This window comes from Cyclobacterium jeungdonense (genome assembly GCF_010994275.1).
Lineage (GTDB): Bacteria > Bacteroidota > Bacteroidia > Cytophagales > Cyclobacteriaceae > Cyclobacterium > Cyclobacterium jeungdonense.
Genome location: NZ_WMCD01000007.1, coordinates 57,672 through 115,342 on the forward strand (window position 1 = coordinate 57,672; position 57,671 = coordinate 115,342).

Genomic DNA, 57,671 nt, shown 5'->3' on the forward strand with positions numbered 1-57,671 from the left:
CAGTTTGGGACCAACAACCTTCCCGATTGCTCCAATATGTGCCACGAAGCTTCCGGTAAGGCACTTTCCGAAACTCTGGGGATTGGCAAAGCATCCGTGACCTTGGCCGACATTCCGGAGGCAGACCTGATGCTGGTCCTGGGCCAAAATCCCGGAACCAACGCGCCCAGAATGCTCACCTACCTGGAAAAGCTCAAAAAAAACGGGGGAAAGCTCATCATGGTAAATCCGCTTCCTGAAACGGGTTTGATCCAATTCAGAAATCCCCAAAAACCCTGGGAATGGGTAGGCAAGCCAACGATCATACATGACCTGCATCTGCAGGTGACGTTGAACGGCGATCTAGCGCTGCTTAAAGCCTTGCTCAAATTACTTCTGGAAGCGGATGCCAGGGGCGAAAAAAAGGTGTTTGACCATGCCTTTATTCAGAAGCAGACCAGCGGTTACGAGGATCTGGTCCGGCATTTGCATTCCACTGACTTACAGGAATTAATAGACGCGAGTGGTGTACCAGAAGAAAAAATTAGAGAGGCCGCCGACCTGCTCGCTTCCAGCAAAAAAATTATCATTGCCTGGGCCATGGGCATTACCCAACACCGCAATGCAGAAAATACGATTCGAGAAATCGTCAATATACTATTGGTGAAGGGTTCCATTGGCAAAAAAGGAGCCGGTACCCTGCCAGTTAGAGGCCACAGCAACGTGCAAGGGGACCGTACCATGGGTATTTGGGAGAAAATGCCCGATAGTTTTCTGGATCGGTTGGGAGCCGCATTCTCATTTAATCCTCCCCGCCACCATGGCGTTGGAGCCGTAGGCGCAGTCGAAGCGATGCTGTCCGGTAAGGCCCGGGTATTTTTCGGAATGGGTGGCAATTTTGCACTGGCAGCTCCGGATACTGGAAAAGTTTTCCAGGGATTGCAGCAATGTGACCTCACCGTTCAGGTTTCCACCAAGTTAAACCGCAGTCATCTGATCCATGGGCAAACAGCGGTAATACTTCCCTGCCTGGGCCGAACGGAAAAGGATGTCAGCCCATCAGGACCACAGTGGGTCAGTACAGAAGACACCGCTGGCCGGGTGCGCATGTCTCAGGGTGACCTGGAACCGGCATCCGATCAGCTCAAAAGTGAAGTGGCCATCGTATGCGGTTTGGCAAGGGCGGTCCTGGGAACAGAAAATCCCACAGATTGGGAAGGAATGGCGGTCGATTACGACCGAATCCGGGACAAAATTGAAGAAGTTATTCCAGGATTTGAGCAATATAATCAACGGGCACGCATTCCTGGTGGATTTTACCTTCCAAACGGCGCCCGGGAGGGTACGTTTCATACGGTAGATCAGAAAGCAAAAATAACAGTCAATCCGCTACCTCAATATTCGGCTCCGAAAACGCCCTTTACCCTCATGACCATCCGCAGCCATGATCAGTTCAATACAACGGTATATGGCTATAATGACCGCTATCGGGGAATCTCCAATAGCCGGGAGGTGGTCATGATGCATCCCGATGACATGCAGGAGTACGGATGTAAATCCGGTGATCTGGTGAAATTGACCAGCTTTTTTGATGGAGAACAGCGGGTTTTGGAGGGTTTTCAGGTGATTCCCTATGCCATCAGTAAGGGCTGCCTGGCGGTTTATTTCCCCGAAGGAAACGTATTAATTGCTTTAGGTAACCGGTCGGATGAAAGCCATTGTCCGGCATCCAAATATGTAGAAGTCCATTTAGAAATCATGAAGGCATGAGCGGGAAGAGAGGGCTGGTAATCCCCTGGACAATACGAAAGCAGAACCAGGCCGGAAAGGAATCCCTTTCGGATTTGGTTGCGGTAGAGGAGCCGCTGCAAATCCAATTGGAATACGAAAAATACGGCGAATGGCATCGCAAAGACCTGCTGGTAACGATGAGAAGTCCCGGCCAGGATTTTGACCTTGCGATGGGCTTTCTTTATGCAGAAGGAATCATCCTCCAGGAAAGAGATATTTTGTGGATGCGCTATTGCCAGCAGGTCAAACCCGAGGAGGAAGGAAATGTAATGCGGGTCCGGTTGATTCCAAACCTGGATTTTGATCCTGAGAAACTGAATAGAAATTTTTTCACGCATTCAAGTTGCGGTGTATGTGGCAAAACGGCGATCGATACTGTGAGGTGCGATGCTGCCGGCTTGCCATTCAATTCGGACCGGAAAATTTCGGTGGTTACAGTTCAATCCTTAACTCAAAAGCTGAATTCACAGCAAACGGGATTTAACTACACGGGAGGGCTCCATGCTGCCGTGCTTTACGAGGATTCGGGGGATATGCTTCTCCTCAGGGAGGACGTGGGTCGTCATAACGCGTTGGATAAATTAATCGGTGCCGGACTCAGACAAGGCATTAACCTCTGGGAAAACAAAGTGGTATTGCTTAGCGGTAGGGTGAGTTTTGAAATGGTGCAAAAAGCGGTAAATGCTGGTATCCAGGTGCTGGTAGCATTAGGTGCTCCCACCAGCCTTGCAGTAAGGCTGGCAAACGAAAAAAACCAAACTTTAATTGGATTTTTGAAAAAAGACAGATTCAATATTTACAGTGGAGAAGAAAGAATAAAATAGTGGGTAAAAAAATCATCAAAATAATACCCACCATTTGCAATAGAAAAATCTATTTCGAAAAATTTACTTATCACCTCTTACAAAGGTAGAAAGCCTGGGGGTATAAAAAATACCCGGATCGGGGTATTTTTTCTGCATTCTCAGGAACCAGAACGTACCCATCAAAATAAAAAAGGCCCGTACAACCCGGGCCTTTTTACCATTAAATCCTATCGTTCCTAAAAGAGATCTGGTACTTTTACAAAGCATCCCTTCACAGGCGGAATAAATTACAGAGAGCTTTTATGCCGCCACTGACGTTTTGCCTGTAGCGTCAGCATGTAGCCCGTTTTGTAACATCCATTTTCTTAAACTGGATCGTTCTTCCTGGGTGAGTATTTGATTCGCTTTTTGAAGCTCTTTCTTTAAAAGGCCATAATCAAAACTTACCTTTTTTAAAATCATTTTATAATAATCCAAATAAGAGGTTTTCATAATTCAGGAATCGTTACAATGAATAATAGGTCTTTCTTAGGAAATATCGATTATTTTAATTGGTCTTCTTCTTGCCTCTTCCCTTTTCGGAAGGAACAGCGTAAGCATTCCATTTTCAAATTTAGCCTCAATCTGATCGGTATCGATGGTGTTTGGAAGTTGAAAAGAACGAGTGAAGGAGTGGTAATTAAATTCCTTCATCAGGTACTGACTTTGGTTCCCATCATTTTTCTGGTCGGTGCTACCGGAAATGGTAATAACCTGATTATCCAATTCCACGTTAAAATCATTTTTGTTCATACCGGGAAGTCCCATATGAATGCGGTAGGCCTCATCGGTCTCTAAAATATTGACCATTGGCACGTACGCTGTGTTCACCCCTTTCCTGGTGAAATTCAACCAATCTCCGGACATTGCATCTTCCAGGTATTCGCTGCCTGGCTTCCATCCATTTTTACTAATCACATTTTTCATGGCATGTAAGTTTTAAGTAAAACATCAAATTAACTGTTTCAATGGGTTACATATTGTCAAAAACCTGACAACAACCATTAACCATTTAACAACCCGCATTTCAAATTACATGCCAAATAATTTATAAAAAGAGTACGCCAAAAAGCGACTGTCAACCTGACAGCCGCTTTGCGCATTGTTGGTAATTCAATATTTTGTCAAAGCTGTCAAAATATCAGACTAATCGAACCCTTGACCAATTCAAGACAGAAATAGTAGCCTTACAAGAACCAAAAACGAGTTTAAATCGGTTTTATCTATTGATTAATAATTTGAGCCGAAAGCATCTCCATCTAAAAAAATAAAGAGGATAAGAAAACGTACAGGTAAGCCAAGTATGCTGGAAAAAACGGGTTTACTCCGCTCCCTGGAAATGAAATGAGGGAGTACCTGTAAAGTCGGTGCTGACCATTGAAGGAGCCCAGTATCGTTCCACATGCGCCACGACCAAATCGGTGCCCTCAAAATGGCTCACATAAGGTGGCATTTCCGGATTGTACATGGTATCGGTCATGTCCCGCATTAGCACCACGTTTTTGTCCAGATTGGCCATCTGCCGGATGGCAAAAGGCCGGCCCAACACGCACATATTTAAATGAACTCCCATGACCACAATATTTTTTATGTCCCTGGATTGAATGATATTGAAGATTTCCTGGCCCTGATCGGATATAAAATCCCCTTCTGCAATTTGTATTTCGGGAGTCTGTCGTGTCCAGGCGGTCCTTTCCTCGCAGGGTTCACCATTGGCGCAAGGCTGATCGCATCCACCGTCACTGTCATCAATGGGCAACGGTGCTTCATTATCCGGATCAAGATAACACCAGTCATTTATAGGAAAAGCTTCAGGAGCGGCATGAAAGGATACTTTCTGAGCTGCTTGTCGTTGGGGTGTATCGGCATAAAAATCCATGGTCCCGCTAGGCGCATGGATAATCGTAACTCCCTTTTCTCTGGCAGCTTCGATAGTTTCATTCATTTTAGGAGCTAACTCACCCACTCTTTGGGTCGCACTTTCACACCAGTGCTTGTCCCACATATCCGTAACAATAAAAGCCGTTTTTGCAGGATCCCATGCCTCTTGATGCACTCTGGACTCCCAGGCTACATTTTCGCTGTTTATAGCCACTTGTTTTCTAAGGTTGACCTGAATCAAATCGGATTCTTGTGTGGTCTCCTCACTTTGCTTGCTGCTCTCTCGCTGCTGGCAGGCAGGCATAAGGATGGTCAATAGCAGGATACAAGGGATTAATTTCATCTGTTTATAATTTTTTTTCAGCGGTCAGATTGAATCTCGCATGCTTAATAAACATCCCTCCGTGTGTCACTTGCGTCATGCTTGATTTCGTATTACCGGATTTTTAGGTAATATACTCTAATTTTTCAAAGTTTTAAAATACAATATAATGGAAGCAATGTCATTTTCAGATAAAACTCCCAGGAAGGAAGGCATCTCCCCTTCCCTGCCCTTGACCACTCGGGCACCGGGATCCACAATGGACTCTCTGAGGTAGTCCTCATCTGCGGTTGCGGAACTACCATCGGTAAACTCCCTTTCGGAACCATAAAGCCCGTCTACATTGGGTCCTATTTTACCTTCTCCGCTACCCTCCACTGCATGACAGGCTATGCAACCGTAATTCATAAACAATTCCTTCCCACGAACAGCATCTGGTGCTTCTCCTTCCGAATCGACCAAAAGCGAAGCCTCATAGTCTTGATTTAAATCCCCTTCACTTACTTTACTGAAGCCTTCGGCCAGCAAATCCGGCCGGACCACCTCGTTGACCGTCATCCACACCTTATCCGACCAGGAGACGCCTCCTTTCGTTTTCAACTCATAGGCTACTTCCATCTGCATGACTTCGGTGATTTGCGGCACGATCAGAAATACGCCTTTGCGGTCATCGGATAAGATTGCCTCCAATACGGGCAGGTATTCTTCTCCAACCGTGCCATCCAATTTGAAATGACCCGACCCGTATTTCTGGCTACGTTGGTAATTCCAGCGCTTCACCTTATACGCAGCAATATCCTGTGCCACTGTTTTATCCAATTCCTGATCGAAGCGTAAAATGATCCCCCCATCCCGCACTTTGTATTCGCGGGGCATGAAATTCTCTTTTCCGGTGTACCGAAGCCTAAGGAGCGCACTTAAAACCTCTGAATTATGCCCCCAAAGCGAAAATCCAGTAAAATAAACCTGCCCGTCACCCGGATTGACTTTCCCCTTCATTGCAGGGGCTGGAAACGTACCCGGTATCACGTTCGCTCCGCCTTGCACCACCTGTGAACCACTGTCGATTTTCACTTGAAACAAACCAGGCCGGCCATAGGAAAGGTGAAGCAGCTGCCCGTTTAACGGGCCCATTTTCGCGCTGTTTACCCATATTTGGCCCACTCCTGACCGGTCCTCGTTATGCGGAATCCAGGTAATAGGTGGGGTGACTTCTGGGATCGGATCCCGATGTGCCGTTGCAGGCACCCCGAAGTAATCTCCTTTTTGAATCAGCATTACCGGAGTGGAAGGCATGTAGTGCCCCTGTTGGTCGGAACCTGTTAGCAAGCCATTTTCCGGATGAATACCCAGGTAAGGGCCCCTGAATCCCGAGGCAAACTGTTCTACAGAACGCCCGTCAGAAGAGATTTTTAGAACGGATCCGTCGTGGTGGGAGGCAGATCGGAATCCCATCAGGGATTTGGGTGAAGAGGTTTCCGGCCCCATATCCAGGGCGCCAAATTTTGCAACGTAGAATCCTCCTTTCGGATCGGCTACCATACTGGAGGCCCATTCTCTTGTTTCTATGGATTGGGCCATGGCATTGGAAAAATTTTCATATCGGTCCGCTACCCCGTCCCCGTTCAGGTCGTGGAGCCGGGTGATGCCGTCTTTTCCATAGACGTACACCTTTCCATCTACTATTTCCAAGCTTTGTGGTTCGTACAGCCCCGAGGCAAATCGGGACCATGCGAGTCGACCTATACCCTCCTCTAAGCCGTTCATGATCCAGACATCTCCCTCGAAGGTAACCAGGGCTGCTTTATCGGCATCAAAAAACCCTATATCTACCAGCCGGACGTTTCGCTTCCAGGGATTGGGTACCGGCAGGGTAAGCCGATCGGTAACAAAGGCAGCCGTGTCCGGAGAAATATGTCCTTTGGTAAGCACTTCTTCAGTCCAATAAGCCGGACCGCCTTGATCAATTGTCGGTATTTCCGCCTCAAATTCGGAGGTTGCCGCCTCAAAAGCAGCGAGATGCTCCTGATCTCCTTTCCACACCACCAAGCCGAACTCCGTTGCTTCCGCATGGGGGGCTACTTCCGCTACTAAATAGCGTTCTTCGTGTACCGACAAGCGCACACCGGTAACACCCGCTGGAAGTCCAAGTCCCGTAATTTCTCCATCCCTGTGTATCAAGATGCTATTTTCCTTTTCCTTCACACTGTCTGCGTCTACCACTTCGGCCGCAACCAAATAAAGGGATCTGTCAGCTGGAGAAACATCAAAATACCTGGTAAACGCCGTCATGCCATCCCGAACCACACTGCCAGGCAACTCATGGATCAAGGTATTCCCGACAGAATAGGCCAGCACCGCCTGCTGACCCAAGGTGTAAAGGCCTTCATAACGACCCAATTCAGCAGGTATGGCCCCCCATGGTGGACTCTGCGGGTGCGGAGACGGCGTGCGTGGATCAGAGAATAACGGGGCTCCCGCTGACCAACCCGGGTAGCTTCCGGTAGCCACTTTGGGATCTCCGCCAATTTTAGGAATCTGGTTTCCTTTGTTGTGAAAATCATCGTAGGAGATTTGAGCCATGGTTACCATGGGCATAAAATCCCCGGTCCAGCCTACCGTCCAACGCAGCATATCGGTGTCAAAGCAGGCGTAGGCCTCATTGCCCAACTGCAAGGCCAGCACACGGGCGGAAATGTTATTATTAGGAAAACCTTCTCCCAAGTCCCGGCCGTCCATTGAGGTGGTAATAAACGGAAAGCCAGGTTCTACAAAGGGAGCGAATTCTTCGGTTTCAAAATCAACTTCCGTTATCATCTTCTCTTGAACTTTTTCCTGGCAAGAGAAAAACAGGTTACCAAATAATAGAAATAAAGCAAGTAGACTTAAGGTCTGGTATTTTGGGAAACGGAAGTTGGAATTGGCGTAATTCATGCTTTTATGGACAAATTTTAATAGCGAATTGCAATGTGCCTCCCAAATTACTGCCAAAAGTTACAAATACAAAAATTTTAGGAGGCTGCGGTCTAGGATTGCCAGCTCTCCAGGTCTTGATTAGGGGAACAACAGGATCCAACCTGGGGCTAAATTGTTTTATTTATTCAGATACCTGTTTTTCAGCAAATCAAGCATGTATACATTAATATCCCACTGATTGGAAATGGGCATTTGGGTATGGGGAAGGGAGGGCATATAGGGAAAAGGCCCGAACTCGGTGGTAATTCGAAGTAAGCTACCCTGTTTCCGATGCCTTTGTACCACCCGATCCCACCATCCTAAATGAGCTTGCAGGGCATCGCTCCATTCCGGAGCCCTCGGATCGCTTACCTGTGGCCCTTCCGCAAAACCCACCCTACTGTGAATATGATCGGTTCGGGATAGGGCCAGGTCTACGGCCCCTTTTTGATCTTCCAGCAAGGATTCGTGCACGTTGCACCAATGCGAAATATCCAGGCAAATGCGGAGGTCAGGAATTTGTTGGAAATACATGCTGGCTACCGGGGCTGAATACAGGCACTTGCCACGATGGGTCTCGTGGGTAATGGGAATACCCGATGATGCGGACAGTTTTTGTGCCAGACTGAAATGTGCCTGGTTTTCGTTAAAGTTAAAATAATCCTTACCCGTTTGACAGTTTACAGCTACCGGTCTGGCTGCCAACAGGTGTTCCAGGTATCCGTTATAAGCGGTTAGATTGGCGGAAGGATCTGCTTCAAAGGACTGGTAGTACTGGGCGATCAATTCCAGATCAAATTCCCTCAACCGATTTAACACCTCTCCCTTCTCTTTTTCTTCTAGCGGAAGGTCCATTTCCACCCCGTCGTATCCGGCTTCCTTTACTTTTTTACAAAATTCTTTAAAAGGCAGGGTGTTACCCCATAGGGGCGCGTAAAACTTGATCGACATTTCAGGCCTGGTAATAGTTTGAGAAAATTTGTCAAAAGGGAATCTCTTAAAAAAAACCGTGTAAACAAAAGAATAAATGGGTTATTTCTCCACAGCGGGACAAACTGAATTTTGGATGTATGGGTAATCGATAAATATCTTTGCAAATGCGGTTAAATGCCCGATAGCGAACATTTTTGTTCGAATCGGAAACGCTATGATTTAAAAATCGGGGTAATAATGCCATTCGGGGAGGTTTTGGATGGCATGGAAGTAGAAGTGAAGTGGTAAAGCACTACTCAATATTATGTGGAAAAACTACCTTACCATCCCCTGGCGAAACATTAGCCGAAAAAAAAGCTACACCTTCATCCATGTAGCTGGCCTGGGAATCGGGATGGCCGCCTCCATTCTAATCCTAATCTGGGTGCAATTTGAAATATCGGTAGATCGCTTCCATGAAAATTCCGATCGGCTGTATGCGGTCTGGAGAAATGCTGAAATGCAAGGGGAGGTTTTTACCTGGGATTATACCCCTGCCCCCTACGCTCCTGCCATGAAGGAACAGTTTCCCGAGGTAGAAGAAGTGGCAAGGATCACGGAATGGGACCGGCAACTTCTGACTGTAGGAGAAAATAATTTTTATGAAGAAGCTACTTTTACGGATCCAGGGTTTTTTAAGCTTTTTAGTTTCGAAGCACTGGAAGGCGACCCGGTGGCCGCACTGAAGGACCCAGGAACGATTGTACTAACATCATCAGTGGCCCGAAAACTCTTTGGGGAGAAGTCGGCGATGGGCAAACGGGTCACCGTGGCGAAACAATTGGATTTTGAAGTAAAAGCAATTATCAAAGATTTACCGGAAAACACAGACTTCCCATTTACTGTATTTTTACCTTTTAAAAAGATAGAATCATTGGGCTGGGTGGACGATTATTGGGGCAATAATTCCTACCGTACCTTTGCCCTTTTAAATGAACAGGCAGACCTGCCTGCTTTCAATAAGAAATTTGCGGATTTTACAGCGAGAAATTCTGAATTAGAAGCCATTTCAGATTTTCTTTTCCCCATGCGGGACCTGCATCTCCATGCAAAGTTTGAAAATGGAAAATCTGTAGGTGGAAAAATAGAAATGATCCGGATGTTTGGTATCATTTCCATCCTCGTTTTACTCATTGCAGCGATCAATTTTGTAAACCTGAGTACAGCCCAAAGTGATCAGCGATCCAAAGAAGTTGGCATCCGGAAAATCTCAGGGGCGGGCAGGGGGATGTTGATCGGGCAATTCCTGGCCGAATCCATTTTAATTACCCTCGCTGCTTACTTGCTTGCAATCGGTATGGTTTCGCTTTCTTTTTCCTGGTTTAAAAATCTGGTTGGGCAGGAATTGGCCAACCCATTTAATCAACCCTATTTTTGGGTGATTTCTGTAATCTATGTCTTTATGACAGGAGTATTGGCTGGAGCCTATCCTGCATTTTTATTAAGTGCTTTCAAGCCTGTAGCCATTTTTAAATCGCAAATGGGAACCAAAAAGGGGCTTGGGTTAAAACCACGTGAGGTTCTGGTGGTTTTTCAATTTTCTGTAGTGGTCACTCTGATCTCATGTGTCTGGATCGTTCAGGACCAAATACGCTATGTTCAAAACAGGGATATGGGAATCAATAAAGATCAGCTCATTTTCCATCCGGTGACGGAAAGTATGAGAAAAAATAAAGGGGCACTTCGCAGTGAGTTGCTGGCGCTACCTGAGGTAACTGCAGTAAGTTACACCTTTTCTCCTTTGACTAATATTTACAGTGACACGGATGGCATGGAATGGCAGGGCAAGGATCCGGAATTCAAGCCAAATATTAGCCGGATGGGCGCCGATGCCAACCTGGTAAAAACAGCTGGCATGACCTTGACCGCTGGCAGGGACATCGATATCTATACGTATGCCAGCGATAGCCTTTCGGCAATAGTCAATGAAAAAGCCGTGGAGGTGATGGGCTTGGATGATCCAATCGGTCAGGTGGTCAAGGATGATGCCTTTGAGTTCACCATTGTGGGCGTTGTGAAGGATTTTATTATGGAATCCCCCTTTAATGCGGCCCATCCAATAATGGTGATGGGCCCAAAGCGTCAGCTGAATTTTATTCATATCCGGTTTGCCGAGCATGCGGACTACAGGAATTCACTGGCTAGGGTAGAGACCGTTTTCGATAAATTCAATCCCGATGCTCCCTTTGAATATAAATTTGTATCGGAGGAACATGCCCGGAAATTCAGGTCTCAGGAACGCAGCTCGAAACTTACCGCTCTTTTTACCGGCCTGGCGGTGATCATCTCCGGTATGGGGCTTTTTGGCCTGGCCAATTTCATTGCTGAGCGAAGAAAAAAGGAAATTTCCGTTCGAAAAGTCCTTGGAGCTTCCATCACGAGTGTAGTGGGAATGCTATCGTCTGAATTTACCAGGTTAGTTCTGATCTCAGTGATCATCGGTATTCCGGTAACCTGGTACTTTATGAGCAACTGGCTGGAGACGTTTGCCTACCGGACCAGTATTGATTGGACCTTGTTCCTTTGGACAGGCGGTTTGACGCTTCTGATTGCCTTGTTGACTGTGAGTTCTCAGGCGATCAAAGCAGCACTGATAAACCCAGCCGAAACGCTAAAAAACGAGTAGGTTTGCTTGAGAAGGTGTTCGGTCAAAAATTTGGACACCCTCTTTTAAATTGCTAAAAATCTCCCCCTATCCTAATACCATCAATAGGTCAGAAGGGCTGTAAATGGGTAAATAACGTGAAGACAACTTGATAAAATTCTTGTCCAAAGTAACTATTGCATTCATCTCGTATTCAGCGGCAATGAAATAGTGAATTGCATCCTCAATGTCCCGATACTCTGATTTTAAAGCGTTCAGTAATGTTTTTTTAGTCCCTTCCAACAGTTGAAATTTTAAAATAATCATCTCTAAAACCTCTTTTGCTACCTCCACCCCTTTTGCTGATGTCAGATAATAAGCACAGATTTGAAGTATAGATACAGTTACATATCCTTCCACTGTTTCATTGTCAATCAGGCCAAATAATTTTTCAATTTTTTCTGGGTGGGGTTTCGCTCAAGAAAAAAATCCAGAAGAACAAGCGCATAAGATAGTCAATAAATTTATTGGGTTGATTCCAAGGTACCAGGGCCCTATATTCCCTTTTGGTTCGAGGCTGATTTACGCACCCGTAATTCCAATGGATCAGCTTGAAATTAATAGATTGATAATTTCCAGATAATTCGCCCGACAGCGGACGTTTTTGTCCGTTTAGAAAATTATAATACCAGTGAATGGGGCCTTTTATACAATTTCCGCAGGAATCCAATGGCATGGTAGTAGTAAGCAGAATGGAAAGATAAAATAGGGATGGATTTGTTTGGACTGGGTATAACTGGAAACGGATGCCTGATTTAGTCAAAAATCATAACAAATATGACCATGGTAAAAAATTACTTTAAAATAGCTTTTCGCTATCTCTGGCAAACCAAAATTAGTTCAACCATACACCTAGTAGGGCTGTCCATTGCCATGGCAGCGGCTATACTTATACTTCTCTGGAGTCAAAATGAGCTGCGCTTTGACAACTATTATCCGGATGCAGATCGAATTTACTTAAGAGCTGATTACGACACGATTAAAGCAGAATACCCATTTAGCGGGACTTCGCAATACCCTGCTTTCGAGGCCATTCAAGAGAAGATCCCTGAAATAGAACAAATGGCAATGGCGGGTATCAATGTAGGTAGAAAGGTTTTAGAAATCAATGGCCACCAATTCAAAGAACCCAATGCCCTGATCGTGGGCAAAGACTGGATTGACATGTTTGATTATAAAGTTCACCAGGGAAATATGGACTTTTTTTTCAATAATCCCCGTTCCGTTATCTTGACAAGGTCCAAAGCGGCCAACTATTTTGGAGATCTGCCCACATTACAACAAACCCTTTATATCGATTCCATCCCCTATACCATAGCAGCAATTATCGAGGATATACCTGCCAACGCTTCCTTCCAGCAGGATGTCCTGGTTTCAAATTCCTTTTACAACGAAAGAAAGGAGGATTCTGATGACACGAAATCTTGGGGCATTTTTTCTCAACTTATGTTTATAAAGTTGTACCAAGGCGCATCTGTTGAGGAAGCAGAGAAAAAGATCGCTGAAATTATTGCCAATAATCGGCCAGCATGGATGGCTAATTCACCCAGACGATCCAAATTGGTTGCGCTTACTGATTTACATTTTGAAACGGGCCTCCTTGATCAGATCATTCCACATGGGAATACCCTCAATATATGGGTATTTTCCATTCTTGCTATTTTACTGCTTGGCGTGGCCAGTGTCAATTTTGTCAACCTTTCCATTGCCAGGATCGGTACCCGTTTAAAGGAAATCGGGATTCGAAAAATTGTGGGAGCGTCCAAACATCATTTGTTTGTCCAGGTAATGGTGGAAACCTTCTTGTCGATCATCATGGCAGCAGGGATAACGTTGTTGTTGGTTTTATTGGTTCTTCCTGAGTTCAATGCGTTTGCAGAAAGAAACCTTGTACTCAACCTGATGAATCCTCATGTTTTACTGTTAATTCTGGGGATAGTTGTTTTGGTTTTCATTATGACTGGTCTCTATCCAGCTATGGTTTTGGCTACTTTGAAGCCGATAGGGTTACTAAAAAACCAGGTGATGGCAGGTCTTAGTCGTCAGGGATTCAGAAAGGCTTTGGTAACGGGCCAACTTGTATTTACGGTGGTGCTACTTGTGGGTATTGTTACCATCCATTATCAATTTGCCTATATACAGCAGCAAACCGATAATTACCAAAAGGAACAGGTGTTTAGGTTACATGTACCCTTGCCTTTAGGCTTTGGATTTGGTGATGAGGAGGCAAAAGAACGCCATTGGACCCGGGTGAATAGTATTAAAACCAATTTACTTGCAAGTAATGCCATTCAGTCGGTTTCTCAAGTCAATGGTACTTCTATAGTGGATGACAATCGGAAACAGCCTGTAGATATTGCCTGGTCTGGTTACCCAAAATCCCAAGAACCAGTTGATGCGGTAATGATTTGGGCGGATGAAGATTATGCTGAATTGGCCAACCTGACTATGGTATCAGGTCGCTGGTTTGAGTCCGAAAATGAAGCCGACCGTTTCAATTTTGTAATAAATGAAACTGCTGTTAAAATTTTCGGACTTGAGGAACCTGTAGTGGGGACCTCGTTTTCTACTATTTCATACCGGACAGGGTCTGAAGAAATGGGCAGTATTATTGGAATAGTAAAGGACTATCATCACAAGAGTTTACATGAAAAAATCGATCCTGTAGTATTTTCGCTTGACCCCTATGGAGGTTCTTCTTATTTGGTTAAGGTAAATGCGGGAAATGCAACTCAGGCACTGGACCATGCAAAAAAAGTATGGAATGATTTTTCCCCTGAGCATCCATTTGAATATTCGTTTTTGGATGAGGAATTTGATAGGCTGTACAAAGAGGACCGAAGGGCCTTGACAATAAGTATGACATTTGGTGGGTTAAGCATTCTTCTATCCAGCCTGGGTCTGTTGGGAATGATCTCCGTATCTGTCCAACAGCGCACCAAGGAAATTGGTATCCGCAAAGTAATGGGTGCCGATGTTACAGTGATCCTGACACTTCTTGGCAAAGATTTTATAAAACTGGTACTGGTTGCAATCATCATCGCTTCACCTATTGCCTGGTATGTCATGGACCGTTGGCTGGAAAATTTTGCTTACCGGATTGATATAGACTGGTGGATATTTGCGGTGGCGGGGCTGGTGGCGATGGTGATTGCCTTGGTGACCTTAAGCTTCCAAACCATCAGGGCAGCTGTTGCCAATCCTGTCGAGGCATTGAGAAGTGAATAATTATCTATCATGACTTCCTCACAATAGCCTAAATCCTATTCGTGATTCAAGACTTGATTTGCTAGCACTAAATTTTACTATAAAATTCCAATGGGTGAATTACAGGAAGCAAAGGTGAAGTAAATTTATCGTCCTTTGTATTTCTGGTAATGAAGTAATCCGCACCAGAATGAAGTGCAGTATTCCTTAGACTTTAATACTTTCAAGAATCGTTTCATTCCTCACCGGTACCTCCATTTTCTCCAATTCCTCTTTTAGCTTCAACCAAGTATTGTCTTTAAGGGTACTGGCTCCATAGATTTTTGTTTTATAATCTCCGGCTATCAGCCTTAGGCTATTTGGGCCTTTGCCATTGCCTTCAAATACAATCTCCTTAATGTCACTTAGTGGATATACATGCCTTTTCCAGAAAAAAATGTGGTTGCTGACTACAAAATATTCAACGGTTAATCCAAAATAATGGTAGACCAAACCAAGTAGTAAAAACCAGATAACTCCAAGTCCCGCTATGAAAATAAAGGCATCCCTATGGATGGTTGGATCAAAAACTAAATTCCATAGAAAAAAGCCGATAATCAACCATAGCATTGCCGCCCGAAAGTTAACAATTGGGTTGCCCTTAAACAGTGTCATTTGTCTAACCAATGGCAATTTCAAACTTTGAGCCTTTGGTTTAAAGGTTGATGGGGTATTGTGTATTCTTTTTTACCTTTAAACGATTTCCTTATCAAAAACAGCTTGAATACCTTTTCATGTTGTATTAATAACGCACGCCAACGAACATTTTTGTCCGCAAAATCAGATCGAAAAAAGCCAAATCGGCTAATGAGGCTTTTTAAAGCACATTTTTATTGGTACGAATGTCGATAAAAGTTACGAAGGTTATGATAGTTAAAATGATGAGCAATGTGGAAAAACTACCTTAAAATTGCCTGGAGAAACCTTTTGAAAAAGAAAGCCTACTCCTTTATCAATATTTTTGGATTGGGACTGGGGATGACCTGTTGCTTTCTGATTTTCATGTATGTACAGGATGAGCTTTCAGTGGATTCCTACCACGAAAAAAAAGATAGGATATACCGTTTGACACACGGGACCCTTCCATCCAAGGACCAACCTGAAAGTGCCGTGGCCAATCCTTTTTGGGTTTGGCATAATGCACCGGTGGGACCTGCCCTTAAGAGTTATTTTCCTGAAATTGACAAAGTAGTCCAGTTCTCCGGGAGCTCTGATATATTGCTGACAGATGGTGAAAATGCCTATCAGGAAAACGGCGTATTTTTTATGGATTCCACAGCATTTGATGTTTTTAGTTGGCAGGTGGTTAAAGGTGATCCCAAAACAGCTTTGACTGCACCCTACAGCATGGTGATGACGGAGAGCACCGCCAAAAGGTATTTTGGAAACGAAGACCCTATTGGCAAAATCCTAAAAGGAAGTGACTCACCGGGAAGGTCAAATGCAGGAGACTATAGGGTCACTGCCGTCATCGAAGATATTCCGGCCAACTCACATTTTAAATTCAACATGCTGCTCTCCTTGAGTACATTCAGGCTTTATTGGCCTGAGGTATTTGATAGTTGGGGATATGTGGATTTCTATACTTATTTCTTGGTCAACGAGAATTTCAACCTTGCCTCCTTCAAGCAAAAAATACCTGAGTTTATGGCTGCAAGGCAAGATAACCCGCTCTATACCGTCAATGTTGAACCGATGAATGATTTTTACCTTAGAACAGATGCGGACAGACAACCTGGAGATACTGGGAGCCTGGCCAATATTTATGTTTTTTCGGTGATTGGGATTTTCATCTTGGTCATCGCCATAATCAACTTTATGAACCTGTCAACAGCAAGATCCATGGAGCGCGCCAAGGAAGTGGGCATCAGAAAGTCGGTAGGAGCTGAAAGAAAACACCTCATTTACCAATTTTTAGGCGAATCCATTATCATCGTTTTTTTGGCTATGATGGTTGCTGTGATTTTTGTAGCTGTATCCATGCCCTTGATGAACAGCATCACAGGTAAAGAATTAGAATTGGGAAGGTTTGTTAATTGGCAGACGATCCCCTCCATGATCGCAATTTTAATTGTGGTTGGCTTATTGGCTGGATCCTATCCGGCTTTTGTATTGTCAGGATTCAGGCCAGTTCAGATTTTAAAAGGTATTTCCGTGGCCAATAATAGTGGGATCAGCCTTAGAAAGGGCCTTGTGATTTTCCAGTTCAGCCTTTCCATCATCCTGATTGCAGGGACCATCATTGTCTATACCCAAATGAATCACCTCTTGGATAAAGACATGGGTTTTGACAAAGAGCAGATGTTGGTGTTGGATTATAATTATGATGAAATCGTCAATAACAGATCCAATACACTTAAAAGCGAGCTGGAATCAAATCCTGCGATACTTTCCGCAGCTTTTTCGAGAAGCGTCCCGGGAGGTTATTTCCCAAATGCCGGAACAACCATCGAAGGTCCGGATGGGGAAATGATTCAAAAAGACCAGGCCATTTTTCAGGTGGGAATTGATTTTATTGACCACTTTGATATGAAATTGGTAGCAGGAAGATCCTATTCAAGGGAATTCCCTTCAGATTCAACCTCAGCTTTAGTGGTAAACGAAGCCGCGGCCCGCCAATATGGCTATGCCAATCCTGCGGACATCGTTGGAAAGAAATTTGACCAGTGGGGAAGGGCTGGAGAAGTCATTGGGGTGCTAAAAAACTTCAATTTTATCTCGCTCCATCGGAATATAGAACCTTTGACGTTACCCTTTGAAGCCTATGCAAGCCGCTTCCTTTCGCTCAAAATAAAGCCCAACAATTTACAAAAAACCATTGCTGAACTGGAAGAGGTTTGGAAAAGAATTGCTCCGCACAGGCCCTTTTTGTATAGTTTTTTAGATGAGGATTTTAACAAACAGTACCAGGCTGATTTTAAGTTCAGAAAGATATTTACGGTGTTTTCAGTGTTGGCGATCCTAATTGCAAGTTTGGGACTGTTCGGCTTGGCCACCTACACGGCTGAGATCCGAACCAAAGAAATCGGAATCAGAAAAGTGCTCGGTGCTGAGGTTTCAAGTATTGTCACGCTGCTGTCCAAGGATTTTATCAAGTTGGTTTTGGTGGCAATTGTGCTTGCTACACCGGTCACCTGGTTTGCCATGAATAAATGGCTGGAAGGATTTGCCTATAAAGTGGAAATTGGTTGGTGGGTTTATATATTGGCGGGTATGGTTGCCCTCATCGTGGCGATGGTGACCATTAGTTCACAGGCAGTCCGGGCAGCCCTGGTGAATCCGGTAAATAGTTTAAAGAGTGATTGATTTTGGAGATTAAAACAGTGAGGCTAAATTCAGGAAATCAGTTTAACTCGAAAACAGATAATTGACTAAAAAGCAAGACAATTCTCCTTGGACTTCGCTCAGGAACCATTACTGATATTTTATGGCAGCTAGCCTTGGCAATTATGAATAACCACTCCCTATAAAATCAAATCCCATGACTTACATTGCTATACCCATCCCTACTGCATCTGGAAAGCAAGACATCCAAATCGAAGTGACGATCAACAACCAAAAACAAGCTCATCACTATAGGGTGGAGTTGTTTTATTGGGAAGATTGTCAGGATCCAAAAGGACATCGGGCAGATTGTCTTTCAGAAATGCTATCGCATCATGACCCCAATTGGGCACTTTACTATATTGGCGCACCGACGGAAAAATTTGTACCGATTACGTTTGTGGAAAAGAGAGATGGAGGTAAAATACCTATTACAGATGGAATTTAATAAACGCTGATCCAGAAGACAAGAATTAGATGTGTCATCAGGGTGTTGACTTTAGTTCCGAACGCAATCTGGGCTGATGGAGGACTGCATGTCTTCCATTAAATCCCTAAATTACTTATATTTAGGTATGAAAAAAGAGGACAGCAAATCTTTGATTAAAGAACCCGATTTGAGTTATAGCAACTATACCTATGCGGATTACCTGACATGGGATATGGAAGAGATGGCCGAACTGATCAAAGGAAAAGTTTTTAAAAAAGCGGCTGCTGCTCCAAGAAGGATTCACCAGTGGTTGGCAGGGAATCTACACACCGAACTAAACTTGTTTTTAAAAGGGAAAAAATGCCAGGCCTATATAGCTCCTTTCGATGTTAGACTTCCGGTCAAATCCATAAAAGACGATAAAATTTATACCGTTGTACAGCCGGATATCTGTGTGATTTGCAACATGGAAAAGTTGGACGACCGTGGCTGCATCGGTGCACCAGATCTGGTGGTGGAAGTCCTCTCACCCGGAAATAAACAGCTTGAACTCCAACACAAATATGAGGTTTATGAAGAATCTGGAGTAAGGGAATATTGGCTGATGGATCCCGAAGGTCAGACCCTCCTGATATATACGCTGATTCAGGGCAATTACCAACCATCACGTTTGATGACCTCCGGAGACACCGCAAAATCCTCCGCTATTATAGGATTTGAATTGGATTTGGAATCGTTCTTTGCTGAAATAAATTGACAGCTTGTGCTCTATTTTTTTCCTATTTAAAGCTTATTTAAATTGTAAAAGAAAGTTCAAGCCTTCCCTATCACGTTCCTTAACCGCCACTTCTTTTAACAAAATAGATCATCAAGAAAAACTACTCCAATTCGTAGACCATAAATGATTTTTTCAATTTTTAATAAAGGAATTTTTGTCTTGATTAGGTCCCAAATAATATCAAAATCTATCCCAAAATAATCATGAATGATTTCATTGAATTTTTTAACCACATAGAATCATAGTTCACATAGAGGCTCTTTAATTAAAGAAAGTAATCTTACCACTTTTTAGACAATACAATCTGCAAACCTATGTTAATTTCTTTTTCTATCCGGAAAATAGAAAAGCCATTTTGTGGATTTTCGGCCGAAGTTTCAAAAATCACCGATTTATTCTTTTCTATTTTAAAAATTTATTTCTATGTTTGTAGAACCTAATAACATTTAGTAGAATGAAGTTATCTAAATCCGAGGAAAAACTGATGGACTTGATCTGGTCCCACCAGCCTTTGTTTATGAAAGATCTTTTAGAAGTCCATCCGGAACCAAAACCAGCCCCTAGTACGGTGGCCACCTTACTTAAACGTATGCAGCAAAAAGGATATGTGGGATTTAAGCTGTTTGGAAACTCCAGGCAGTACCATGCTTTGGTGGAAAAACCAGATTATTTTTCCGGACAGGTCAAAACCATTATCAGGGATTTTTTCTCCGACTCACCACTTCAGTTTGTGTCCTTCTTTACTAAAAAAGCGGACCTGACAACGGCGGAGTTGGAGGAAATAAAGAAACTGGTAGAAACTGAAATAGAAAGGAGAAAAAAATGATGGAAATTATTTTGAAAGTTATCGCATGTTCGGCAATACTGATGCTACTCTTCCATGTTTTTTTGGCTAAAGAGAAAACATTCAGGTTAAATCGCTGGATATTGCTATTTCTGATTCCAGCGGCCATGGTTATACCTTTTCTTAGCTTCCCTGTATTTTTTCCCCAGGAAAGCCCCGTACAGATAGCATTTTTTACCGATGACCTACCTCAAACGTCCGTAATTTCCCAACCCAACCCCAGCCCGGAAGTCACCTCACCCCTACATTGGTTTCTGACCGGATACGTTAGCGTATGCTTTATCCTACTTTTTCTAAAGCTGAAAGCGATGCATCGCCTTACCGAAATGACAAAAAATAGTGATGCTCTTTCCCTACCAGGCGCATTGCTTATATTAACAGAAAAAGCCGCCTCCCCCTTCAGTTTCGGTAAATACATTTTTATGCATCCAAGGACTTACAGAGAAGGCAGCGAAAATACGGAAATGATAATAAGGCATGAATCTGTTCATGTTGCACAATACCATCATTTGGACCTTATTTGGATCGAGTTTTTGCTTGTTATTTGCTGGTTCAACCCGGTGGTTTATTTGGTAAAAAGAGCCATGGTCCTTAACCACGAATACCTCGCAGATCAAGAAGTACAGCAGGTAGTCCACCCCATAAAGTATAAAAAGCTTTTGCTTGAGCTTTCCGAAAGAAATAACCCAGCTATATGGACCAGCTTCCTATCGTCCTCACCATTAAGAAACCGACTTATCATGATGAACAAACCCGTAATTATAAATAGAATTCTGTCACGAGTTTTGAGTTTTAGCCTATTTACCACATTGATTATCGCCGGATTTTCATTGGAAATTAACGCCAGGCAAACCCCTTCTACAGGCCAAAAACAGGATCAGTATCAATGGGACCAGACCCCTCCCCCGATAGAGCAACAACCAGCCTTCAAAGGAGGGATGGAAGCCTTTTACAATTATGTGGAAAACGAATTACGCTATCCATTGGAAGCCAGACAGAAAGGCATAGAAGGACAGGTTGAGATCCAGTTTGTGGTAGAAAAAGACGGTTCACTATCTAACGTGTTTGCTATCCACGGGATTGGGGCTGGCTGTGACGCGGAGGCAGTTAGGGTAATAAAGAATTCACCTGCTTTTGATCCAGGAAAGCAAAGAGGAAGTCCCGTTAGAGTACGCATGGTATTGCCGATCCGTTTTAGTCTTAACAAACCAGATAGCGACAAGCTTCCTTCAGGGATTTTTTCCGTAGGAGAGGTTGATCAAAGGAACGGCGCGCTGAAAGTAGATGCAGAATATGCCGATGGTCTCTGGTCGGGATCCGTTCGGGATCCGGAAGGGAATGGCCTTCCAGGTGCCAATATCGTGGTAATGGACACTAATAGAGGTTCGGTGACGGATATAAACGGGAAGTTTAGCATTAAAACCAGTCCCTCTGAGCGTATTGTTATCAGTTTTGTGGGGTATGAAAGTGTAAGTTTAAAAGGTAATTAAAACCTAGAACCTGGTTTCTAAAGACATTCGTCCGGAACCATAGAAAGCTCAAACTCCAACAATTCATGATTCACCAAGGACAATCTTAAGTTGATTTTTTTTAAACCACCTATTTGGGTAGTTCACATAGCAGTTCTTTACTTAAAAAAAGCTGCCCCAACCACTCTATAAAACTATATGTTCTATATTTCCTATGTGGTTTAGGATATTTTTTTTATAAATTTCCACTTTTGTGTTTTTTTACCACCTATTTCATAGGTATATAAACCTTCTTTCTGATCAGAAAATGTTTTCCCAATTGATAGGTATCTTTTAAAGAAAACCTACTCCTCAAAGGCCGGAAGCAAATGCTCCCAAATCAGATTGAGCTCTGCTTGCATATTAGGAATATTAGCGGTGGTTACTATTACGGCATTCTTTTCAGGAAGCATCAGGATAAACTGCCCGTTGCGACCGTCTGCGCGGTAGGAATTGTGGCGGCTGCGCCAAAGCTGGTAGCCATAGCCTTGCAACCAATCGGAATCGCTGGCATCCACTTTCAAATTTTCCCTTCTTGCTCCTGCTGGCAAAGAAGGCACCTGCCCAATAGTTGCTTCATCAAACCAGGATTCAGCAAGAAGCTGTTTACCGTTCCATTGTCCCTCTTGTAGATAAAATAGGCCCAATTTTGCCATATCCTCAGTTTTAACACTTAGTCCCCAACCACCTAAATTTATTCCCTGAGGACTTTCCTCCCAAGTGGCTCCTGTTATTCCCAAAGGCCTGAAAAGCCTGGGCTGCAGGTAGTCTAAAAGCCGTTCTCCGGTCACTTTGGAAAGAATGGCAGATAGCATATAAGTGGCAAGGCTGTTGTAAACAAACTGTTCGCCAGGCTCATGTTCGATAGGAAAATCCAAAAATGCTTCTACCCAATCCAAATCGCTGCTATCCCGCAATACCCCTGTCGGATCCACGTCGTGGCCTACGGTCATGGTAAGCAAATGCCGGATTTCCAGCGCCTGAAGATTGGAACTGCTTTCTTTTGGTAGTTTATCCGGAAAAAAGGAGATGACCTTATCGGAAACATCCAAAAGTCCTTCTTGAATGGCAAATCCAATCGCTGTTGAAGTGAACGTCTTACTGACAGAAAACAAAACATGGGTCTTGTTGGCTGCATTTTCGCCAAACCACTGTTCATAGGCCACTTTTCCGTTTCTCACGATCATCAGGCTGTGAAGGTCCTGCTCGTTATCCTTGACTGCTTCAAGGTATTCGGTTATGGCCATGGGATTTATATTTTCTCTCTCAGGATCACTTCTGGGCAGGGCTTTGGCTATGGTGCTGAAATTGACCAGTTCAATCCCATTGTTTACAACTGCTTCTTTGACCTTTTCACTGGTCCATGTATCGGTAACACCTTGCCGATCTTCAGCCACATCCTCATATCCAATATGGCTAACCCCTTGCATTTCCAGATTGTCATAGGCGGGATGGTCCACAAACTGGTAAGCTTTACCTGCCTCAAGATTTCCCAACATGCGGATAAAGGAAGCCTCCTTTTCTTCAAAGGTTCCCTTTGGCCCATGATACCTAACCCCTACAATATCCAGATCCTGAAGGACATCCCGGCTGAGCAGCAGCAGATCGTATTCGGATGCCAGCTTCGTTACCATTTCGGCCACATCGGGATGAAACCCGGTGGATCCCATATGCCCGGAAAGATGGTTGATTTGGGGGACATGCTTTAATGCATACTCAATCTGAGCCCGAAATTCCTTCTCTACTTCCTCCAATTTCCATTGGTTTTCAGTGATGGCCAATCCCGGATAATTTTTATTCGGGCCTATCATCGGTAAAAAATAACCATCGTCATCGGTAAGGCTGGGGCAATCTGTTAATGGTCTCCATTTGACGCCATCCCATTCACTGGTGATGGCCAGGTGAAGTCCCACCTCAATGCCCGTATTTTCCCGTAACATTTGTGCTGCGTCCGGAAACCAGGGAGCCACTGCCATCACTTCTATGGATGTTTCGATCCCGTTGACGAAAGTCTCGATACTGGCAAGATTGGAAGAACGGGAAGAGCCCATGTCGTCCCCCCTGACAATGAGCCTTGGTCCCGGAAGTACCTGGGCATGGGAAAGATAGGAAACTACGGTGAAAAATAGAATGGAGAAGTATTTTTTGAAAGGATTCATGGCTACAAATTTGGAGGAAGGAAAATAACAAATTTTCAGGGGAATTTTAGTTCCTAAATTAAAAGTTTATTTGTGATTATCCGTGGAGGAACCGTATTTTTATATGGGCGACGCAAAAGGCAAACTAAAAAGAATGGCGCGGAATCGTTTACAAAAATACAAGTTATGACTACCAGTGAAAAACACGATGAGCGAATGGCAACGATGACCTTCGCTACAGTTTACCCCCATTACCTAAAAAAAATCGAGAAGAAGGGCCGAACAAAGGAAGAATTGCATCAGGTAATTGAATGGCTGACAGGCTTCGATAGCGGAAAGCTGAATGAGCTTATTGAAAAAAAGGTCACCTTTGAATCCTTCTTTCAGCAAGCCAAATTAAATCCGAATGCAAAGCTGATAACTGGTCTGATATGTGGTTATCGTATTGAAGATATCGAGAATCCGTTGACACAGAAAGTCAGATACCTGGATAAGCTGGTGGATGAACTGGCGAAAGGCCGGAAAATGGAGAAGATTTTGCGGAAAGATTAAGGGTAAATTGGTTTAATTGTGGCATGAAGTTCCTCCTAAGTTTCTAAGAGCACGCGTACAAAATCGTCGCGAATATCCCTGACCGTTGGGGTTTCCCAAACCCAGTATGCCGGAGCCTGCATAAATAAAACCTTCCTTCGGGAAAAACTCAAGGGTTTAAGGGGTTATTCTTCCTGATAAGCCAAGGAATATATTTTCCCATCAAATCCACAGATTAACAGCTCATTTTCCTCGTCCAGTCCAAAGGCAGCTACTGGAAAAGGTGCCTTCAGCAACTCAGTGTTGACCGGATCATTAACCGTAGAAAAATCCATTGCCCAGATGCGTCCCGAAATAAAATCAGCGTAGATATATTGTCCGACCAGTTCAGGTACGGAAGTTCCTCTGTACACGTACCCCCCGGTGACGGAGGCATCTCCGTTATTGTGATCATATACCCAAATTGGGAGCACCAGCCCGTCCCTATCACAACCCGAGGAAGGTTCGAAGCATTCCGTCCCCTCCATCGTATTCCATCCATAGTTTTCTCCACTTTCTATCCAGTTAATCTCTTCAAAGCGATTTTGTCCAACATCTGCCGCCCACAATACATTGGTTTCCTCGTCAAAACTGAACTTCCAGACATTCCTTAATCCATAAGCGAAAATTTCTTCCCGTAAACCTTCTTCATTGCCTGCAAATGGATTATCCTCCGGGATGGAATAATTCATCCCATTCGCCGACCCATTTACATCAATTCTCAATATAGAACCCAATAGTGTCTCCAGGTTTTGCCCGTTACCTTGAGGATCCCCTCCGGAACCCCCATCACCAACTGATATATACAAAAGCTCGTCCGGTCCAAATGCAAGCTGACCTCCATTATGATTGGTAAAGGGCTGTTCTATCTCCAGAAGTACCGTTTCGCTTTCCAAATCAGCTATATTGGGATCGGAAGGAGAAACCTGAAAGCTGGAAATGACAGTTCTGGACGGATTCGAGGCAGTATAATTCACATAAAAAATCCCATTCGATTCGTATTGTGGGTGAAAGGCAAGTCCCAATAACCCCTCCTCATTTCCGGTATCTTTTACCCGATTTTCAAGATTTAAAAATGTTCTTTTTTCTTTTATGGAGGTTTGATTGGGGAATACCGTAATGATGCCACTTTGCTCGGCCACAAAAAGCCTTTCAGATCCATCTCCGGCATGTTGTATATCCAGGGGTCGGTTAAAATCGAGATTTGGAAAAGCTTTCACCAATTGCAGCGTCTTTATTTCTCCAGACTGCGGATCCGTCTCCTGTATTTCACAACTACTAGTACCAAACAAACACAAAAATAAATAAAAATAAGAAAATGGGATTAAATGCTTCATGGATTATAAAATTAAGATATTTCTTAGTTAATATCATCGCAAAAAATAGGCCAAGGGGTAAATAACGTAGAAAATATTTGGAATACGGTGAACACAGATATGCTCCCTGCATGATTGCTAATCGATTTTACTCCGGAAAGTCCATTCCGTAATGAAAAAAAGATACGCGTTCGTTGCCATGGTAGGTACCCCTTTGGACATGTCTAAAAACGCAGGAGCATTGATAAATTAAAAAAAGAGCCGGTCTCCGTTTTGGCAACCAGCTCTATTATCTAATGGTAAAATGTACAAAAATCAAGTGCTATTTCATAGCTACTGCCTCATCTTCCTGATAAAACACACGCCAGATTTTACCACTAACCGAGTCAGAAATCAACACCGTGCCATCCGGAGCCTGTGCCAGACCGGTGGGCCGATGCTCGGCATCGCTGGGTGCCTCAATGGTTTCTACTCCTGCAAAACCTTCTGCAAAAGTCTCGTGGGTTCCAGTGGGCGCACCATTCTCAAACGGTACAGCAGCCACAAAATACCCCTTTTGCTCCAGAGGAGCCCGGTTCCATGACCCGTGAAAGGCTACCAGGGCAGTGCCTTTGTAACTTTCCGGCAACTGATCACCTGTATAAAATAGCAGGTCATTTGGTGCCCAATGGGCAGGGAAAGTCATTACAGGCCCTTCGGTACCTTCGCAGCGCTCGGCTTGCTCCCGGTCTCCGCCGTATTCGGGAGCGGTTACCCTTTTATCCTGAGAAGGGTCGTAATAGCAATACGGCCAGCCAAAATTCGCACCATCACTTAAGCGAAACATTTCTTCCGCTGGCTGCTCGGCACTTTCCTCTTCGGTATACATATCAGGGAACAGGCCGTGTAACATGTCCCGGCCATGTTGAACAACATATACATGGCCATCTGCGGAATTATAGTCCAGCGCCACGGCATTTCGGATGCCCGTGGAAAACCGGTATCCATCTTCAAGCTGCGTTTGTCCCGTTTCTTCGGCGTCAAAGCGCCAAATGCCACCGTGCCGCTCTAATAGCGGACAAGGATCCATTGCGGGAGAGCCTTGAGTACGGTCCTGTTCCTGACAGGCGTTGGAAGGTGCGCCGACATTAACGTACATATAGCCCTGATCGTCAAAGGTAAACGGCTTCACCGCATGGGAAGTTTGGACTGGAAAGCCAGAAACGATGGTATCCGGAGCCGCGGCATTGTCTGGAACCAGGTTGTCACCCGAAAAGGTGAAACGGAAAACGGTACTGTCATTGGAAGCATAGAGGTGGTCCTCGTAAAAGGCCATACCCGTTCCCCCAAAATCACCAAAGTATTGAATGTCGTCTGCCCGACCATCTCCGTCGGTATCTCTCAGCGCAACGATACCTCCTTCTTCGGTGGCTTCCCGGAGGTTCATGTAAATGTCTCCATTTTCATTGACGGCAAGGTGACGTCCCCGACCCAGGTCTTCTGCGACCACATAGGCCTGTAGTCCGGGACCCAAATTCAATCCACCGTTATCCTCATCGGCGGTAAAATAAGGTGTAATTTCTTCCGATTGTTCTGTTGGGCTGCTACAAGCTGCCACAAGCATCACCGCAATCAAGGCAGTGGACAAGTAATGGGTATAATTCATGGTTTTTATTGGTTTTTGGTTTGGAATGAACTTAAATATACAGCTAATACCCCTTAACAACAAATATTATAGCCTGAAGACTTCTCGTCTCCAATCACCAAAACTTTCTTCGGGTAGGTGAATTCACAAAAAATTAACCGACCTGCATATCAATCACTTGCCAAATCCTGTATCTTTAATTTCCATATTAGGGCTAAATTATCATTTTCTCCATGAAGCTACCTTTAGCAAGTACGATACCGGCAATTATCGCCCTGTTTTTTTGGTCTGCCTGCCAGGAACCTGCCCTGCTCTCAAAAATACCTTCCGATAAATCCGGCATCGACTTTCAAAATACGTTGCTCGAAGACGAGTTTATGAACATCCTTACGTTCGAGTATTTCTACAACGGCGCCGGTGTGGCCGTGGCGGATTTTAATGGGGACGGGCTGGACGATCTCTTCTTTACCTCCAACATGGGGAACTCGGAGATCTATATCAATACCGGGGATTTTACCTTTGAAAACATAACGGCAAGGTCCGGTATAGCTACCCATGGAAAATGGGCCACCGGGGTCAGCATTATTGATATCAATCAAGACGGACACCGGGACATCTACATTTGCTTTTCGGGCCCTTATGGTGCTCCTCAACGGGCGAATGAATTGTACATCAACCAGGGTGACCTGACTTTTATAGAAATGGCCGCCAGCTATGGCCTGGCAGACAAGGGCTTTAGCACCCAGGCTGCCTTTTTTGATTTTGACCGGGATGGGGACCTGGACCTGTACCTGCTAAACAACATGACCGATGAAACGGGTCCCAATATCATTCGACCCAAGCGCATCCATGGAGAAATGCTCAATACAGATAAGCTTTATCGAAATAATGGGGACCAAACCTTTACCGACATTTCCACCGAGGCAGGCATTACCATCGAAGGCTACGGCTTGGGTGTCGCCATCACCGACATCAATCAGGACTCATGGCCGGACATTTATGTCAGCAACGACTACCTTTCCAACGACCTGCTCTACCTCAACCAACAAGACGGTACCTTTGAAAATGTAGCCGGAAAGGTCTTTCCCCATACCAGTTATTCCGCCATGGGCAACGACATCGCCGATTTTAATAACGATGGTCTGCCCGATATCATCAGCGTGGACATGTTGCCCCCCGACTCCTACCGGCAAAAATTAATGTTTGGAAAAACCGGTAACGATCGGTACCTATCCGAACTCAAGAGCGGGTATGAGCCGCAGTTGATGCGCAACACGCTGCAGCTAAACCGCGGAAAAAGCGGGGAGAATTTGCCATTATTTTCAGACATCGCTTATATGGCAGGTGTCAGTGCCACGGACTGGAGCTGGGCACCGCTTTGGATGGATTTGGATAACGACGGTTGGAAAGACTTACTGATCACCAACGGATATCCCAGAGATATCACCAACCGGGATTTTGTGGACTACCGCTCAGGTTTTTCCCGACTCAACAGCAGGCAGGTGAGTGAAGCGCTCAAAAACCTGGAAGGAGCGCACATCCCTAATTTTGTATTCCGAAACCAAAAGGATCTTACCTTCAAGGACGTCAGCAGGGACTGGGGCATAGACCTCCCCTCCTACTCCAGCGGTGCGGCCTTTGCCGATCTGGACGGAGATGGCGCCTTGGATTTGATTATCAACAATACCTATGCAACCGCGTCGGTTTATAAGAACAACTCCCGTAAGCAAAAGGCACATTACCTGCAGGTCGAACTGAAGGGCAAGTTTCCTAACCTGCAGGCCATAGGGGCCAAGGTATATCTGTGGACGGACTCCATTCAGCAATTCCACGAACATTACCTGAGTCGGGGCTATCAGTCTTCGGTGTCCGAAACAATTCATTTTGGACTGGGAAATTCCGACAAGATAGATTCCCTGCTGGTGGTTTGGCCGGATGGAGAAAGCAGCCGATTCCGGGATATTTCAGCTGACCAAACCTTGGAAATAAATCAAAATAGTTCTGGGGAAAGGGTGGCTGGTAAAAAATCGGATGCCTCGGAAATCAAGGAAAAGACGGCGCCAGACCCTCCCCTTTTTACCCATGCTGAAAAATATTATGCTGATTTCAACCTTCAGCCTTTGTTGCCACACAAGCATTCCCAGTTAGGACCAGGGGCAGCGGTAGGCGACCTTAATGGAGACGGAAGGGAAGACCTGTTTTTCTCCGGTGCCCATGGGCAGTCCGGACAGTTATTTATCCAAAATTCCGATGGCAGTTTTACGATGGAGTCCCTACCCGATGAGGACGCCGATTACGAAGATATGGGAGCGCTCTTTTTTGATGCCGATGGCGATGGCGACCAGGACCTGTATGTGGTATCAGGAGGAAATGAATTCCAACCGGAGTCAACTTATTATCAGGACCGGCTTTACCTGAATTCAGGAAATGGAAACCTGATCCGTTCAGAGGATGCACTCCCTGAAAACCGGGTAAGTGGTTCTTGTGTGATTGCCGGAGATTTTGATAAAGACGGGGATGTGGACTTATTCATTGGAGGAAGATTGGCACCCAATGAGTACCCCCTTCACGGAACGTCACAGCTTTTAATGAATGAAGGCGGTAAATTTTCCAATGTGATACAGGAAGTTGCTCCAGAATTGGGGACAATAGGAATGGTTACAGCTGCCCTCTGGTCCGATTACAATAACGATGGCTGGCCGGACTTGTGGGTGGTAGGTGAATGGATGGAAATTACCTTATTCGAAAACCAAGAAGGAAAGCTCGTACTAAAAGAAGGCCTTCCCGGATTAGCAGGCAGTTCCGGATGGTGGAATAGCATCATCGGAGCCGACTTAAATCGGGACGGACGGACGGATTATGTGCTAGGCAACCTGGGCTTGAACAGCCGCTACCGAACCTGTAAGGAAGCACCGCTTCAAATTCATTGGGCCGATTTTGACACCAATGGCAGTATGGAGGCTATTATTTCGCATGTAAGGGATGGGAAAAGGGTTCCCCTGCATCCTCGGGATGATCTTTTCCAGCAGATACCTTCCTTAAAAAAACGGTACCCAAGATACCAGGATTATGCCCTGGCGGATATGGCTTCCCTTATCGGATCTACCAATGAGAAAGCACCAAGCCACTTATCCGCGGAGCAATTTGCATCGGTCATTCTGATGAATACCGAGACTGGATTCCAGATCACCCCACTTCCAAACGAAGCCCAGCTTGCTCCCGTGTACGGAGCTTTGGCGGAGGATTTCAATGGAGACGGACGAACGGACCTTTTTCTGACGGGAAACAATTTCTCTGGCGAAGCAATCAATGGCCCCTACGATGCGTCTTACGGCTTGATGCTACAGGGAGGTGACGCTGGTACATTTATAGTACCAGAACAGAATCCCTGGCTATCCGGGGATCAACGTGGTTTAACCCATGCCACCCTGCAGAACAGCGGTCAAACGCTGGCGGTTGCTCTGAAGAATAACCAAGCTATGGAATGGCTTAACCTCTTTCCCGTTACGCCTGCTCATTTTTCACCACCCGAGGTAGAAAACACAGCTTTTGTAGAGCTTCATTACCGATCCGGAAAAGTCCGAAAAAAAGAATTCTATTGGGGAGCTGGATACCTGACCCAGCAACCCAATAGAATCATTTTTGAAAAAGATTTACTTCGTATTGACTATTTTGATTTAGACGGAAACCAGTTGGATTCCTATCCCATTCAATCCAATTTGGAAAAATAGCGTACCTCGAACCGGTTTTGATTGTTCCCTTTAAACAGGGGCTGCTTCTCTGCCCTTAGCACCAGTTGATCACCGTCCACAAGTAGGATTTCATAGGTATTGATCAGCACTCCTTCCTCATCAAAATAGCTTAGCTGGCTATCCTTGATTTCATAATCATTGGAAAGGATACTGTTCTGGGCAATCGTCCTTGTTTCGCCAGATGGAAGAAATTCATACACCTCCTCCTGATGCCAGCCCCCACTGCTAAAGCCAAACTGATTGTAGTGGTAATAAGCGGAATCTAATTTCCATTTCCCCAGCAATTGTTGCTCCGTGGTACGTCTGCAAGCACCAAGCATCGCTGCGCAAAAGAGTAGGAAAATTGTGATTTTCTTCATTAATACCCCGGGTTTTGAGATAAAACACCGTTGCTAAGATCAATTTCTCTTTGGGGAATGGCAAACAGGTAGTGCTTGGGTCTTTCAAACGTTCTGGGGGGTTTCAGCGGCCCCAGGTCCTTTTGGTAAAGCGCCACAATGTCTACCAGTCCCGCTTTATCCCAGCGAATCAGGTCCTGGTGCCGTTGATTTTCACCAGCCAGCTCCACCCTTCTTTCGTGGATAAGGTCTTCCATGGTAGCATCGGTCAATGGAGCTCTTCCGGACCGTTCGCGAACCGCGTTGATCTCTGCATCGCCATTTTGTCCCGCCCGGATTTTTGCCTCCGCTACGATCAGGTAGACATCTGCGGTACGCAAAATGGGGCTATTGTGACTCATGTTCAGACCCCCCTGTGGCCGCCAGGAGCTGTATTTTCTGAAATGGTATCCCGTAGAGGACAAATCTTCTGTATAAGGGGTCACGCCTCTGTCGCCACCTAAATCCACCATGTCTCCCGGCTGATAAACGGTGTAATCCAGGCGGGGATCCCCCTCCTCAAATTCATCGATCAAGTCCTGCACCGGTTCGTGAAAATCCCATCCTCCCCAAGGTCGCGGGGTGGTATAAATCACGTGTGTATTTTCCTGCCAGCCCTGTAAGCTTTGAATGGCAAAAAGCATCTCGGGGTTATTCTGGGTTTCCACCCTGAAATTATCGGCAAAATCTTCTGCCAGAGGATAAGGGCCATTTAACACCTGTTGCCCATATTCGATGGCTTTGGCGAAATCTTCCTGATATAAATACAATTTTGCCAGCAAACCTCGCGCCGATCCCTTATGCGGTCTGCCCAAATCGGCTGCAGCATGGGTTTCCGGCAACAACTCGGCTGCAGCTAGCAAATCTGCGGTAATTTGAGCATGCATCTCTTCCATGCTCGCTCTTTCTTTGTTGTATTCATTTGCCAGGACATCCTCCTCTAGAATCAACGGTACGCCGCCATAAATCACCAAAAAGCGCCAGTACATAAAGCCTCTTAGAAAATGAGCTTCACCAAGGGTGCGGTTTTTCAGATTTTGATCCATGGATATGTCCGGCACATTGATCAACACGGCATTGGCCCTGGATATTACCTCGTATTTGTGCCGCCAGCTGTAAAATAACTGGGGATTTCCGGCATCAAAGGTAAAAGACTCAATGGCCTGGTCTTCCCCATGATCTCCTGCCCGGTATTGATCGTCTGAGGGGATGTCAAAGGTATGTTCCGCATGGCCGTAGAAATCTTCGACGACCAGAGGCTCGTACATGGCATTGGCTGCTGCTACGGCATCATCGCCATTTCTCCAGAATTGAGAAGAGGTGGACTGTCCGTAAGGAACCGTTTCGAGTATGTTATCGTCGCATGCTGCGAACAGCATAAAAGAAAGAAGGAGGTAAACTATCGAATTTTTCATGGCTTCACTTAAAAGGTTATGGTAGTTCCAATCGTCCAGCTTCTGGCTTGAGGATATTGAGCAAAATCTGCATTCAACTGTAGATTTCCGTCCGTGTATCCCAATTCAGGATCCATTCCAGAGTATCCGGTCAGGATAAAAACGTTCTGACCGGTGACGTAAAACCTCGCTTTGGATACCCCTAGTCTGGAGGTAAGCATTTCAGGCAAGGTATACCCTACTACCAGGTTTTTGAGCCGGAAGAAATCACCTTTTTCTAAAAACAGATCTGAAGTACGGTGATTGAGATTGTCCCGCTTGGTCGTCATCCGTGGAATTTCGTTGCTGCTTCTCTGCCCATTCCAGCGATTCAACGTTTCAGCATACATGTTAAACGGGTATGTGGGGTCGATGCCCTGCATTCGGTCGGCATTGTAAATATCAAAACCAGCATTGCCCAAAAAGAACAAACTAAGGTCAAAATTGCCGTATCCCAGTTCTGCATTCAATCCATACACCACCTTGGGATGCGGGTTACCAATAACTTCACGGTCACTTTCATCAATCAGACCATCATCATTCAGGTCAATAAACCGAACGTCACCTGGCTGTATCAATCCTCCGGCTCTTCGGGGATCGTTGGCAATATTGGGATCGTTTTGAATGGCCTCGTCGGTCTGGTAAATGCCGTCTGCACGCCATCCGTAAAAGCTGGCAATAGGATACCCTTCATAAGTTCGTGACAATTCCTGGCTAGACCGACCGTATAGTCGTGAACCGATAAAATTACCATCGGCCAGTTGGGTAACCTCATTTTTTATAAAGGAAGCATTTCCACTGACGGAATAAAACAACTCTCCTTTGCTTTCCCGAAATAACAATTCCACTTCCAATCCCTGGTTCCGCAGTTCCCCGATGTTTTGGTTCGGTATCTGAGCCGTGCCAATACTACCAATGGTAGGGGGAGCGATCAGCATGTCCTTGGTGTCCTTAATGAAGTAATTAAAGTTGGCCAATAAACGGTTTTCCAGAAAACCAATATCCAGACCGAAGTTGGTCATTTGGGCAGATTCCCAGGTAATGTTCAGATTCGGGATTCGGGTTTGGGCGGCGCCCACGGTTTGGTTACCCCCAAAGGAATACCTCCTGCCGGAGCTGATAAGCGCCAAATACTGTAAGCCCGGTACATTTTGGTTTCCGAGACTTCCCCAGCCTCCGGTAAGTTTAAGATTGGAAATAAAACCCATGTTCTGGAAGAAATCTTCCTCCGAAATCCGCCAACCAAGTGAAAAAGCTGGGAAATAACCCCATCTGTTCCCCGGTGCAAATTTGGAGGATCCGTCGCTTCTGAAGGTAGCCGTAAGCAGGTACCTTTCGTCATAATCGTAAGCTACCCGGCCAAAATAAGAGGCCAGCGCATCATAGGATTTGCCGCCTCCGATGGAGTTCAGGGTTTGCCCCACGTCTAAGAACCGTTGGTCAAAGGACTCATCGATAAAATCGAGTTTGCTGGCATTAAATCCATCTGAGTTGAAAGTTTGCGTGGTGTACCCTCCTACAAAATTCACTTTGTGCAGATCGTCAAATACCTTGTCATAGGAAACAAAATATTCAGCGAGTAAGGAATAATATTCATTATAACTTCTAGACAAGCTATTGCGCGGACTAGCCCGGATTTGATCATTAACGATAATGTCAAAATTATAGCCATCACTAATGGCTCCCTCCAAACCAAAATTTGCTCTGAATTTCAGCCCTTCCAGTATCTCATATTCCGCCTGAATATTACCAAGCAATTTGTGGCTGGTGTTGTTATTGTCCTGCGTTTCCTGCGTAAAAATGGGGTTGTTGATATCCCCAAATTCCCCGGAGATCTGGGAAGAACTATAGCTACCATCCGCATTGCGGACCGGCAATCCTGGATGAAACCGGATGGCACTCCACAAAACGCCGGTTTGGGCCGATAAAGTATTGGGACTTACCTGATCTATGGACACCAATTGCAGGTTTTGGCCAATCCTAAAACGATCGCTGATCTTGTGATCGGAGTTTAAACGAAAACTAAGCCGACGAAAATTGGAATTGGTAATCATTCCCTTTTCATCAAAATAACCGCCCGATAGCATAAACGATGAATTTTTATTTCCTCCGGTCAAGGTCAGGTCCATGTTTCGGGTGCTACCCTGTCCCAGCAATTCTTCCTGCCAGTTCGTTTGTTGGGTCTGATAGGCTGGGTTTTCCCAGATGGGGTTGATGGCCAGGCCGTCATTGGTATAGCGTTCCCGCTTTAACAGTGCCAGATCAGGCGCTTCCAGTACGTCAATGGTTTTGATGGCATTGGAAACCCCGGTATAGCCGTTCAATTCAAATTTCAAGGGTTGGTCAAAGTCTCCTCTTTTGGTGGTTACGATTATCACTCCGTTGGCAGCTCGTGTTCCATAAATGGCAGAAGCGGAAGCATCTTTCAATACCTCGATGGATTCGATGTTGTTAGGGTTTACATCGTTTAGATTCCCTCCTGGTACACCGTCTATGATTATCAGGGGGTCTGCATTGTTCAGGGTGCCTGTTCCCCTGATCCGGATGGACCCCTGATTCCCGGGAGCTCCTCCATTTCGAACCACATTGACTCCAGCTGCTCTGCCTTGCAAGGCCTGAGCCGCACCTGAGACAGGTAAATTCTGTATATTACTGCCTTTAATTGAGGATACGGCCCCCGTAACATCCCGTTTTTCCTGAGTTCCATAGCCCACCACCAAAACCTCACTCAAAGAAGTTTCATCGGCAGCCATTTGGATGTTAAATACCGTCTGGTTACCAACCTCAATGGTTTGGGTAGTATAGCCAATAAAGGACACGACAATGCTCGCCTGATCGGGAACGGTAAGGGAGAAGTTCCCGTCAATGTCGGAAACCGTTCCGGTATTGCTTCCTGCCACGGTTATCGTAGCCCCGGGCATGGGTTGCCCACTTTCGTCCAAAACAGTACCCCGAATGGTCACGTCCCATAAGTTTTCGCGGATTTCATTCGCACGCGAAATTCCGGGAAGGAAGACTGCCAACAGGGCCAGGACCTGAAATACAAACAGGAAATTTCTCGTTACCCGTTTAATTGGTAATTTTTCGTTCATGAAAGTTTTAAAATTATGTAGTAAAACAGATTAAATCTTGGATCTATTTATAATTAGATCCTGGTTTAATAGGGTAATATTCTTGTACAACGCCAGGTTTTGATTTGGGTCAATGCATTCGGTCCTTGCAACACGGCAGTTGGTTTTGCTTGCCGGTATTGGGGAGTTAATCTCTATTTCTCTAAAAAAAGTTTTATGGCACCTATAGGTACTGAAACAAATGCTATTTCAAGTTCCATATCAGCAAAAAACCACCCTTCATAAAACTTTTTATACAGCGGTAAATCAACTATTAAATTTTGGAAAAAATAGTGATTTATTCAAATGAATATTGAAATTTAATAGTTAATTAATCAAAAATATATTTCTTGATAATTATGTTAAATTATATAACTAGGAAAACTATAGAATTTATAATTGAATAAAATTGTATGCGCCAAATCCCAGCAGACCCGGCTATGCCCGATGCCTCAACCAGAAAAATTACTTTTTATAGAATAAAAAGCCTCCTTGCTATTCGTAGCATAAAAAAAATACATGACCATCCACTTAAAAACGTTGACCAACAACCATTCCCGTTATATTGAGGCGTATTCTGTATAATTTTCTTACTTTGTATAAAACAACAAGCACTTACCCAAAAATGATACACCTATTCTCGATATTCCCCTTTCTTCTTTTTTTGATCGTAAACACTACCGAAGCACAAACCAACCAGGGCCCCAACATCCTGGTGATCGTCCCGGACGATCTGGGTTGGTCCGATGTGGGGTACCAGGGATCGGAAATCCTCACGCCAAACATTGACCGCCTGGCCCGAAATGGTAAAATCCTGGAGCAGTTTTATGTGATGCCTACCTGCACACCTACCCGCGTCAGCCTGATGACAGGAAAATTCCCCAGCAGATTTGGCGTTCTGGCCCCTGCTTATGGAGAAGTGATTGACCTGGGAGCACCCACCTTGCCTTCCCTTTTGCAGGAAGCGGGGTATTTTACAGCTATTGTAGGGAAATGGCACATGGGTTCTCCTCCTTATACCCCGTTGAAATATCGATTTGATCAATCCTACGGATATTTTGATGGCCAGATTGACCCTTATACCCACGAATACAAAACAGAAACCGCACAAACTGACCGGAAATCCTGGCATAGAAACGATCATTACCTGGAGGAGGAAGGACACGTAACGGATCTATTAACGGCTGAAGCTGTCGCCATAATCCGCGAGCCACGTGAAAAACCCTTTTTTCTGTACCTGGCTCACCACGTACCACACTATCCCCTCGATGAGCCCAAAAAGTACCTTTCCCTTTACGACGATCGACCACAGATGCATCCGTCCCGAAAATTATTTGCTGCCAGTGTTTCTCACCTGGACGAAGGAATCGGTAAAATCCTACAGGCCCTGGAAGAAACCGGCCAACGGGAGAATACCGTGATCCTGTTTCTCAGCGATAACGGCGGTCAAAAAAGCTGGAGCAGCACCGACCAATACCGGGGAAAATATGCTGATAAACCCCACGTCGTATTGGGAAATAATTTTCCACTTAGGGGATGGAAGGGAGACTTATACGAAGGGGGAATCCGTGTTCCCGGTATCATTAACTGGGAAGGACGACTCCCTTCCGGAAAAATCAGTGTCCCTATCCACATGAGTGATTGGCTACCCACCTTGTTGGAAATTTCCGGAACCACCACTCAGGAGGCAAATCAATTGGATGGAGAGTCTGTCTGGACGTACCTGCAAAACCCACAAACAAGACCGGCAACCGCCCGTTCGTTTTACTGGAAAATAAAGGGAGCTTCTGCCGTACGACAGGGTGACTGGAAATTAGTGGTACGAGAGGATGGCCGAACGGAATTGTATCAGTTGAAAGATGATTTCCGGGAAACACAGGACCAGTCCAAACAGCATCCAAATAAAGTTAAAAGCTTGATGACTTTGCTGGAAAGTTACCAGAAATCGGACCGGGATTAATTCTTTTTATTCCTAAGAAAAGAGGAAAACAACATCTGTATCTTCCTTTAAAACTCATTTTAAATTCCGTAAGATGAGGATTTAAACTAAAAGAATCCTTAACCAAAAAAATATATAATATTATTGTTTTAAATTATAATATTTGAATAAAAATAAGTGGTAAATTTGTCTTGTTAATAAACCTTATAATTATTATAACGAACCACAATCATGAAACATTTAGCACATATTCGCATCTATACCACCATGTTACTGGTCTTTTTGACCTTCCTGGCTGGTATCACCACCACTTCCGCGCAAAGCAATAATCCAGGACCAAAGTTTGGTATCAAGGGAGGGCTGAACCTTTCCCAGCTTTATGTAGATCAACCCAATGTTGAAGACGAAAACATGAAGGCTGGTATTCACTTTGGTGTATTTGGAAAAATTCCTATTAATAGTTTCGTTGCTGTACAGCCAGAGGTATTGTATACCAACATGGGTTCCAAAATTTCGTACGGGGGTTCCGATTTCGAAAGCGTTTTTGGAATTGAAAGCGGAGAGATCCGGTTCAATCTGAATTACATACAGGTTCCCATCGCATTAGCGGTAAATGTGGGGCCTTTGAATATTCATGCAGGTCCATACCTTAGTTACTTACTTTCTGCCAATGTAAATAATTGGAAATCTTCTGAGTCTAGTCCAACCGAGATTCGTGAATTGGAAACAGATGACTTTAACAAGATTGATTACGGTCTGGTAGTAGGCGTTGGATTTGATATCAAGAATGTCAACGTGGGAGCGCGATATAATTATGGTCTTAGGCAGGTCGGAAATGATGGCCTGGCCGGAAACCTAACTGACAACTCCAAAAATGGAGTGGGTCAAATCTACTTAGGTTTCGGTTTTTAATTCAAATTTCTTTCTTTTCTTTAACCATGCTTTTCTTGGAAAGCATGGTTTTTTTTATGCCTTTTTGTAACCCAACCCTGTTTAATTCATGAAAATATCAGAACTTCAAAAGCTGATTATCCAATAGAATTCCGAACGATTCTGTCCACTCGAGCCACTTTTCTTCTAATTGATTCTTTTGGTTTCAGGAGCCCATGTGAAGGAAACCATCCAAAATGCATCCGCTGGAAATAGGAAAAACACGAATACATGTTGTAAATTGGTTCTCAATACAGACTCGTATCCCCTGCAAAGGGTACGAAATTAGCTATAAGATACCCTTTTTCGATTTCCGTGAAAAAAAAGAATCAACCCATCCTGCCAAAACTAAAGCCCACCAATCGAAGGAGCTTTTTGAAAAGCAGTTTGTATTGCGGAACGTTCGGTTTGTTGCCAGGTAACAGTTTGATAGAGATGGTATCCAAAACATCTGCTACGCCCCTTAGCAAAACCAAACTCAAGCCAGTATTGGACGAAGACTGGTGGTTGATTGGTCCTCCCCCAGCACAGGGAAGCCATACAATCCCTATCAAAATGGGCGATGACGGAAAGCTCCTAAACTACGAATCCGTTGATCACCATATTTTCCAGGCAAACGATGGATGTTGGCACCTGTGGGGTTGCATCCGCCATACCGGATGGGGAAGAATCCTGTACCATTGGAAAGCCAAAAACCTGACGGATAGTCCCTGGGAAGACACCGGCGAGTTTATCCGGGCAAACGAGGCTTTTGGCGAGAGCATCAACGGATGGGGAAACGAAGAGTGGATCCAATCCCCTTTTTTCGTCAAAGAAAACGGCTTGTACTATATGTTTTATGGCGGCCACAGCACCGGAAGAAACCGGGAAGGCGTTCCAGCCCGGGGAAAAACCCGTAACGAAAGCTTTGACACCGAATGCCAGATTTGCATCATGACTTCCCCCGACGGGCTCACCTGGAACAGGCATGCTTTTGATGACGGGTTAAGCCGGGCATTTACCGGTCCGGGAGAGGCTCGAGATCCCTGCCTGATCAAGATAGATGGTCTTTGGCACCTGTACTATACCGGCCTGGAGGACGGGGATCCGGAAAAAGGCGGGATGTTTGTGCGTACTTCACGGGACCTGCTCCACTGGTCCAACTACCAACTGGTACACCGGGCAAGGCAATACGGCAGCAATTGGTGGGAAATCGAATGCCCACACGTGGTGTACCGGGAGGGCTATTTTTACCTTTTCCGGACCCAAAACTATGTACAAGCAATTACCCATGTGTTCCGCAGCGAAGATCCCCTGGATTTTGGCAGGGAAGATGCGTCCGCCGCGCATAAATACCTGGGACAAATTCCCTGCGCCGCTCCGGAAATTTACGAGGTGAACGGTGAAACTTACCTTTCTTCTAATCATGACCCGGCCTTAGGTACACAGATGTGCCGGTTGCGTTGGGAGCCGGAAAGCTGAAGGTGTGGCAATCGTTTGTCAATGTATGTGGGGCGGTCGTTTGGGCTGAATCTTTCTTTTTCTAATTCGTGTTTGTCCATTGCAACTGGCCTTCTGGCGATTGCGTTGGTAAAAAATGTTCTTAATAGAAGGGTGTAGTGGGTACTACACCCGCCGGGGATACCAGTTCATCAGATAGCTAATCAGCAGGGGCCAGAGCAGATCAAATTTAAAGTAGCCCGCTGCTTTCGATTTTGATTTAACGCTGCCTACACCCACATTATACCCGATAGAAAACGTGCCAGGCATGATGCTGACTGAGATTTTTTTTTGTTCTTGATTTTATGAAAAAAATACCTGCAAATCACAAGCTGTTCATTTCTTCCTGATACGCCAATTTGAATGAAAGAAATCATTCAGCGTTCACAGCCCTTCAACCTTGAAATTCCGGTAGGTGAATTGTCGTGTAGACATGTGACGCAGGCCGATGCGGCCCTTTTGAATATGTATGGGCTCGATACCATTGGCTATGTTGTCTGTGTTCCAGGTATGGTCAATCATGATTTTACCACTCACCTTCTCTACCAACCGGAGCCGCAGCGAAGCCGCCCGCTTTTCTACCTCCACCAGGTAGGTTTTTCCTGGCAGGATTTTTCCGTAGTCCACCATTGGTTCGATCAGTCCTTTTCCCGGATACCATTCCAGCTTTTCATCCCGCCACGGATACCGCTTGCAACGAAGGTTTTCACGGAAACTGAGGCTAAGCAGGTCCATATAGGTAAAGTAGATTCCCATATCGGGAATTTCACGAAGGTCATTCCAGGCGGAAATATCCTCCACATAGGGGGGAGTACCAATTCCTTGAGCCTGAATATAGAGCAGGGTGGTGCCATAGTCGCTACCGTCGATCCGGGTCATTTCATAGCTGATTCTGATATCACCCCCAAACTCCTTTCGGGTCCAAAGCACCGCGTGATGGGCATGGTATTCCAGGGAATCATCGCTCTTGGTTACCGTGCCGGCGGAGAAAAACAGGCCCTCTTTTGTATTGCGGAGGGTGGCTTTTTTCCCATCGAGGAACCAGTTTTCCCTCCAGTTCCCGGTCATCGGATCTTCAAAAAGGATCTTATTTTCATCTTCCTTGCCTTCCAGTACGCGCATCGCCTGCTCCCGTCCGATACGGTCGATCAGCTGCTGAACGAACAAGCTTTTCGGTTCGACCGGTGCGTCCGGGCTTTCGATATAGCCACTGCCCATCAACGCGTAGCCATAAAACTTACCTTCCTGAGGTGTGCCCCAGTAGCCTGAACGATTGTTGGAATACATGATTCCCTTGTGATCGAAGCCTTCCTTTTCATCACCACTATAGCCTATCGCAAAGTTATTTTCTCCCTCTGTTTCAGGGTCAAAGACTACGATATTGGGTGCATCACAATTCCAAATCATCGTATTGGCCGCAGCCCAGCCATGGCCAGTACCGGAATCCCCCCGATTGATCGCAGCAATGCTCCCATCTTTCGTTGTGATGTTATCGAAGAGAAAGCCCGTGCCCCAGCGGTGATGTGGCTCAGATTGTCCGCCGCGGACAGCGGTGGAATTCACAAAGGCAAAAGGACCCATGGTCCGCGACCCCCCCGCGAAATCGTGGCGTGCATCCTCTGAATAACAGTTATAAACCAGATGGCCGGTTCCACCACCGATATTGTAGGCGTAACGAAAGCCTCCACGGTTTGGGCCCACCGGCTCAAGGTACTTGCAATCCCGAACGGTAATTTGACGCGAGCCGTCTCCTATTGACACCGCTGCAAATTGCAGGTGTTTCACGGTCACATTCCGCACCCAGCTGTCCATCGCATTGCTGACAGAGATCGCGGTTCTGAAATTCAGGAAGTTAGCATCTTTACCCGTATCCACCGCCGAAGTGTCGTAGTTGGAAACCAAACGAAGTGACTCCACTCCTGAATGGGTCGCTAGGGAAGCCAAATCTGCTTTAAAAACCTCTCCGCCGCCATGTTCTTTTGCGATCGACTGTGGCATCATTACGTCAAGGGTGATCTTGTTACCGTTCACCTTTGCGATTTGTCGAAGGTGCATAAATTGGTAGGACTTTGGCTGCCAGGGATTTTTCTTCAATCCTTCTTCGCCACCCCGAATGTGCTGAAGACGCTCTCCCATGCCAAGGTCTTCGACCCACTTTTTATTGACGGTCTTTCTGACGAAAACGAAGTCGCCGGGTTTAAACGAGCTGGCATCCGTTACTGAAACCTCATAGCTGCCCGATGGTAGATAGTTGCCTGCGATCCTGACGGTACCTTCCCCAAATTGTTCGATGCCTCCCTCCCCAAATTCAATGGCATTCCTGATCCCACTTGTGTTTCGCAGGATGAGCGTGGTGCCGTTTTCATCGTTACCTTCACCGCGAAGGACTACCCCGGATGGAATATGTAAGCTACCATTGACATAGTAAGTACCGGCTTTGAGTAGGACCGCACCTTTGACGCCGTCGGCATCGGATGTCAAGCCTGAAACTTTATTTAAAGCTGCCTGAATCTCATCGCGACTGTCAGGGCCGCTGGGATAGGCCATATTACCGTCCCGACTGGTTTCGCCCATGAGCGGCGACAGGATTTTCCTGACCGGTACATCGGGAATAGGAACTTCACTCTGTTTATAACCGCAATAAGACCAGTCCAGAACACGGTCACCCTTGTCGCTGTAGAAATTGTAAACAAGATTTCCGTCCGGGCCCATCGAGACCAATGGCTTTAGAGGGCTTGGTTCGAAAGTGCTTGTGAGTATCTCTTTTGGTGCAGGGTTCACCCAGGAATCAGGAAGATCCTGACTCTCTACCGGAAGTATCTTATCCGGACATCTGGAACAAAGATCAAGTCCCCGAGCACGAGCCTCTATCAAAGTCATTTCTTCCTTCGATGCCTTCTGTTCGGAGCTAAGTCTACTATACCTGACGCATTCTGCAACGTGGACGCGCTTTGTTCCTCCCCAGTATACGATGGTGTCGTTGAGATGCCCGGCTGCACTTGCCTGTATTCCGAAAATGCTAAGAAAAATGAACAGAACAGCGTGAGTTAATTTATTCATAATAAATAGTGATGTTGATTTCGTAATTGTCGTCGCATAAGGTTGCTGACGAAGACTCGATTTATTAATATATTTTAAATTTACATTAGTATTTTAAAATTAGGATATCTATTTGGATTCTCTTTACCTTATTTTATGGAACCGTGAGCTTACCGGGAATCAGAATGAATACAAACGACCCAAAACAGTAGAACACGAACAAGCGGATGAGCACCAAAGGAAATATTTGGAATCCATCGGTTTAAGGGATCCTAAATGGGACCCAGTATCTCAGCCGTTCATCCGGCTATCGTTCACAACCCAATTTTCCGAAAACCTGGACGAATACGGAGAAACAATAGCAAATGACGCAAAAGTGTACCTGCGCATTTTGGACAAGGATTTAACGATGCTCGGTGAGACGTATCTGGAGCGGTACCAAAGAAATCCACGCCAACACTTTTTCACGGATAACAAAATCTGGTTGTATGAAAATACAGATAATGAATTGGGGTTTGTGACGATTAATGTAGACTGAGAAAAAGAAAGGAGATTTACTTTACACGGTGATGCGTTTTAGATTTTTTAGATCTCTTTTTTTAAGGAATGTTTTTGGCCATTGCAATTGGTCTTTTGACGATTGCTTCGCCCAAAAAAATGTTTTTACTAGAAGGGTGTAGTGGATACTACACTCAGCGGGGACGAGAATGATAAAGCCTGCGGGGTCTCCACTGCCGATCTGGGATCGATCCTATGACCCAATCTCCAGAAGAGTTATTAGTACAGCCCATTCAATTCAAGTTCAACCCCATCCGGGGTTGCAGGTATTTGGTGGTCCTCGAGCCGTGGGCTGCACCCACGGTTAGTACTGTTCAGGCCCTTCAGACCTGCTTTTACTAAGAAAAGCATCAACAGTCTTATTTGATATCTACTAAAATTACTGTTCATTTGGTCCAACCATATTTTTATGAAGTACCAAAGTACTTCCCAAGAAACAAGCCCTATTCAATTCCGAAGCCTGAAGGGCTTCAACAACAATAACCCCGGGCGAAACCCGGGGCTGACAGGCCGATAGATCCTTTTTCCAACCCCGGAAGTGGGTTGAACATTTCGAAAAAGAATTATATTTCGTATCTTTCTTCAAACGCTAACTTCCTCGACCTAATGAGCAGTTACAGACAAATACTCTACCATTTAGTATTAGGAACAAAAAACAGAAACGAAACAATTCCCAATACTCATTGCGAAGAACTGTACCGCTACATTGGGGGTATCGTTAAAAATAAAGGATGTACGCTTTACCAGATAAACGGAATCGGAGATCATATTCATCTCTTAACTGATTTACACCCCACCCTTTCATTATCCGATTTCATTAAAGACATAAAAGTAGCAAGCAGTTTATGGATGAAGGAACAAAAGAGTTTCCCCCACTGGAACTCGTGGGGAAAGGGATACGGTGCATTTACTTGTACTTACAGAGAAAAAGACCGTATTACTTCTTATATCAAAAGGCAGAAAGAACATCACAAAAAGGAATCCTTTTTGGAGGAATACAAACGATTATTGAAAGAAAATGGTATTGATTTCGACGAACGCTATCTTTTCTTATAATAAATGTTCAACCCCTTCCTTTAGAATACGGGGTTGGAGGTGTTTGGTAGTCAACGAGCCGTGGGTTGCACCCACGGTTGTTTTTGTTCAGGCCCTTAAGGCCTGGTGTCTATATGGGAATCAACAACGACCATGAAAGGTATCTAGAAAAAATAAATTCCAATTGAGCCCAATCCGAAGAAGTAAAGGTTCAACCCCATCCTGGGTTGGATGTGATTGGCTGTCGATATCCGTGGGCTGCACCCACGGTTATTGTTTTTCAGGCCCTTCAGGCCTGCTTTTACTGAAAGAATCAGCAACAGTCTAAAACATTTTTTGCCATTGCAAATGGGCTTTTTACGATTTCGTCACTCAAGTAGATTTTTGATAGAGAGGTGTAGTGGATACTACGCGCAGAGATGGGCTGCATTTCATGGATCACTGATTTTTTCCAACTCCATCCATAGCGGAAAAATACTTCTTCCTTCCGTCACATAGTGGGGAATCAAGTCTACTTCCATTTCGGGCAAATAGACGTTCTCCAACGTAATTTCATCTGTAGGTACTGCTTCGTATTGCTCCTGAATGATTACCGAGTTGGTTTCCAGCACCATTTTTCCCTTGGTTTCCAGGGGTTTGATAAATTTGAAGCGAATCCGATACCTGCCCTCCAGCGTTTTGACCTTCCACATACCAAATACCTCTTCCTGGGTCCAAATGCCCCGTTCTCCGCCCGCATCATTACGGTTGAGGTATACCGGGTTTTCCTGCTCGCTGCCGATGATTACCCGCTGAGGCCGGTTGAGTTGGGGAGATTGCGTCAAATCGGCTATCATCGCGTCCATTTCGGACTTAAGCGCGCGTGCAAGTGGCTTGTTCGCTTCCACGATCGAGTTCAATTCGTAAGGATCTTCCTTCAGATCAAACAGGTCGAAATCTCCCAGCTCCGCATCAAAATCGGTATTCCCGACCAACTTATACTTTCCCTTTTGCAGCGCCACGTTGGTGTACAATTCGGGGTACCTGCGGGTCCAATAAAAAAACAAGGACCTCTCGTCAAATACCGGAGCATCCTTACCCCGCAACAAGGGATAGAAGCTTTTGCCGTCAATTTGCCGACCTGTTGGAAGCGAAGCCCCACAGATTTCCGCAAGGGTAGGCAACACATCGATATGGGCCAGGCTGGTTGGAATGTCCCGATTTCCTTCCAAACGATCGGGTAACCGGAGAAAAAACGGCACCCGTACGCCTCCCCGGAATACACTTCCTTTTCTACCGCGCATTCCCCCCACGTAGCGGGCCTGCTGGGGGCCGTTGTCGGTCATGAAGATCACGATCGTATTTTCCGCAATATCCAGTTCTTCCAGCTTATTCAGTACCCTCCCCACGTTATCGTCGATATTGGACACCATGGCATAGACCTTTCGCGCGGCTTCCTTGTCCCGTTCGCTCATTTCCGGAAAAGGACGGCCGTCTTCGTCAAATCCGGCCGAGGGATCCAGGTCTTTGTACCGATCGTAGTAGGCGTCAGGAACTTGCAACGGGGTGTGTGGCGCGTTAAACGAAAGGTAAAGGAAAAACGGTTCAGCTGCTTTTTCTTCCATAAAGGTCAATGCCTCCGTAGTGAAAATATCCGAACAATAGCCTTGGAAGGCCTTTTGCTCTCCGTTGTACCAAAGAACGGGGTCGAAATAACTACGGTCTCCCTGAAAATACGTGGTAAAATCTCCCGGCTGCCCCATACCGCCGGAAAGGTGAATCAGAGATTCCTCAAAGCCCTGATCTCCGGGACGAAAGGGGTAATTGTCACCCAAATGCCATTTTCCAAAAATACCCGTTCGGTACCCGGCGGACTGCAGCATCTCGGCAAGCGTCACTTCTTCAGTGGCCATGATGGCGCCGCCGTTATAGGTATCCCGCACGCCGGTGCGCAGGGAATACCTCCCGGTCATCAGACTGGAGCGGGTAGGTGCACAAACCGGTGACACATAAAAGTTGGTCAGGCGCACACTTTCCCTGCCCAGCTTGTCCAACACGGGTGTTTGAACATGGGGATTACCGTGAATACCCAGATCCCCGTATCCCTGGTCATCGGTGATGATCAAAATCACGTTGGGGCGCTCAGCCTTTTGGAATCCGAGCCCCTCGGTCTGTCCGGCAAAGCTCAGCACACAGGCCGCCAATACTTTGAAGTAGGTCATTTTTTGCTTCATAGTTAATCCTCGTTCATATATCGATGCTCCACCTGTTGGCCCGATTCATTCTAACAGCGGTTTATTTTTCCAATTGATTTTCTACCGGTACAATGCTGGCTTTGTGCGCCTCCATCACATCCCTGATTTCGGCGATGATCTCAGGATGGTCGGCGGCGATATCAAAGCGTTCGCCCGGATCGATATTCACATTGTACAAAAGTGGGGTTTCCAGTACCGTAGCGGAATTTTCTAAGGGTACCGGAGGCTGAGTCACAGGGTGGGCCGTAGGATTTCCGTATTCCAGTTGGGTGATAAAATGGGCCTTGTAATCCCCTTTACGGACAGCATAAACTTGTTGCCCCCGGTAATAAAACACCGTCTCCCGTCCGCTTTTACCTGTACCGCCCAGCAGCGGACTGAGGTCGTACCCATCGTACACCCGGTCGGAAGGCAGTTCGGTACCCGACAAGGCACAGAAGGTAGGCAGCAAATCCATGGTAGTGGCCATGTCCCGTACAACACCCGGTTTGATGCCAGCAGGCCACCAGAACACCGTCGGCTCCCGCATCCCTCCTTCAAAGGTGCCGCCTTTTGCTCCTCTCAGCAAACCGGCCGTACCGCCATGGGTTCGGAAGGTGTGCCAGGGCCCGTTATCGGAGGTAAAGACCACCAGGGTATTCTCGGCCACTCCTGCTTGCTTCAGGGCTTCCAGAATTTGCCCCACCGACCAATCGATTTCCTCGATCACATCTCCGTAAATGCCGGCCAGGGATTCATCCTTGAATTCGGACGATCGGAACAAAGGAATATGCGGCAGGTTATGCGCCAGGTAAATAAAGAAGGGATCCTTCCCGAATTCATTGATTTTAGCTACTGCTTCTTCCGTATAGCGGCGGGTAATGGTTCGTTGATCGGCCGGCCGTTCGACGATTTCCTTATCCCGCATAAGCGGAACATTGTATGCCTGATACCTTTCCTGTTCGGCCAGCGTAAAATGATCGGTTTTTTCCACCTTGTCCATATCGTTGGAATAAGGGATCCCGAAATAACTGTCAAACCCATGATCCGTGGGCAAATGGGGATATAAATGCCCCAAATGCCATTTTCCGATGGCTGCGGTGCGGTAGCCATTGCCTTTCAGGGCCCTGGCAACGGTAATTTCCGACTGCGGCAAGCCGCCTTTGGAATCCGGAAACAAGACCCGTCGCCTATCGCTGCTCATCCCCGATCGGATGGGCAGTCTCCCGGTAAGCAAACCGGCCCGACTGGGCGTACAGACAGGGGCCGCCACGTAGAAATTGGTCCACTTCTGCCCCTCAAAAGCCATGCGGTCCAGGTTTGGGGTGTGAATGGTCGGGTGTCCAAATACCCCCAAATCCCCGTAACCCAGATCGTCGGCAAAGATGACGATGATATTGGGCGGATCGCTTTTTAGCGGCTCAGAGGTTGCCATTAGTGGCACGACACCACTAAAAAGACTCAGAGAAAGGATTAATCCTGTTACTAAACTTGATTTCATTGCGTGTGTATTTTTGGGTTTTAACTCCTATCCAATCAATCCGGTCGCTGCCAGGGGACTTTTCCTCCTTGCTGGATTTGTTTTAGCAGCAATCCGTGCAATTGCTGAAATACTTCAGGCTCGTCTTCTATGTGATTGGTTTTTTCCAAAGGGTCATTTTTAAGGTGATACAATTCCATAGGTTGGTAAGGGCTGTTCTGCAACAACTTCCAATCACCCAGCCGAAGCGCATGATACGCTTTGCCCCCATACCGGGCACCTCCTTCCCTCCTTACAAAATAAAGCGGGCGATCGGCCTCATTCTTCTCTTTTCCAAGCAATGTCGGTAAGAAACTACGACCATCCGTTTTAGGAGGGCTGCTTGCTCCCACCAGCTCTGCCAGTGTGGGCAGGATATCCATGGTCAGGTTTACCTGCCCGGAAACGGATCCAGCAGGTATCTTTCCCGGCCAGGAAATTACCGTTGGGACTTTTAATCCCCCTTCGTACATGCTTTGTTTCCCATCCCGCAAGGGACCATTGTTTGCCTGACTGGGCAAATGCCCTCCATTGTCACTGGTAAAAATAATGAGCGTATTGTCGTATTCTCCGGTTTCTTTGAGTGCCTGAACCACCTTTCCAATACCATCGTCCATATGTTCGATAAACGCGAGCAGGGAGGCACGGGTATCAGACAGTCCTGGTTCTCTGCGTTTTACCTTTTCCAACCATTCCTCTGGGGGTTGTACCGGAAAATGTGGTGCATTGTAAGCCAAATAAAGAAAAAACGGTTCGTTAGCAGTTTCTCTGGAAAGAATGTAGTCAACGGACCATTGGGTAAACAAATCGGTGGCATGACCCTCCGGATCAATAGTTGCATCGTTCAGGCGCATGTAATTTCTTCCGTGCCGGCGATGGGTCCAGTAGTCGTCCATCATATCTTCCAACCAACCATGAAAATGATCAAATCCGCGTTCATTGGGTAGGTTAGGTGTTTCCAGGCCCAGATTCCATTTGCCCACATGGGCCGTATGGTATCCTTTTTCCTGTAGCAAGGCGGGGAGGAGTTTGGCGTTGGGATCCAGGTAGCCCCAGGTATTGTCCGGGATCGAGCGAATCAGCCCGGGCACTCCTACTCGATCGGGATACCGGCCGGACATCAGGGAAGCCCTGGTAGGAGCGCATACGGGGGAGTTAGTATAGAAATTATCCAGCCGCATGCCCTCCGCTCGGAGCGAATCGATATGGGGTGTTCGGATGTCCTTCGTTCCGTAGTAGGACACGTCGTGGTAGCCCTGATCATCCGTTAAAATAAGAAGAATATTCGGTTTTTCTGGGATTATGGATTGACCTGCCAGGTGAATGGAGAAAAAGAACGGCAGTACCAGAAGGAAAATTTTATAACGCATACGGGGGCCGGAAAAGGTCATTTGAGCACGTTTCCTAAATTACTGAATAATTTTAAAAATTGGCGGTGTACGTATGGTTTTTATGCGAACCGGTTACGCTTTTGATCCCTTACGCGTCGAAAGCGCCTCGCACAGGTGCCGTCAAAAATAAAAAGGGCCAAAACCGGATTTTTTGAGTAAAACCGGTCCTGGCTGTTCTTCCACGAAAATCTAGTCGTCGTTTTGGCCGAATTAAATCAAACCTCCCAGCCTTTCCGATAGGTCCTGGAAAGGTACCGATTGGCTTCGGCCGGCTCACTGATTTTCATTTTGCCAGCGTTCCAGGTCAGCAGGGTATTGGGCATGCGAATCGCCACAGTACCCAAAATCACCGTTTCGGACATGGGACCGGAAACGGCGAAATCGCTTTCGGTCTCCACTTTGCCCAGACAGGCATCCACAAAATGATGGTAATGATCCCTATCTTCTAATTCAGGGGATAAAACGCTTTGAAACTTGCTTTGTGGTAACAATACCGGCATTTTAGTATGGGGAATCAACAAGGCACCTTCCGTTCCCACCAGCATAGCTGATTCGGCCGGATAATCGTCCAGGGAATACAAGGCACGGATTTCTTCCGGAGGATAAAATTCCCCATCAAACCACTCAACCGTCAACTCATCGGAAGCAGTCATATCGTTACCCGGAAAAACCCAGGTAATGTGATTGCTTTGCGGCCAGGTATCGGCTCTCCTGGCGGGGGATTGCTTCCAGGACTCCTGTACCCTGGCGTGTACCGAGAGTGGTGCGGTCAGTCCCATCCCTTTCCAAACGGCATCCAGAATATGGCAACCGATATCCCCGGACCAACCGGTCCCGAAATCCTGCCAGGCTCTCCATTTGGAGGGGTGATAAATTTTTGGTACATAGGGGCGCATGGGGGCTGTTCCGATAAATTGATCCCAATGCACATGGGGGGGTGGAGTCTCTCCACTTGCCGGTCGGGGGCCTTCAAATCGATAAGCCTCCGTGGCCCCAGGCCTGTTAGAACAGAGGTATACCTGCTTTATTTTTCCAATATGCCCCTCTTTAATCCATTGAACGGCCGTTCGGTCGCCTTTGCCCGAGGCATGTTGGGTGCCCAACTGACTAACGATACCGGCTTTCTTTGCAGCTTTAGTAAGCGCCCTGATTTCCTCCACGTCGTGACACATGGGCTTCTGACAGTACACGTGCTTTCCGTTGGTAATTGCGGTATAAGCGATGGGAAAATGATTGTGGTCGGGAACGCTAACGTTAACCGAATCGAAATTTCCGGATTCCTGAGCAAATAACTCCCTCCAATCGGTAAATCTTTTAGCATTCGGTAAAATTTCAGCCGCTTTGGCCAGACGCTCTTCGTCGATATCACAAATGGCAACAATTTCTACCTCCGGGTGCGCATTAAACCGACTGAGGTCGTGCCCGCCCATTCCGCCTACGCCGACACATACGTGTCTGAGCTTGGCCTTTTTGGTTTTTGAAAAAGCAGGAAGTTGGAATAATAGTGGTTGGGCCAACGCGGCAGTAGCACTTTTTAGGATAAATTTTCGGCGGGAAATGTCGTTCTTTTCCTTCATTTATTGGGTTATTTTGGGTGTGACTTGTTTGTATTTACTAAAAATAGGGAATAACCTTCCAAATGGAAAGTTATTCCCCTTTTCAGATATAAATTCTTTTCGGGTTAATACCCCGGATTATTGGGAGTCAGATTCGGATTGTTCTGCATTTCAGGCAACGGAAATGGCATCAAATAATGTCTTTCCTGCAAGATTTGGTTAGAACTTAGGTTCTCGTGACCGACGAAGTTATCGAAGCCATTGGTTATCTCGTTGTAAACCTTACGAAGCCGCAACATGTCAAACCAGGTGATCTGCTCGTAGGCGAGTTCATGCCACCGTTCTCTCCAAACAGCTTCCCGAAAGCTTTCGGTAGTAAATTCCCCTAAAGCAGGCGTTTCCAATTGAGCGCGATCCCTGATTCTTTTCAGGCCTTCATGTGCCAGGGCATTAGGTCCCCCCAGTTCATTCTGAGCTTCTGCGTGAATCAACAATACTTCTGCAAATCGGATCAGCGGAACATTCAAATTATTGGCTCTGTTTCCAGGATTGCCCTCAGATCCCAAAGCCCTTTGATTGAAATGTTTGAAAATATAGGGCGCTCCCAAATCAAAGGGTTCTCCACTTCCATTGGTATAATAACTGGTGTAGAAAAAACCTTCCTGATTGACTGCTCTTAAATCCCCTTCCTCATAGGAATTATAAAACTCGTTGGTAGGTACCGTGCTTCCCGTACCGGAAGGTCCCTGAAAGGTTACCGGCTTAAAATTAGGAAACATGTTATTCATTGGATTACCGGCAACGACGATATTGTATTGCAACATAAATATATGCTCCAGTAAGTTATCATTGGTTTCATCATGGAGATCTCCATAGGTGGGAAACAAATTGATGACATTTGGATTTGCATTAGCATATTCTATAACCTCGGCTGATTTTTGTGCTGCCATCTGGTAGTATTCAGTGCCCATACTTAAGGGAAATCCTGCCATGGTCAGGTAAACTTTTGCCAATTGACTTTTCACAGCTGCAAGAGATGCCCTTCCGCTCACATCCATCCAGGGGAGTCCAGCAGCCTCTGCCGCTTTCAAATCATCCACAATCAGTTGATATACTTCTGCTTGGGGAGAGGGTGAAGGCCTAAAGTTTTCTGAACTGGCCGTTTGAGGAGCAGTAATCAAGGGTATATCCCCCCAAAGGCGAACCGCATAGAAATAGGCCCAAGCCCTTAGGAATCTTGCTTCTCCAAGAATTTTCGTTTTTTGCGCTTCATCCATAGGAGTAATGGCAGGCACCTTGTCCAATACCAAATTTGCCTGGGCGATCACTTTGTATAAGCCATTCCACCAATTGATCACATGTTGGGTGCGCCCGTCGTAGATCAACCCATACAGATTGTTTAAATCAGAATTTTGAGCAGTCTCCGTAGTTGAAGTTCCAGTGGGTGCTTCTAAAAGCTGCCAGGTAGAGGAAAATATACCTGCACCGTCTCCAATGAATCTGGTGTCAGCGTAAACAGCGGCCAAGGCTGCTTCGGCATGATCCGGAATCGTATAAAAACTTTCCGGTGTAAGGTTAGATGGATCTTCTTCGCTCAGAAAATCCTGACAGCCCGTCAAAACAGCCATACCAAGCAAACTAATGCCTATATGGATCCAAAATCTTTTCTTAATTATATTTTTCATTTCTAGTTTCATTAATTATCTCCCAAAATTACAATGCAACCTGAATACCCAATAAATAAGTGGTTGGCTTAGGATAGCTGTGCCAGTTCATTCCCTGGGAAAATACATTATTTCCATCTCCTCCCCGGATGGGAGCCACTTCAGGATCACCAATGATTTCATCTCCTGTGATCAGGAAGAAATTTTGGGTCGAAGTATACACCCTTAGCCTACTCAAACGAAGCCTATTTGCTACCTCAACGGGAAAAGTGTACCCTAATAGCAGGTTTCTTCCACGTAAAAACGAGGCATCTTTAACCCATCTGGAATCCACATTGGTAACATAGCCAGCTCTGGTATCCCTGATTTCAGCCACCATTGAATTTTGGTTATCCGGAGTCCAGGCATCTAAAACAGTCCTATAACTGTTAGCAAGTGCTTGCCGGTCCTCACTTGGGTGCAGGTTCATGTCCAGGAGATCATTTCCATACATGTATTGAAGATCGATGGCCAAATCCCAATTTCGAAAGCGAAGATTGTTGGTAAACGCGCCCCAAAATTCAGGGTTACCGTTTCCAATAATCATTCTGTCAGAGTCGTTGATGGCTTTATCCCCATTTACATCCAGGTACTTGATGTCTCCGGGAAGAATGGTTAATCCATTTCTGTAACTGACATATTCCGCTGCCTCACTTCTTTCCGATTCATTCCAGGTTCCAAGCCTCACCAAACCCCAGAAAGATCCTACCGGTTCTCCAACCCTGATGATATTGGTCTGGTTGGTGAAATTAGGTCCGCCCACACCAAAAATATCTGCTGGCGTAGCCAATGACAATACTTTATTACGGTTTGCGGAAAAGTTAAAGCTACTGTTCCAGGTGAAATCGGCTTTATCCACAATTACACCATTTAGAGTAAGTTCAACTCCTTTGTTTTCCATGGATCCCACATTTCTTCTTATCGTTGCATATCCACTTGTTCTTGGAACCGGAGAGTCCAATAACATGTCGGTCGTTTTTCTGTAATAGTAGTCAAATTCCATGGTGAGCCTGTTTTGAAACAAACCTAGTTCTAAACCAACATCGGTCTGAGCCGTTTTTTCCCATCTAAGATCAGGATTGGCCAGGCGGTTGATTCCTGTTCCTCCGACTTGGGTCTCATTCCAAATGGCGGAGTAATTGGAGCTCAATAGGGAAAGGGAGGAATAAGGTGGGATCTCTGAGTTACCGGTAAGGCCATAACTGGTCCTCAATTTCAAATTTGAAATGGTACTGTTTCCTTTTAAGAACGCCTCTTCTGACATTCTCCAGGCCAAAGCAGCAGAGGGGAAAATGGCATACTTATTATTCTCTCCGAATTTGGAGGCGCCATCTGCCCTACCTGTTGCAGTAAATAAATATTTATCATCCAGGATATAATTTATCCTTGCAAAATAGGAATTCAATGCATGTCTTGAAGCATTGGAGCCCACGCGGGGAAGTTGTGATCCGGCTCCCAGGTTATTATAGGTGAAGAAGTCCGTAGCAAAATTCTGGATACTGGCACTCATGCTGGAGTAAGTATTTTCCTGCCAGGAAATACCCAATAATCCGGTAAAAGCATGTCGGTCTGCAAACACTTTATTATAGGTAAGGTAATTTTCCAGAGACCAGAAACTGTCCCTATCCAAACTTTTGGATGCAGTCCCGGATTGGGCGATGGCTAAGGTTCGCGTGCTGGATTGGTTATTCTCCTGAGTTAAAATATTCACGCCTAATACAGTCCGCATTTCCAATCCTTCTGCGAATTTTATGTTAGAATAAGCACTTCCCAACGTGGTTTGGGTATTCAAAATGTACTTCCTGCCATACAAGCGGTGCATGGAACTCATGGTGCCTTCCGCAAAAGGATAATCCCTGTTGTTGGCAAAAGTTCCGTCCTCATACCTTACTGGCAAAAACGGAAAATCTTCTACAATTTGTCGTGGTACCGCATCGCTGACATCCACCAGGTTTTCTGATTGGTTATTATAACTGATGGTACCGCCTACCTTCAACCAGGATTTTACCTGATCGTCGATGGTGAAACGGGTAGAATAACGGGTGAGGTAGGATGTTTTTAACAAACCCTGATCATCCCGATATCCCAATGACAAAGAATAAGTCGTCCTCTCGTTTCCTCCTGTAAATCCCAATTGATGGTTTTGGGACAATTTGTTTTGAGTAGTCTCATTCAACCAGTTGGTATCGAACAATGGGTTGCCCTGACTGTCAAACACCCTGGGATCGGTTCTTCTAAGTGCGGGGTTCAGATAGGCCCATCTTCCCGCATTCCAACCTTCTGGATCGTATTTTTCCATGTTTCTCCAGGCAAGGTCTTCCACAGCCATGTATTCTGCTGCATTCAAAACCTCCGGCCTGTTCGGTCCGATGGTATTCACGCTGAAATCTACATTATAAGTCAGCGTTCCTTCACCGGACTTACCTTTTTTGGTGGTAATTAGAATTACGCCATTAGCACCTCTGGACCCATAAATGGCAGTAGAGGAAGCATCCTTCAACACCTCAACAGAGACGATATCGTTGGGGTTAATATAATCGATGGCATTACTTGCCTGAGCCTGGTTACTCATTGGTAGCTGGACGCCATCCACCACATAGAGTGGGTTATTAGAGGAGTTGATGGAACTGAATCCACGGATACGTACATTGGTTCTGCCTCCGGGCCTACCCGAGTTCACGTTTACCTGAACTCCTGCAACCCTGCCTGCCAAAGCCTGATTAAGCGACGGGGAAGGTCGTTCGTTTAATTCGCTCTCTCCTACAGAACCCACCGAACCAGTCAAATCCGATTTTTTCTGGGTACCATAACCAATCACCACAACTTCTTCCAATGCTGAAGAATCCTGATTCATGCGAATGGTTATGTTGGATTGATTGCCCGCTTTTATGGTTTGGGACTGGTACCCGATAAAGGAGATTACCAGGGAAGATTCCTCTGGTACGGTGATGGAGAATTTTCCATCCAGATCGGTGACTGTACCACGAGTGGTTCCCTGTACAGAAATGGTGGCACCGGGCAGGGGCTCCCCGTTTTCATCCAGCACCGTACCTGAAATGGTCACATCGGCTTCTTGAAACGTTGAGCCGAAATTATCTATTGCTATTGCTGCTGCCTGAACTGGCTGATTCAGCATCAAGCATATCATCAATGGAATAGCCAGGACAAACCCTGCCCTTTCGAGCAGTTTTAGTCCTGCGTTGAGTAATTTATTTTTCATTAGATTTTGAAGTTTATGATTAGTGAGCAAACACTGGGAGCTTTGGCTGTCAGATCGATCCCGGTTCCACTTGAAAAGTTCAGGAACAGGAATCATTTTTCAGGCCTGTAGCTCCGTGGTAAAAGGTTGATTTTGCCCATAGGGGCAATCAAGAAAAGCAAGCTGCTTGATACACGGGATTTCTTCCGAAGCAGTATGGTCAAATTTGACCATAGCAACGAAGGAACCGTTTGAAATGGTAGGTCATGAGCAGCTTTGAGGGGGTTTAGGAGCTGTTTTCCAGATTCATTGCAGGCTTGGGTTTACTTTTTTTAAGGGTTACAATCTGATTAAAACCAGATTTATAAGTTTTTAAAAACCTGTTCATCTCCAAAAGATTCCTAATTAACCTTACTACCTAGCCTTCCAAAAAAGAAAGATTCTCCAGGATTAGTGTCAATCTTGAAATGCAATCAAAAGATTCAGGCCTTGTCACCCGTTTCTTATGAACGGATACCTATTGAAATTCCGAAAAATGAGGGAATTCCAACTACTGATTTCACCCGAATCATGCAAAAATTTCAGCAAAAAGGCCGGAAATCGTCAAAAACAGACCTTGATAGGAAGCTAGCATAGGATAAATATAACCATCCTATGTATTTTTAAGCCTGCTTTTGATACCGATTCTGACCGGAATGGTGCAAACCAAGCCGATTTCGGGTTTAAGGTTAGGTAGAAAGCCGTTAATCAACGTACATTATTCCTGGCAATTGGTTAGAAAACGCATTTCTTCTTTTCAAAACCTGATGCCTGATAATAAAACATGTACGAAATTAATTCGAATACAAATTTAATAACTAAATTTAAGACTAATTCGAAATATTTCCTATATCCCAAGGTTTAAATAAAAATTAATTTTTCGTTACCCAAGCGGTAAAAAATCCATCTCCTACTATCCTGCTCTTCCTTAAGCTCTTGCGGAAAGCTACTGGTATTTGGTCTCAAACCCTTTCCTTAAAGATCGAATTTTTTGTTTCTTCCTCAGGCGTTTAATTCCCTTGTTTAAACTTTATAAGGGATCTAGCATCGATTCCAATTTTCGGAGAGCAGCACGCCACAGCAATTGACAGTGCGAAAAAATAAAATCTTAGCCCATTTCGAGGCATCCCGGCATGCGAGCGTTGAATCCAATCAGTAAAAAGGGGATAGCGTGCTCAGGTTTTGGTTAGGGTCTCTTCCAGATTATAAAGGGCTACAATTACCTGCATCAA

37 protein-coding genes and 1 pseudogene (2 of these 38 cut by a window edge) are annotated in these 57,671 nt (G+C 45.5%); 16 read left to right on the forward strand and 22 right to left on the reverse strand.

Going from position 1 to position 57,671, the window contains the following annotated elements; genetic code table 11:
• Both GKS34_RS14735 and fdhD read left to right on the forward strand, forming a co-directional pair.
• A protein-coding gene (locus tag GKS34_RS14735; protein WP_163385722.1) for an FdhF/YdeP family oxidoreductase crosses the window boundary here: on the forward strand, nucleotides 1–1,749 show its 3' portion. Its footprint begins 525 nt before the window's first position; the window shows 1,749 of its 2,274 coding nt (coding positions 526–2,274); the start codon falls outside the window, past its left edge; its stop codon occupies nucleotides 1,747–1,749.
• Complete coding sequence (gene fdhD / locus GKS34_RS14740) at nucleotides 1,746–2,594, forward strand: formate dehydrogenase accessory sulfurtransferase FdhD (RefSeq protein ID WP_163385724.1); 849 nt, start codon at nucleotides 1,746–1,748, stop codon at nucleotides 2,592–2,594. The genes GKS34_RS14735 and fdhD overlap by 4 nt, the downstream gene beginning before the upstream one ends.
• A 282-nt stretch (nucleotides 2,595–2,876) precedes the next feature.
• Here the strand turns inward: fdhD and GKS34_RS14745 are convergent, their stop codons facing one another.
• The 5 genes from GKS34_RS14745 to GKS34_RS14765 all read right to left on the reverse strand — a co-directional run bounded on the left by GKS34_RS14745 (nucleotide 2,877) and on the right by GKS34_RS14765 (nucleotide 8,724).
• The gene (locus GKS34_RS14745) at nucleotides 2,877–3,068 is read right to left on the reverse strand and encodes a hypothetical protein (RefSeq protein ID WP_163385726.1); all 192 of its coding nucleotides are present in this window, start codon (nucleotides 3,066–3,068) and stop codon (nucleotides 2,877–2,879) included.
• Nucleotides 3,069–3,104: 36 nt separating this feature from the next.
• Nucleotides 3,105–3,542 (reverse strand): Hsp20/alpha crystallin family protein, encoded by a 438-nt coding sequence (locus tag GKS34_RS14750; protein ID WP_163385728.1) that lies wholly within the window; start codon nucleotides 3,540–3,542, stop codon nucleotides 3,105–3,107.
• Between the two features lie 394 nt (nucleotides 3,543–3,936).
• Nucleotides 3,937–4,839: a cysteine hydrolase family protein gene (locus tag GKS34_RS14755; RefSeq protein WP_240459312.1), complete on the reverse strand. Its 903-nt coding sequence runs from the start codon at nucleotides 4,837–4,839 to the stop codon at nucleotides 3,937–3,939.
• A 117-nt stretch (nucleotides 4,840–4,956) separates the two neighbouring features.
• Nucleotides 4,957–7,752: a DUF6797 domain-containing protein gene (locus tag GKS34_RS14760; protein WP_163385730.1), complete on the reverse strand. Its 2,796-nt coding sequence runs from the start codon at nucleotides 7,750–7,752 to the stop codon at nucleotides 4,957–4,959.
• 159 nt (nucleotides 7,753–7,911) lie between these two features.
• Nucleotides 7,912–8,724: a sugar phosphate isomerase/epimerase family protein gene (locus GKS34_RS14765; protein WP_163385732.1), complete on the reverse strand. Its 813-nt coding sequence runs from the start codon at nucleotides 8,722–8,724 to the stop codon at nucleotides 7,912–7,914.
• 286 nt (nucleotides 8,725–9,010) lie between these two features.
• Here GKS34_RS14765 and GKS34_RS14770 point away from each other — a divergent pair, with 286 nt between their 5' ends.
• Nucleotides 9,011–11,371 (forward strand): ABC transporter permease, encoded by a 2,361-nt coding sequence (locus GKS34_RS14770; RefSeq protein ID WP_163385734.1) that lies wholly within the window; start codon nucleotides 9,011–9,013, stop codon nucleotides 11,369–11,371.
• Nucleotides 11,372–11,437: 66 nt separating this feature from the next.
• On the opposite strand, the pseudogene GKS34_RS14775 reads toward GKS34_RS14770, so the two are convergent.
• Nucleotides 11,438–11,788 (reverse strand): annotated as a pseudogene (locus GKS34_RS14775) (type II toxin-antitoxin system VapC family toxin); the annotation flags it as partial.
• A gap of 378 nt (nucleotides 11,789–12,166) precedes the next feature.
• On the opposite strand from GKS34_RS14775, the gene GKS34_RS14780 reads away from it, so the two are divergent.
• Nucleotides 12,167–14,617 (forward strand): ABC transporter permease, encoded by a 2,451-nt coding sequence (locus GKS34_RS14780; RefSeq protein ID WP_163385738.1) that lies wholly within the window; start codon nucleotides 12,167–12,169, stop codon nucleotides 14,615–14,617.
• A gap of 186 nt (nucleotides 14,618–14,803) precedes the next feature.
• On the opposite strand, the gene GKS34_RS14785 is transcribed toward GKS34_RS14780, so the two are convergent.
• Nucleotides 14,804–15,205: a hypothetical protein gene (locus GKS34_RS14785; protein WP_205602084.1), complete on the reverse strand. Its 402-nt coding sequence runs from the start codon at nucleotides 15,203–15,205 to the stop codon at nucleotides 14,804–14,806.
• A gap of 318 nt (nucleotides 15,206–15,523) precedes the next feature.
• Between GKS34_RS14785 and GKS34_RS14790 the strand changes: the two genes are divergently transcribed.
• The 3 genes from GKS34_RS14790 (at nucleotide 15,524) to GKS34_RS14800 (ending at nucleotide 19,146) form a co-directional block, all read left to right on the forward strand.
• Nucleotides 15,524–17,941 carry an ABC transporter permease gene (locus GKS34_RS14790; protein WP_163385742.1) on the forward strand — a complete coding sequence of 806 codons (2,418 nt, stop codon included), beginning with the start codon at nucleotides 15,524–15,526 and terminating at the stop codon, nucleotides 17,939–17,941.
• Nucleotides 17,942–18,116: 175 nt separating this feature from the next.
• Nucleotides 18,117–18,407 carry a hypothetical protein gene (locus GKS34_RS14795; RefSeq protein ID WP_163385744.1) on the forward strand — a complete coding sequence of 97 codons (291 nt, stop codon included), beginning with the start codon at nucleotides 18,117–18,119 and terminating at the stop codon, nucleotides 18,405–18,407.
• Nucleotides 18,408–18,534: 127 nt separating this feature from the next.
• The gene (locus tag GKS34_RS14800; protein WP_163385746.1) at nucleotides 18,535–19,146 is read left to right on the forward strand and encodes a Uma2 family endonuclease; all 612 of its coding nucleotides are present in this window, start codon (nucleotides 18,535–18,537) and stop codon (nucleotides 19,144–19,146) included.
• Between the two features lie 95 nt (nucleotides 19,147–19,241).
• On the opposite strand, the gene GKS34_RS23755 is transcribed toward GKS34_RS14800, so the two are convergent.
• Complete coding sequence (locus GKS34_RS23755) at nucleotides 19,242–19,400, reverse strand: HepT-like ribonuclease domain-containing protein (RefSeq protein ID WP_163385748.1); 159 nt, start codon at nucleotides 19,398–19,400, stop codon at nucleotides 19,242–19,244.
• A gap of 221 nt (nucleotides 19,401–19,621) precedes the next feature.
• Here GKS34_RS23755 and GKS34_RS14810 point away from each other — a divergent pair, with 221 nt between their 5' ends.
• Together GKS34_RS14810 and GKS34_RS14815 are read left to right on the forward strand one after the other, a co-directional pair.
• The gene (locus GKS34_RS14810; RefSeq protein ID WP_163385750.1) at nucleotides 19,622–19,993 is read left to right on the forward strand and encodes a BlaI/MecI/CopY family transcriptional regulator; all 372 of its coding nucleotides are present in this window, start codon (nucleotides 19,622–19,624) and stop codon (nucleotides 19,991–19,993) included.
• Entirely contained in the window at nucleotides 19,990–21,501 is a 1,512-nt protein-coding gene (locus GKS34_RS14815; protein ID WP_163385752.1) for a TonB family protein, read from the forward strand. Before GKS34_RS14810 ends, GKS34_RS14815 begins: the two co-directional genes overlap by 4 nt.
• Before the next feature lie 323 nt (nucleotides 21,502–21,824).
• On the opposite strand, the gene GKS34_RS14820 is transcribed toward GKS34_RS14815, so the two are convergent.
• Complete coding sequence (locus GKS34_RS14820) at nucleotides 21,825–23,678, reverse strand: serine hydrolase domain-containing protein (protein ID WP_163385754.1); 1,854 nt, start codon at nucleotides 23,676–23,678, stop codon at nucleotides 21,825–21,827.
• 165 nt (nucleotides 23,679–23,843) lie between these two features.
• Here GKS34_RS14820 and GKS34_RS14825 point away from each other — a divergent pair, with 165 nt between their 5' ends.
• Complete coding sequence (locus GKS34_RS14825; RefSeq protein WP_163385756.1) at nucleotides 23,844–24,209, forward strand: DUF2200 domain-containing protein; 366 nt, start codon at nucleotides 23,844–23,846, stop codon at nucleotides 24,207–24,209.
• 164 nt (nucleotides 24,210–24,373) lie between these two features.
• Here the strand turns inward: GKS34_RS14825 and GKS34_RS14830 are convergent, their stop codons facing one another.
• Together GKS34_RS14830 and GKS34_RS14835 are read right to left on the reverse strand one after the other, a co-directional pair.
• A complete protein-coding gene (locus GKS34_RS14830) occupies nucleotides 24,374–25,564 on the reverse strand; it encodes a PQQ-dependent sugar dehydrogenase (protein WP_163385758.1) in 1,191 nt (396 codons plus the stop codon).
• 301 nt (nucleotides 25,565–25,865) lie between these two features.
• Nucleotides 25,866–27,188 (reverse strand): PQQ-dependent sugar dehydrogenase, encoded by a 1,323-nt coding sequence (locus tag GKS34_RS14835; RefSeq protein WP_163385760.1) that lies wholly within the window; start codon nucleotides 27,186–27,188, stop codon nucleotides 25,866–25,868.
• A gap of 212 nt (nucleotides 27,189–27,400) precedes the next feature.
• On the opposite strand from GKS34_RS14835, the gene GKS34_RS14840 reads away from it, so the two are divergent.
• Nucleotides 27,401–30,898, forward strand: a complete 3,498-nt coding sequence (locus tag GKS34_RS14840; protein WP_163385763.1) for a VCBS repeat-containing protein — start codon at nucleotides 27,401–27,403, stop codon at nucleotides 30,896–30,898.
• Here the strand turns inward: GKS34_RS14840 and GKS34_RS14845 are convergent.
• The 3 genes from GKS34_RS14845 to GKS34_RS14855 are packed head-to-tail and all read right to left on the reverse strand — an operon-like array spanning nucleotide 30,877 to nucleotide 35,821.
• Nucleotides 30,877–31,278 (reverse strand): glycoside hydrolase family 25 domain-containing protein, encoded by a 402-nt coding sequence (locus GKS34_RS14845; protein WP_163385765.1) that lies wholly within the window; start codon nucleotides 31,276–31,278, stop codon nucleotides 30,877–30,879. The two genes, GKS34_RS14840 and GKS34_RS14845, sit on opposite strands and share 22 nt — an antisense overlap.
• Nucleotides 31,278–32,711, reverse strand: coding sequence for a RagB/SusD family nutrient uptake outer membrane protein (locus GKS34_RS14850; protein ID WP_163385767.1), 1,434 nt, complete (start codon nucleotides 32,709–32,711; stop codon nucleotides 31,278–31,280). The genes GKS34_RS14845 and GKS34_RS14850 overlap by 1 nt, the downstream gene beginning before the upstream one ends.
• A gap of 8 nt (nucleotides 32,712–32,719) precedes the next feature.
• The gene (locus GKS34_RS14855; protein WP_163385769.1) at nucleotides 32,720–35,821 is read right to left on the reverse strand and encodes a SusC/RagA family TonB-linked outer membrane protein; all 3,102 of its coding nucleotides are present in this window, start codon (nucleotides 35,819–35,821) and stop codon (nucleotides 32,720–32,722) included.
• Nucleotides 35,822–36,464: 643 nt separating this feature from the next.
• Here GKS34_RS14855 and GKS34_RS14860 point away from each other — a divergent pair.
• From GKS34_RS14860 to GKS34_RS14870, 3 genes are all read left to right on the forward strand, one after another.
• Nucleotides 36,465–37,799 (forward strand): sulfatase-like hydrolase/transferase, encoded by a 1,335-nt coding sequence (locus tag GKS34_RS14860; RefSeq protein WP_163385771.1) that lies wholly within the window; start codon nucleotides 36,465–36,467, stop codon nucleotides 37,797–37,799.
• A 210-nt stretch (nucleotides 37,800–38,009) separates the two neighbouring features.
• The gene (locus GKS34_RS14865; protein WP_163385773.1) at nucleotides 38,010–38,690 is read left to right on the forward strand and encodes a porin family protein; all 681 of its coding nucleotides are present in this window, start codon (nucleotides 38,010–38,012) and stop codon (nucleotides 38,688–38,690) included.
• A 333-nt stretch (nucleotides 38,691–39,023) separates the two neighbouring features.
• Nucleotides 39,024–40,169 carry a glycoside hydrolase family protein gene (locus GKS34_RS14870; protein WP_163385775.1) on the forward strand — a complete coding sequence of 382 codons (1,146 nt, stop codon included), beginning with the start codon at nucleotides 39,024–39,026 and terminating at the stop codon, nucleotides 40,167–40,169.
• A gap of 402 nt (nucleotides 40,170–40,571) precedes the next feature.
• Here the strand turns inward: GKS34_RS14870 and GKS34_RS14875 are convergent, their stop codons facing one another.
• Nucleotides 40,572–43,067, reverse strand: coding sequence for a hypothetical protein (locus GKS34_RS14875; protein ID WP_163385777.1), 2,496 nt, complete (start codon nucleotides 43,065–43,067; stop codon nucleotides 40,572–40,574).
• A 292-nt stretch (nucleotides 43,068–43,359) separates the two neighbouring features.
• Between GKS34_RS14875 and GKS34_RS14880 the strand changes: the two genes are divergently transcribed.
• Both GKS34_RS14880 and tnpA read left to right on the forward strand, forming a co-directional pair.
• Nucleotides 43,360–43,764, forward strand: coding sequence for a hypothetical protein (locus tag GKS34_RS14880; RefSeq protein WP_163385778.1), 405 nt, complete (start codon nucleotides 43,360–43,362; stop codon nucleotides 43,762–43,764).
• Between the two features lie 626 nt (nucleotides 43,765–44,390).
• Nucleotides 44,391–44,840 (forward strand): IS200/IS605 family transposase, encoded by a 450-nt coding sequence (gene tnpA / locus GKS34_RS14885; RefSeq protein WP_163385779.1) that lies wholly within the window; start codon nucleotides 44,391–44,393, stop codon nucleotides 44,838–44,840.
• A 410-nt stretch (nucleotides 44,841–45,250) separates the two neighbouring features.
• On the opposite strand, the gene GKS34_RS14890 is transcribed toward tnpA, so the two are convergent.
• From GKS34_RS14890 to GKS34_RS14920, 7 genes are all read right to left on the reverse strand, one after another.
• A complete protein-coding gene (locus GKS34_RS14890) occupies nucleotides 45,251–47,032 on the reverse strand; it encodes an arylsulfatase (RefSeq protein WP_240459313.1) in 1,782 nt (593 codons plus the stop codon).
• A gap of 61 nt (nucleotides 47,033–47,093) precedes the next feature.
• Nucleotides 47,094–48,533 carry a sulfatase family protein gene (locus GKS34_RS14895; RefSeq protein ID WP_240459314.1) on the reverse strand — a complete coding sequence of 480 codons (1,440 nt, stop codon included), beginning with the start codon at nucleotides 48,531–48,533 and terminating at the stop codon, nucleotides 47,094–47,096.
• Between the two features lie 35 nt (nucleotides 48,534–48,568).
• Nucleotides 48,569–49,921 (reverse strand): sulfatase family protein, encoded by a 1,353-nt coding sequence (locus tag GKS34_RS14900; RefSeq protein WP_163385780.1) that lies wholly within the window; start codon nucleotides 49,919–49,921, stop codon nucleotides 48,569–48,571.
• A 236-nt stretch (nucleotides 49,922–50,157) separates the two neighbouring features.
• A complete protein-coding gene (locus GKS34_RS14905) occupies nucleotides 50,158–51,519 on the reverse strand; it encodes a Gfo/Idh/MocA family protein (RefSeq protein ID WP_163385781.1) in 1,362 nt (453 codons plus the stop codon).
• Nucleotides 51,520–51,623: 104 nt separating this feature from the next.
• The gene (locus GKS34_RS14910; RefSeq protein WP_435380095.1) at nucleotides 51,624–53,126 is read right to left on the reverse strand and encodes a RagB/SusD family nutrient uptake outer membrane protein; all 1,503 of its coding nucleotides are present in this window, start codon (nucleotides 53,124–53,126) and stop codon (nucleotides 51,624–51,626) included.
• Between the two features lie 85 nt (nucleotides 53,127–53,211).
• Entirely contained in the window at nucleotides 53,212–56,421 is a 3,210-nt protein-coding gene (locus GKS34_RS14915) for a SusC/RagA family TonB-linked outer membrane protein (RefSeq protein WP_163385783.1), read from the reverse strand.
• Nucleotides 56,422–57,614: 1,193 nt separating this feature from the next.
• Nucleotides 57,615–57,671 carry the final stretch of a PSD1 and planctomycete cytochrome C domain-containing protein gene (locus GKS34_RS14920; protein WP_163385784.1) on the reverse strand. The gene runs 2,265 nt beyond the window's last position, so 57 of the gene's 2,322 nt are visible here — the last part of the coding sequence; its start codon lies beyond the right edge, outside the window; the stop codon is at nucleotides 57,615–57,617.

Bases quoted from the DNA above. Each gene is read 5' to 3' on its own strand.
- fdhD (WP_163385724.1), top strand. From the start codon at position 1,746: ATGAGCGGGAAGAGAGGGCTGGTAATCCCCTGGACAATACGAAAGCAG.
- GKS34_RS14745 (WP_163385726.1), bottom strand. From the start codon at position 3,068: ATGAAAACCTCTTATTTGGATTATTATAAAATGATTTTAAAAAAGGTA.
- GKS34_RS14750 (WP_163385728.1), bottom strand. From the start codon at position 3,542: ATGAAAAATGTGATTAGTAAAAATGGATGGAAGCCAGGCAGCGAATAC.
- GKS34_RS14755 (WP_240459312.1), bottom strand. From the start codon at position 4,839: ATGAAATTAATCCCTTGTATCCTGCTATTGACCATCCTTATGCCTGCC.
- GKS34_RS14760 (WP_163385730.1), bottom strand. From the start codon at position 7,752: ATGAATTACGCCAATTCCAACTTCCGTTTCCCAAAATACCAGACCTTA.
- GKS34_RS14765 (WP_163385732.1), bottom strand. From the start codon at position 8,724: ATGTCGATCAAGTTTTACGCGCCCCTATGGGGTAACACCCTGCCTTTT.
- GKS34_RS14770 (WP_163385734.1), top strand. From the start codon at position 9,011: ATGTGGAAAAACTACCTTACCATCCCCTGGCGAAACATTAGCCGAAAA.
- GKS34_RS14780 (WP_163385738.1), top strand. From the start codon at position 12,167: ATGACCATGGTAAAAAATTACTTTAAAATAGCTTTTCGCTATCTCTGG.
- GKS34_RS14785 (WP_205602084.1), bottom strand. From the start codon at position 15,205: ATGCTATGGTTGATTATCGGCTTTTTTCTATGGAATTTAGTTTTTGAT.
- GKS34_RS14790 (WP_163385742.1), top strand. From the start codon at position 15,524: ATGTGGAAAAACTACCTTAAAATTGCCTGGAGAAACCTTTTGAAAAAG.
- GKS34_RS14795 (WP_163385744.1), top strand. From the start codon at position 18,117: ATGACTTACATTGCTATACCCATCCCTACTGCATCTGGAAAGCAAGAC.
- GKS34_RS14800 (WP_163385746.1), top strand. From the start codon at position 18,535: ATGAAAAAAGAGGACAGCAAATCTTTGATTAAAGAACCCGATTTGAGT.
- GKS34_RS14810 (WP_163385750.1), top strand. From the start codon at position 19,622: ATGAAGTTATCTAAATCCGAGGAAAAACTGATGGACTTGATCTGGTCC.
- GKS34_RS14815 (WP_163385752.1), top strand. From the start codon at position 19,990: ATGATGGAAATTATTTTGAAAGTTATCGCATGTTCGGCAATACTGATG.
- GKS34_RS14820 (WP_163385754.1), bottom strand. From the start codon at position 23,678: ATGAATCCTTTCAAAAAATACTTCTCCATTCTATTTTTCACCGTAGTT.
- GKS34_RS14825 (WP_163385756.1), top strand. From the start codon at position 23,844: ATGACTACCAGTGAAAAACACGATGAGCGAATGGCAACGATGACCTTC.
- GKS34_RS14830 (WP_163385758.1), bottom strand. From the start codon at position 25,564: ATGAAGCATTTAATCCCATTTTCTTATTTTTATTTATTTTTGTGTTTG.
- GKS34_RS14835 (WP_163385760.1), bottom strand. From the start codon at position 27,188: ATGAATTATACCCATTACTTGTCCACTGCCTTGATTGCGGTGATGCTT.
- GKS34_RS14840 (WP_163385763.1), top strand. From the start codon at position 27,401: ATGAAGCTACCTTTAGCAAGTACGATACCGGCAATTATCGCCCTGTTT.
- GKS34_RS14845 (WP_163385765.1), bottom strand. From the start codon at position 31,278: ATGAAGAAAATCACAATTTTCCTACTCTTTTGCGCAGCGATGCTTGGT.
- GKS34_RS14850 (WP_163385767.1), bottom strand. From the start codon at position 32,711: ATGAAAAATTCGATAGTTTACCTCCTTCTTTCTTTTATGCTGTTCGCA.
- GKS34_RS14855 (WP_163385769.1), bottom strand. From the start codon at position 35,821: ATGAACGAAAAATTACCAATTAAACGGGTAACGAGAAATTTCCTGTTT.
- GKS34_RS14860 (WP_163385771.1), top strand. From the start codon at position 36,465: ATGATACACCTATTCTCGATATTCCCCTTTCTTCTTTTTTTGATCGTA.
- GKS34_RS14865 (WP_163385773.1), top strand. From the start codon at position 38,010: ATGAAACATTTAGCACATATTCGCATCTATACCACCATGTTACTGGTC.
- GKS34_RS14875 (WP_163385777.1), bottom strand. From the start codon at position 43,067: ATGACTTTGATAGAGGCTCGTGCTCGGGGACTTGATCTTTGTTCCAGA.
- tnpA (WP_163385779.1), top strand. From the start codon at position 44,391: ATGAGCAGTTACAGACAAATACTCTACCATTTAGTATTAGGAACAAAA.
- GKS34_RS14890 (WP_240459313.1), bottom strand. From the start codon at position 47,032: ATGAAGCAAAAAATGACCTACTTCAAAGTATTGGCGGCCTGTGTGCTG.
- GKS34_RS14895 (WP_240459314.1), bottom strand. From the start codon at position 48,533: ATGAAATCAAGTTTAGTAACAGGATTAATCCTTTCTCTGAGTCTTTTT.
- GKS34_RS14900 (WP_163385780.1), bottom strand. From the start codon at position 49,921: ATGCGTTATAAAATTTTCCTTCTGGTACTGCCGTTCTTTTTCTCCATT.
- GKS34_RS14905 (WP_163385781.1), bottom strand. From the start codon at position 51,519: ATGAAGGAAAAGAACGACATTTCCCGCCGAAAATTTATCCTAAAAAGT.
- GKS34_RS14910 (WP_435380095.1), bottom strand. From the start codon at position 53,126: ATGGCTGTTTTGACGGGCTGTCAGGATTTTCTGAGCGAAGAAGATCCA.
- GKS34_RS14915 (WP_163385783.1), bottom strand. From the start codon at position 56,421: ATGAAAAATAAATTACTCAACGCAGGACTAAAACTGCTCGAAAGGGCA.